This window comes from Micromonospora sp. WMMD1274 (genome assembly GCF_049179035.1).
Lineage (GTDB): Bacteria > Actinomycetota > Actinomycetes > Mycobacteriales > Micromonosporaceae > Micromonospora > Micromonospora tulbaghiae.
In genome coordinates this window covers 55,995-113,503 of the sequence record NZ_JBMHMG010000003.1, presented here as the reverse complement: position 1 = coordinate 113,503, position 57,509 = coordinate 55,995, and the positions used below count along the sequence as shown (strand labels likewise).

Sequence of the window (57,509 nt, the reverse complement as noted above, 5' to 3'; positions counted from 1 at the left end):
AGGTCCGCTCGGCGAGCCAGCGTCGCCACCCACTGCGCCTGCTCGACCGCCAGACGCGCCCACCCGGTTTCCCCTTCGCCGTGGGCGGCGGCGGCCCGGGCGAACACCGTGGTGACTGGTAGCCGAAGCACGAGGTAGTGGCGCATCATCTCGGTCGCGCCGGCGGTCATCCGTACCAGCTCGGCGTAGGACTGGGTCAATGCCGTCGGCGCCTGCGGGTCCACGTGGTCCGCCGCCCACCGTTCGTGCACGGCGGAGTCGGTGGGCATGATCCGGGTGACGGACTGGATGCCCGAGATCAGACCCTCGTCGCGTGCCAACCGGGCCAGCAGGTGTCCGTACGCCGCTGCGGCTCGGTCGTAGTCGCTTTGGGCGCGTAGTCCCGCCGGTTGGCCGTCGACCTCGATGGCCACCGACAGGTAGGACTGCTCGCCGGGGCACCGATGCAGGAGCACCGCAGTATCGTCCGGCCCGGACAACCATTGGATACCTTCCAGTCCGGGCGCCTCGTCTCGGACCCGCCGCGCCCATCGGCCGGCCGCCCGTCGGTCAGCCTTCGTCGTCGGCACCGGGATCGGCTCGGCCAGGTGCACAGGAATCAGCTCTGTCTCACCCCGTCGGCACCGCAGTGCCCACCACCCCCGCAGGATCAGTTCGGTGCCCGGCGACCGGCCGGTGAGGGGATTCTGTCGGGTCAGCAGGTACCCGGAGCCGAAGATGGCCGCGCCGGCCGCCAAGCCGCCGAGGCCGCCGGCGGTGACCGCGATGAGGAGACCGGCACCGAGGCAGACGCTGACCACGATGTTGCCGGTGCGGCTCCGGGCGCCGCCGAGGAACCCTCGCGCCCGGATCTCTCCGCCGAGCCGAGCCGTACGGACCGGTGCGTCACTCACTGGCTAGTCTCCCGCCACGTCGCCTGCGCGGTGCGCAGCGTCGTCGATCTTCTGCTTGGTGGCCGCAGCGGCCTGCGCAGCGAGCAACACCCCTGCGGCGACCCCGCCGGTGGCCACGGTCGCACCGGCACCGGCCGCCACGCCTGCGCCCCCGGCCGCGCCCGCGCCCGCGCCGGCCCCGGCACTCGCGCCACCGCCGGCTCCTGCCGAAGGACCGGCCGCAGGCGGAGCTGCCGTACCCGACAACGGCGCGGTTCCGGAATTTGGCCGTGACGATGCGGACTCGCCCTGGCCGCCCCGACCGCCGCCGTCGCTGGCGTCCTGGCCCGATCCGCTGGACGTCGAAGGCGGCTGCGCAGACGACTGCTCAGAGGCGCCCTGGCGTTGAGGCGAACGTGGCCCGGGCTCGCTGTGGCCCTCAGCGGGACGAGGACTGCCTCCGCTGCCGCCAGAATCGGAGGAGGGGCCGGAGGACATCCGCCGATACGCCAGCTGCATCATCGCCGAGCTGGCGACGCCGCTGAACGCGCTGTTCGACGATCGTTTGGAACGGGCTATCCGCTCTGCGCCGCCGCCGGGCAAGACTGGGGCGAACTTGACCACCGCCCACGGCGCGAACCCGACAAACAGCAGCATCAAGGCGGCGACCAGAGCGGACACCAGCGCCCGCATCCCGTCGTCCTGAATGGCTGCCACGCTGAACGAGCTGTCACCGTACTTGGCGACTACACCGAGCAGGAAGAAGACCAGGGGCCGGCCGGCCAGCAACCACAACCACAACGTCGGCAACTTCTGCGCCTGGGGCCGCGTCGCGGGATCGATCGCCAGGACGAACGCGATCGCCATCACCGCGCCCGTGAGGTAGAGGGTCAGCAACTGCACGAGCAGACCCACCAGCAACGCGAACGCTCCTACCAGCGCGGCCACGACGATGAGAATCCCGATCAGCGGGCCGCCCGGTATCAGCCCCATGTTCGCCGGCACCGCCATCGCATTGAGCTTCGCCGCCAGCGATGCCACGTCCGTGGCGAAGTACGCCATGATGCTGGCCGTCGCGCCGTTGGACAGCTGCACCAGCAGGTAACCCAGGCCAGGCCCGAACAGCACCAGGACCATCGCCCACGGCAGGCGCCGCCACACCGAATCGGCCAGTTCCTCGCCTGTCATCTCGCCCGAGCCGGCCTTGTAGAACACCCGCGCGAGCATCGCCACGAGCACGAACATGGCGATCCCCGAGCCCGCCGCGTACGACTGGACGAACGCCGTCGACCGCACGTCCGGCGCGCTCAGATGGGCCAGGTTCGTCACCACCCGGGTCAGCAGGTCGCTCAGCGACGTCGCCAGGTGATCCGCCACCCGGTTCATGGTCTGGCCCCACGGATCCTTGGCGAAGTCCACCCCCGCCCGCAGCGCCGCGAGTCGCTGCTGGTACTCCTCCGCGATGCCCGCCATGAGCTGCTTCACCCGGCCGCAGACGTCCCCCACCAGCGGCAAATCAGGCAGCCACTCGCAGACGCGCTCGACCGCGTCTCCGGTCGCCACCGCGCCCTGCTTGAGGGCGTCGACCAGGCGGGATTCGCAGACCTGCACGAACGGCCGGGGGATTCTCAGATCCTCGCGCGCCTTCGCGCACCGCGCCGCCGCGACCTCCGTCGCGGCCTGGTCCTCGGCTGGGTCCGCCGACGCTGGTGATGCCGCCGGCATCACCGCCAGGCAGGCCACCGCGATCAGCAGGCACCGGGCCGCCCACCGGCCGGCCCGCCTCATGCTGTCAGCAGTTACCATCGGCGTACCTACGGAATCCGTTGGCGCTCAGCGCCGAACCGTAGCGGGACCAGTCCCGATCGGTCACTGTCGCACCCTGCAAGGGTTTCACCCCGTCGGGAAGTTCACTGCTGGCCGCCGACACCACCGCCCAGCGATCGTTGAGCCGATCCAGGCGCACGTCGACAGCCCGCCAGTCGTCGTGCACCGCTGCGCCGGTCGACCACCGCACCGGCAGCAGCACCGTCACCGTGGCGCTGGTCCCGTCCCCTGTCACCCGGAACGCGCCGCGTGACGGCTGCGGTTGACTGACCGTCATCCGCGACAGGTAAGGGGCCTGCCCCTGGTGAAGGGCCACCAGATCCGGAGAACCGAAGTCGTTGCCCACCTGACGCACCACGTCCACCGCCCCCGGTTGGGCGAACGCGGTGCTCTCCGTCCACCGCACCACCGCCGCAGCCGTCTCTGCCGCACCCTCCGGAGTCGCCGCGGTGGTGAGGGTCGCCACGACCGCCTGCGCCGGGTCAGGTCCGCCCGAGCACGCGGACACGTCGGAGCGTCCCACAGCCTCCTCGACCGGCGGTGTGGCGCTGGCAGCCGGGGACGGTCTCTCCTCCCCGCCGCGGGTGAGCGCCACGACGACAACGGCAACGGCCAGCGCCGAGACCACCGCCACCAAGAGCAGGGCTCGTCGGTGCTGGCCCGCGCTCTCCGACGATTCCCCTGCCGTTCCTCGGGTCTGGTCGTCCTCGCTCACGTCAGTCTCCTCAGTCCAGTGACGTCGCATACAGCGTCCATCCCCCACCGGCACCGGCGAGGGCATCGGCCTTGTCCACCGCGGACGGCTCCGGCACACCCGGATCCGGCCCATCCCGGATCGTCAGGTCCGACACCAGCCGCCAATCCCCCTCCGCGGCGGCCCACCGCAACTGCGCTCTCGCCCGATGCCACCGCAGCGGCACCTCCGGATCGCCGGCCACCCGCACGCCGAGTGTGTACGCGTACCAGATGTCGACCTCCGCCGATCCGTTCGAGAACCGCACCACCCGATACGCACCGCGGTCGAGCCACACCACCGCCATCACCGGCCCCCGGGCGGACAGTCCCCGGCCATCCAGACCGAGCACCAGAGACCGCGCGGCCAGCCGCGTCTGCGCCGCCTGAACGAACTGGCCGTCGCCGATCGCGGACAGCAACGCCTCGCGTCGAGAGGCGTCCAGTCCCGCCGCGCCTTCGACCAAGGCCAGCCACGCTGTCGCCGCCTGCACCGCTCCCTGCCCGGTGCGGGCATACCCGACCGGCACACCCTCGCTGACTCTTGCAGCACCATCCCCCGGTGTCACCTCGGATCGGGGCAGCCCGGCCACCGGCGGGTGCTCTACGCTCCATCCCGTTGGCGGAGCCGGGGGTGATGCCGGCGGCATCACCGCCCGGCCACCCGGCACGAGCCATACCACCGCCCCTGCGGCGATGACGGCCACCACGACCGCCGCAGCACCTCGACGCGTCACGACTACCCCACCGCGGCGATCACAGCGCCGATGATCAACGGCAGCAGCACCACGCCGCCCAGGGCCGCCAGACGCAGCTTCACGCTGCTGGTCGCCTCACTCATCATGTGCGAGTTGTTCAGCTGGCGAGCCTGCGCCATGGACACGAACCCGGCTCCGACATACAGGGCCACCACCGCGATCATCAGCGCCCAGATGGCGCCGGCGACACGTACCCACGTCGCGGTGAACGGGCCACCGAGCACTCCCATGTCCGGGGTCACACCGTCCAGCGGGTTCTTGACTCCCCCTCCGCCCGGTGCCGGCGTCGGCGTCGGCACCGCCGCCCACCACTCGACGACCGTCCGCAGTGCGCTCATCCCTCATGCCCCCTTCGTTGCTGACGCTGCCGACAGCGCGTCAACGACTGCCACGGCTGCCATCAGGAGCGACCGGCGAAGCGGCGCTCCCAGGTCCCGGTATGTCACCCGGTCGCCAGCGCTCAGCCGAGCGTCGAACGGCAATACCACCACCTCGCGCACCACCTCGCGGTAGCGCTCGACGATGGCCGTCAGTAGTCCGTGATCCACCTTCGGATCCGCACACGACACCACCGCCACCGCGCCGCGAGCCAGATCAGTACGGCCCAGACGCGCCAGATGGTGCAGCATCCACAAACCGGTTTCCGCGACATCCGCCCGCACCGTCGTCGGCACCACAACGCAGTCCGCAGATGATGTCGCGGCCCACCAATTCGCCGACCTCACATTGTTGCCAGTATCGATAACCATGAACCGATAGAACCGACCGAGAACATCGGCGAGTTGATGAAAACCGGCAGCGTCGATGACGTCCATCCGCCCGGGCACGTCATCGCTGGCGAGAACATCGAAATGCGCGCTCTGCGGACGAATGAAACCGCCGAGGTGCCCAACGCTGGCACGAGCGTTCAGGAAGCCGTCGATCGCCTGGAGCAGGTCCACAACGTTTCGGTCGTGCACCGCCTCCTCCGCCCGCAGGCCGAGGGTGCCCCGGGTCTCGTTGTTGTCCCACGCCAAGGTGTAGCCGCCCCGGAACCATCCCAACGTGGCAGCCAAGCCCAAGGTGACAGGTGTCTTGCCCGCACCCCCCTTGGGGTTGGCGACCACGACCCGTTGCGGCGCCGCGAACGCCCGGAGCACACGCACCCGGCCCACCCGGTAGGCCTGCTCCTGCGGACCGGCAGGAACCCTGGCCGCGCCGAACGTCCACCTATTCAGCCGCCCCCGCCATCCCCATTCCGCTGCCGCGACCGCGCCCGCCGGGGCGTCCACCAGCCGTCCGCCGCGCTCACCGTCTCGATCCGTGCCACCCTCCGACCGGTGCCCCCTGCGGACTGCTGGCCGGACGACCGCCTGGTCAGGGGCAGGTACGACGGGTGCCGGCGGTATCTTCGCCCGCTCAGCCGGTGCCGCGTCTGGCGCGCTCGGCGGTTCCGGCGGCGCTCCGTATGCCCGGGCTCGTTCCGCTCCCGGAAACAGCACCTCGCGGCTTTGATCATCGCTCAAGGTATCTACTCCCCCGTTCAACATGGAGTACGGTACCAACTTATGCGGCGAGTTACACGACCTGACGGTTGCGCCCCCGGCAGTCCGCCCCCCCGGCGCAGGAACACCGTCGACCCGGAGGCACGCGAGAGCCGGATGCGTCCTATTGACAGAACAGCGAACTTGTGCTATAGCGGCATGCAGCCCTCATGGCTGGCGATGCGCCGATGAGCCGGCTCGCCGCCGCCGGTGCCGCCGTCGTACTCCTGCTCGGCGGCATCATCGTCACCACAACAGCAGCCACTCCCCAGCAGGCCGCCGCCAGCGCCACGGACTGCCTGACCTCCACCGGCACCGCATGGCGACTCGACCCCGAGCAGCAACGCCACGCCCGGACCATCCTCGCCATCGGCCAACAGCGACAGCTCCCGCCACGAGCCTGGGCCATCGCCATCGCCACGGCCGCACAGGAGTCCAGCCTGCGCAACGACCTCACGCCGGACCGCCACGGATCCAGCGGGCTGTTCCAGCAAACTCCGCCCGGATGGGGCAGCCGTCAGCAGGTCAACGACCCCACCTACGCCGCCACCGCCTTCTACACCGCCCTGTCCAAAGTGCCGGACTGGAAGAGGCTGCCACTAACCGTGGCAGCACAAACCGTCCAGCGCAGCGCCTATCCCGACGCGTACGCCAAGCACACCGCCACCGCCCTAGCCGCCCTGCGCGATCTCGCCGACACCGAACTCGACTGCGACCGCATCACCCCGGCCTCAGCGGAACCCGCACCCCGCAACCCCGACGGCACCTGGCCGAAGGAGGGCTGCGTCGTGCGCCCCGACCCCACCACCAACCGAGGCTGCCTGACCCCGCGCACCGCGCACCTCATCGCCCAAGCCAAAGCCGCCAGTTACGACAACCCCCGCTGCTTCAGACCGTCCGGCCCGGGCGAGCACCCCAAGGGGCGCGCCTGTGACTGGATGATGACCTCCGGAGGTGTCGCCACCGGAGCCCAACGCGCACGCGGCGACGCCATGGCCGCGTGGGCCGTCGCCAACGCCGACCGGCTCGGAATCATGTACGTCATCTGGTACCGGCAGGTGTGGTCCCCCGCCAAGGGATGGCACTCCTACCGCAATCCCTTCGGCGGCACCGGACCCAGCGGAGAACACACCAACCACGTCCACATATCCGTCTACTAACGACTGTCCCCGCGCCCCACCTAGACAGCCCTAGAAAGCCGACGAAAAACGCTTCCACACAAGCCGAAAACACGCCGGAGGAATTGTGGTACGTACCGGGTCCGGCATGGTTGGATCATCACATGCCACAGCGCAGAGGAGCACGCCTCGGAGCCCCCCAGCGGGGCAATCCACCCCAGTACGACGCCGCGTCCGGCGGCACCTGGCGGCCGAACCCGACGCTCGAACCGGCCAACGCCGTCAAGCTCGACCGGGCCATGAAGGCGATGGGCACCAGCGCCTCGGCAGTGATCAACGAACTGCTCGCCCGGATGCCGGTCGACGACGACGGCCTACCCGTCTGGGCCACCAAGCCCACCGAGCAGGCACCCCTGGTCGACCTGCCCCGCAGCGCGTCCTACGCCGCCTGACAGATGCCCAGCTCACCACGGAAAGGATCTCGCCAGACGCTGACATGACGAACGCCCCGGTACGAAACCGGGGCGCACCAGCGAGGTAAGGCCGAGGGTCGCAGCTCGGCCACCTCACAACTGAAGACCAGCACTCAGTCCGAGATCCCTTGTGGTTGCCTGCCGCCGGAGGTCCCGAACCGAGTTGCGCTATGCCTGTGGAGGCGTCGCTGCCATGACGGTAGCACCTGCCCCGCCGGCACGCATCAGCCTGTCCGAAATCGGCCCGGCGTGTCACCGCGTGCCCGCGGTCCAGACCTCTCTCCCCGGCCTCACGCCGGCGGGAGCCGACCACCCGGCGATGCCCTCGGCATCACCGCCCCAGACCATTCCTCCTAGCAACCTAGGAAGCCCGCCGGGAAGTGACCCGCGTCAAATCGCGGAGCACACCTGGCGAGCCCTCACACCCCACCTCACCCGCAGCCCCTACATGCGGCTGCGCCGCTACTCGCGCACCCAACGCCGCCACATCTACCCACACGACCAGCGGCTCACCACCGAGCTGCCCGACCGGCCCGCCGCCCTGCGGCTCTACACCGGGGGAGTGGCCTGGGTCCTCGGCCTCGACTTCGACGCCAAGGGCCACCAGCACGACGCCGCCACCGTCGCCGCCCACGCCGCCGACGCCGCCCAGTTCTTCCGGCAGCTCGGCGGCCGGCCCATCTGCGATGTCGCCGCCAGCGGCGGCCGCCATGTCTGGATCCCCCTCGCAGTCCCCGTCACTCTCGCCCAAGCCCGCCAGCTCGCCCACGCCTGCCGCCGCCTCTGGCCCACCCTCGACATCAGCTCCACCGTCAACCCCGACGACGGTTGCCTCACCGCTCCCGGATCTCCATGCAAGGACGGAGGGTTCCGCCGCCTGACCACCCCTCTGCCCGAGGCGTACCAGGCGGTGACCACACGATCAGCGGCCGATCTCGTCACCCGCGCCCTGGCCCTCCTCAGCGACCTAGCACCCGACGACCAGCCCACCGCCGCGACGGCACACGTTCTGCAGGCCGGCCGACCTCGGCCGCTCAGCCCCCTGCACACCCAGATCGCCGAGCACGGCGTGTGGCCCGCCGACCACACCACCCACGACGGCCGCCCATGGACCCGCTCAGAGGCCTGCTACGCCGTCCTCTGCGCCGCCGCCGCACGGGGCCACTCCCACGCTGATGTCCTCCACAACCTGGACACCGGGCGGTGGTCCGGCCTGCTCACCCTCTACACCGGACGCTACGGGACGCGCTGGCGCCGCCGTCTGGCCGCAGAGTGGCACAAGGCGCAACGGGCCGCCATCAGCGCGTCCACACAAGCCCCACAAGCAACCCACTACACCGGGGGGGCAGGGGGAGAGGTCACTGATTGTGATTTCGTTCGTCGCTGGCTCGCGGTCGTGCTTGTGAGCCTCGACCATCTGGTCACCGGGAAACAAAGGCACAACGCCCGCGTGCTGCTGTCGGGGATGGCCTGGCTCGGGTGGCGCGTGGGCCGGCGCTACGTCGAGGCGGGAACCCGGTCCTACTCCCGGGCCTGTGCCGGCATCATCGACCACACCACCGCGGCGGCCATCCTGCGCGAGCTGCGTGACCTCCCAGCAGAACAGAGGGTCGTGCGGCGCGTCTCGGCCGGACGCGGAACGCACGGCGACCTCTACGAACTCGTCATCCCGACCGCCTTTCGCCACCTCGCCGCAGACCCCGATACGTGGCCCGACCCCCGACCGATCCCGGCCGTCTTCGGCGTGCGCGACCGAGCCCGGCGATCGCGACCGCTGCTCGGCGCGACCGGTTGGCGCATCCACCAGGCGCTCATTGCCGGAGCGAGCGGCACGGCCCCGCAGATCGCCGTGGCGGCCGGCGTCAGCCGCTCTGAGACCTACAACCTGCTGCCCGAACTCGTTCGACTCGGACTCGCTCGGGCACTTCCGAGAACCGCTAGCTCTGGAACGGAGTGGGGAGAGGGAAGGGCGAGCACCCGGGCGGCCGGGGAAACCCTCGACGCTGGGGCGCATCTAGCGCGAATCGACGCCAGGCACCGCCGGGAACGACGGTTGTGGCGGGCGGCGCTGGACCGCTTCGCCGAGCGCCGCCGCGCCGCGAACCCGGAACCGACCGAACCTCTCTGGTGGCCACCGGACTGGGCGGAAGAGCCCTCGCCTGGAACAGCCGGCGACATCGACACACACGCCGAAGCGCACGCACTAGCGGTTCTCGCCACCGCCTTCGACATACAAATCATCTAACGCTGTAACGTTTAAACGTTTGGTCGTTTGCGCGTTAAAACGTCAGAACGTTTGATATGATGGAATCGTGAGTGACGAAACATTGCCGTCAGCCCCGGCCCGCACGTGCCGGCACCCCGAGTGCGCTGATGAAGCCCAAGATGACGGGTGGTGCACCGACCCGGACCACGCGGCGTGCCTCTTCCCGAACTGCGGAGATCCGGTTAAGCCACGGGAACCAGGGCAGTCGAGGCCGAACAGCTACTGCTTCAAGGTGAAGACCGACAGTAGGGGGGAGGAGGTACAGCACAACCGCAACACCGCTTATGCCGAACGCAACAGGCTTGCCAGGCGCGGCGATGCCGCCGGCATCACCCCAGACTCCTTATCCCGGCCGTTCAGCATGGCCACTGACCGAGCCGACATCGTGCGGGAGCAGATCACCAAGACGATGGCTGACCTGCAATCCCAGGTCACCCGAGCAGTCGCGGAACTCTCCACCCTCGCCAGCCCCAGCACCGCGGCCGAAGAGATCGCGGCTGTCCGCACCGAGGCTGCGGAACTCATTGCCAGCGCCGAGCGCAGAGCCGTCGACGCCGAACGCCGTGCCCGTAGGGCCGAGGACCTCCGTCAGGAGGCCGACGGGGTCGCGGCTGATCTCCAAATCGAGCGCGACGACGCGTTGCGTCAGGCCGAGGAGCACCGGGTCACCGCCCAAGAGGCAACCGAGCATGCAGTGCAGCAGGTCGCGGCGGCCGAGGAACAGAGCAAAGCGGCGCTGCGCCGAGCCGACGACAGCGACCAGCGCGCCGAACGGGAGGAAGTAGCGCGCAAGGCCGCCGAGGCTGAACGCGATACAGCCATCGCCGACGCGGACAAGGCCCGGGCCGCGCGAGACGAGGCCCTGGAAACGAAGCGTGCCGCCGAGACTGGCCGCCAGAAGGCGGAGCGCGCGGCCGAGGACGCCAACCGACGTGCCGAGGCTGCGACCTCCGCGAAGACCGCTGCCGAAGCCGCCAGAGACGCGGCGCTCGCGGCTCAGCGCGAGGCAGACACCACCGCCGCCCGAGCCACGGAACGAGCCGAACGGGCCCTGGCCGACCTCGCAGTTGTGGAACAGGCCCGAGACGAACGAATCGCCGAGGCGACCCAACTCCGCGACCAGGTGGACGCTCTGCGTCGTGACCTCGCCGCCATGACAGCGACGAGGGACGCCGCCGTCGAAGCGCGGGACACCGCCCACCAGCGGGCAAACGATCTCGCCGGCCGACTCACTACGACCGAGGCGCGCCTCGCGACCGCCGGAGCCGATCGGTCCGCTGCCGACCACGCCCGCACCTCAGCAGAGCAGGCACTGGCCAACCTGCGCGGCGAGTACGACCAGGTCTCCCGGCAGCACAACACCACGATGCAGCAGCTCGCTACCGCCAACGCCAACCTTGCTGCCGCCCAAGACCAACTCATCGCCGAACGAGCCCACGGCGAACAGCGCATCCGGGACCTGCGTGAACTGTACGAACAACAGATCGCCGAGCTGAGAGCTGCCCAGCAGCAGTCCGACGACACCGGCCCGCAGCCCCGCGACCGAACCGAGCCGCCCCGAGGCCAACGGGCTCGACGAAAAGCAGCCGGCACGGGAGCAGAACCCACGACATAGAAACAGGCGCTGCCCGCACGGGGGAACGGGCAGCGCCTTCCTCGCTGACGATAAACCACGACGCGCCCCAATGCGCCCCCCACCAAGGCTTATCTTCACCACGCGATTGGAAGACCTCCGTGCCGCAACCGGCGCCGGTCAAGCTGACCGTGCAGCTCGACCGACAGACGCTTGCTCAGATTCTGTTCATCACCGACACCTTCGACCGGGCAACCACCTACCAGGTGCGCTTGGCCGTACGCGAAGCATTGGCCGAACACGGCGTCCGAGGCTGTAGACGCCGATACCAACTCGCCGAGCGCGACGCCCGCCAGCTCGATGAGATCGAACCCGAAGCACGGCATCGCCAGCACCACAGCCAGCGGCTGCTCTGGTGTCTTGACCAGGTTGAGCGAGCCTTTCGCCCCCGCGCACCACGACGCCGTCGCACAGTCGAGGGGAGACCGCTGATCGAAGTCCTTCAGGGAGAACCGCTGATCAACACATTGTTCACCGCCCCGAACTGACGTGAAAAATTCTCACTGACGCCCTCCGGGGTTACCAGGGCAGGGGAGAGGGGAGTGGGTTGGAGGTGATGCCGGCGGCATCACCCCCAACCTGTCACCCGCCGCCGCCAGCCGCTGAGCTAAGGCTTCCTGGTGGGCAGAACTCCGCTGCCGTGTCAGTCACCAGTTCTTCCGACAGTGCCATCGAGATCAACGCGAGGCGCCGTGCGTCGGCATCCACATCAGCGTCGGTGGCCTTCGCCGGCTGGGGCTCCAGCCCCGGGTCCACCTCCTGCGGCGTGACACGGCCAGCTTCGAGCCGTCCCACGGCGACCAGGATCGCTGCGGCCTCGCCGGCGGCGCAGGCTCGGACGCTGTCCCAACCCGCCTCTACCGCCCGGCGGTGCGCAGCCGCTGCCACCTCCTCGTCCAGCGGGCCCACGGCCTGCAAACCATCGCCGATCTCCACACACCGCCGGTACAGTTGCTGCCCGGCACCCCACACCCACCACGAGTCGCGGTGCGGTCGGCGGGGCGGATGCAACACGATGTCCGGCACCGCCTGATAGAGCAGGTACCACAGCCGGTGAAGATCACGGAACATCGTGCTCTTGCGGGGCCAGGCGCGCACCCCGTCGACCGTCTTCCAGAACGTCGCCAACACGAAACTGGAACAGATCAGCGCTACCGACATCGTGATCAGCGTCTGCGTCACGATGGGCTCAGGCCACGGAGGCGATACACCAGCCAGCTTCAGCCCGATGAACAGCGCCTTGTGCGCCACGAACCCCGCCCCGAACAACGCTCCGGCGCTGAGCAGTCGCATGATCGTTCGCAGACGCATGCCGGCGTACTTCGCGTAACCATGCGACATGCGCAGGATGTCCACGACGGACACCCCGAGATAGGCCAGGAACGCGAGCATGTACACGGAGACCTGCGGCAGGTTCCCGTAGCGCTCTGCGAAGTGCAGCGGCTCCGACGCCGGAAAGTCGGCAAGCCAGAACATCGCCACCATCACCGAGAGCACCACGGCGAAGAACGCCAGGCGCCGCCGCATCAACCGCAGCGCCCGCTGCGGCCCACCCAAATGCAGAAACAGGAACTGGATTGCGGTAGCCGTCACCAGCGCGGATCCGTGCTCGACAAGCTTGGCCAGGTTCGGCACACCCGTCGACCTGTCGATGAAGCTATGCACGGGGGCCCAGCCTGCGGTGACGGCGATCCCGCATCCCAGGCAGATCCCCACACTGGCGAGGATCTTCGGGTTGGTTGGGTCACGGCGCAGCGCCCCGAGCTTCATCACGAGCGCCACCGCGGCGATCAGCGCCGCCACGATATGGCCAGCCGCCACCACCATGCGAATCCCCCGTCTAGTCGGTCAGCGTCGCCGCGATCCGATACATCACCGCCGCTGTGTCGTCCCCCAACTGGTCGAAGGAGCCAACCTGCTCGCCTCCGTTCAACCGCGCGCCCAGATAGGTGGCCAGCAGCTCCGCGTCATGCTCCTGTTGGTGCTCGAACGTCGCCGCCGACCGCGCCAGGACCACCCGAGCCCCCGCCGCACCGAAAGCATCCACGAGGCGGCCGTCGATGGGCACCACCCCCTCCCCGGTGTGCCGCAGGGCGATGTGCATCAGCTCGTGCAGGATCGTGTGACGCTGAAGCACCGGTGAGGCGCCACGGTCGTAGAGCACGTAGTCGGTCTCGGCAGTGGCTACCCACAGGCCGCACGGCGTCTGGTCGTCGATCGTCATGGCGGCGAGCTGGATCCGACGTCCGCGCGCCCTCTCCAGCGCCGACATCAACCCATGCACAGTCAACGGTGCCGGCAGGGTCACATCGAGCCCTCGGACCAGACGCTGTATCCGACGTTGTCGACCCCACATCGATTTCCACCACTCCCCCGTGTGGATCTTCAACTCACAGACCCCTTCGTGCCACCCGCCCAACCTGTCCTGATCGGACACTCAGTCGCTCGGCCCAGCCGGAGAACCACAATAGTGGCAAGCGCAAGCAGGCAGCATAACCAGGCGCGTCCCCCCGCGTCACCACCGCAAAGCCCAAGTTCGTGGAAGTTTCACGGTGTGCGTAGGGCCAGATCCGATCAAACCCTGTCAGATCGATTCGCGTCACCGTCGGACGTCGGTGCTGCCACTCCCCCGGCGAGAGCTGCACCACAGATCAACAGGCAGCTACCCGCACGCAGCCCGCCCGGACCCGCGCCGGACGCGTCAGCCGGGACAGGCACAATGCGGGGGTGCACGACGTCATCGACAACCCCGTACGGCAACCCGCGAGCCTGGCGGCGCGCGTCGTGACCGAGGTCTTCGCCCCTGCTCTACTGGCGGCGGCCATGCCGGTCATCGTGGGTGTCCACAGCACCTCACCGGTCAGCCTCGGTCTCGGCTGGGCTCTCGTCGGCGCCGTGTTCTGCTCCGTCATCCCCAACACCCTGATCTGGTGGCGAGTGCGTCGAGGCAGTCTCACCGACCATCACATCCGAGTACGCGAACAGCGAAAAACACCGCTGATCTACGGGCTGCTCTCTGTCCTCGTCGGCCTGACCCTGATGGTGACCCTCGACGCTCCTCGACCCGTCACCGCCATGGTCGTCGTCATGTTCGCCATCGGCCTGGCCGTCACCGCGGCCAACCTCGTGTGGAAACTCAGCATCCACGCAGCGGTCGCCGCCGGCTCCGCCGCCGTCCTCGTGATCGAATTCGGTCCCGCGCTTCTCGCGTCACTGCCCGTGGTGGTGCTCGTCGGATGGTCGCGGGTCCGCCTGCGCGAGCACACCCTGGCTCAAGTGACAGCCGGCGTCGGCGTCGGCGCGATGGTCGCGATCCCCGCCTACCTCGTCCTCAGCTAACCGCCTACGCCTTGGCGTCCGGACGACCCCGCCGCCCTGCTTTGCCCTGCGCCTCCAACGCGGCCACCTGCTCGACAATCGCACGCAGACCCGCCCTGGAGGGACCAGCGGGCATCCGCCGCGCAAGCACCGTGATCGTCTCCAGATCAGGGTCGACATCCAGATCGCCGACCTCGCTCTTCGCAACGGAGTCGAAGAAGTAGTTCGGTTCCACCCGGAAGAAGTTCGCCAGACTCTGGATCGCTGACCGGGAAGGATTGTCCCGCTCGCCACTGAGCAGGTAGTTCAGGTAGCTGGTCGACAATCCGGTCGCCTTGGCCACCTCATCCGGAGTGTAGGAGCGGTCCGCGCCGGGTTTTAGATGGGTCTCGAACAACCGCCGCAGCCGGGCCGCGAAGGACGTCGAACCACTGGCCCTCCCAGGGTCCGCCATGACCACCCCTCCCGACCAACCCAGGACACCACAACAGTGGCGATATTGACTCTCGGTGCCACAATAGTTGCAGAGATCGGATGATCGTGCTTGACTGACTACGCCCGACCACTCTTGTGGCAGTGACACCGTAGCGGACAACCATAGTGAAACAACAGCAGCACTCGACATCAACATGTGTCGAAACCCGAATCGGTGCGTCGGGCACCGGAGTGCCAGTCGCGACAAGGGAGGGCGGATCGGGGGATGCGCAAACCCGCCTCAGCCCGTTCCACACGAGCTAAGGCGGCCGGCGGGAGGGGGTACGACGAAGCCGGCACGGTCACAGCGCATCAAGGGGGTCCCGTCAACCCACGCAACTCGGCACACGTGGTGGGCCTCGGGCTCACACCCTAGGCCCACCACACCCGCTCTCCAACCCTGCACAAACCGCAACAACAGACACGGGGAGAGAAACGGAGATGCCCACCAGCACAGCGACACACGCGCCAACCGTCCCAGGCCGCTACACCTACACCTGCCTGGACTGCTCCCACAGCGCCGGCGACCAGCGATGGGACACCCTCAACGCCGCCTCCCGCGCCGCCTACCGCGCCGGACCCGACCACGCCATCGAATGCCCCGGCCACGCACGACTTCTGGCCGTCAGCCTGCCCCCGAAGCGGCACCACGCGACCGACACCGTCGCTCCGTACGACCCCAACCAGCTCGTCGCGGTACCGGCGTGGACCCTGCTCATCGCCCGCAGCCTTGCCGCCACCCTGGCCCACCGCGCCCAACACCACGGCAGCCTCGACTTCGGACTGCACGACCATGCCGCCCTCGTAGCCGAAGCCGCACTCGCCTTCGACCCCCTCCCCGGCGAGGCCGTGCCCGACACCGCCGATCAGCTCGCGGCGCTCCTCCACGAAACTGCCGACGTCCTCACCTCGTCACTGCATACCGCCTGAACGACCCGATGCCGGCGGCATCACTCCCCCGCTGCCGATCCCGCCGGCATCGGGTTCCCGGCCACCGGCGCAGCGGTGGCGACCTGCCGGGCGCCGTCGTCGTTCACGCCCGGGGTCCCGATCATGACGAGGGTATGGCGTTGGGTGCGAGCGGCGGCATGCCACCCGGCAGCCAACAGGCCCGCCCGTAGTTTCCAGACCAAAAACAACGCTAAGAACTGAGGGTTGATCAAGCTCTCCACCCAGCCGTAGCGTCCCGTCCCGTTCGGTGACGGTCGATGCTCGGGTGGTGGGTTTGTGGCGACTCAGGATGTGTTCTCGGCGGAGGAAGGCCCGCGACTAACGATCTTGCGAAAACTGGCGTTAAGAACTTGGGTTGAGGTCAGGTCCGGCGGAGGGGGTATTGGACGTGGTGGATGTCGCGTAGTTTGATCGTCCATGTTTGGTGTGGGCGAGCAGGTCGGAGATGGGAACGAGAGGTCGTTCCTGTCGGCGCGGCAGGTCGCGGCGTACGGGTGTTTCGAGGGTCCGCCGTCGGTGGAGGATCTGGAGCGGTTCGCAACCTGCTCCGCGGTGTCGCCGTCACACTGCGCAAACCACCCAGCGCTGTGCTGGGTGAACTGGACACCGCTATGCGTACCCTGGCGGTCACCGCGTTCGCGACCGCAGTGCTGGCCCGCCTCGATCACACGGGCGGGCCTCAGACGTTGCGATGGTCCAACGCCGGGCATCCACCACCGGTGTTGATCGTCCCCGACGGCACCGCCAAGCTCCTGCGCACCCGGCCAGAGGTGATGCTCGGCGTCAGCCCCGACGCCACGCGAACCGATCACGCCATCACGCTGGCGCCCGGCTCGACGGTGGTCCTCTACACCGATGGACTCATCGACCGCCGCGGGGAGCTGCTCGACGCCGGGTTGGCCGACCTCACCACCGCCCTCACCGGTACGCAGAACCTGACGGCAGAGCAAGTGTGCGAGCACCTGCTCGACCGGTACGCCGCCAGCAGCGACGACGACATCGCTCTACTCGTGCTCCACGTGCCCGACGCCGACGCCACCGCACTGCCCGCGGCGTCTACCTGAGCCACGTTGATCGTCAGCTACAAGGAGGTGCCGGTGATGGCTTTGCACGCCGCCGGCGCAGCGACTGCACGTGCCGCCAGCGTTGACGACCTGCCTCTCTCCCGCAAGGGCCGCACCAGGCGGTGGTCGTGATCCGCGAGCACGGGCTTCCTAGTCGCCGATGTCGCAGGGTGCCGGCGTCACGGGCCGCGGGGGTCGACGAGGGGTCGCGGTGTGCTGGTCGCACGGTGATCTCTCGTAGGTCTTCCAGTCCCACGCCGGCTTCGCCGTAGGCATCCCCCAGCGTCCCCGCCGCCTCAAACACATCATCCACAAGCGCAACTGAAGCCAGCACCCGGCAGGGGCAAAGTACGCCGGTGACCGGTCAGCTCCCCCAGCCAGCAGCTTCGTTTGACAGGCCAGCGGGAGGGAAGACGCATCTGCCGCCCGCCTATCCCGCGCGTGACTACCATCCGTCGCAGCGGGACGGGATCCGCCGCGCGATCGTGGCGAGAGGGCATCCAGGGGATCGGGGGAACCAGTGATCGGGCCCGTGCAGATGCTGATGATCGGATTCAAGAGTGACCAGATTCCCCCCGAGGTGCGCAAGGAACTGAAGGACCTGCTCGCCAATGATCAGATACGGGTGCTCGACGTGCTCACCATCCTTAAGCACCGCAACCGCACGATCGAACAGCAGCCGAGCCCTGACCTGCTTCCCCTTAACTCAACGCACTCCGGTGACCTGCTGGGCAGGCTGCTCCGTGAATCCGGCTCATCAGCAGTGATGGGAGAGAGCACCTCAGGGGGGCGAGGCTACCTCTTCAAAGGCGACGACATCCCACAGCTACGCGACTCCATGCCAGCAGGGACCGGAGCGGTCGTGCTTCTCCTCGAACATAGCTGGGCCAAACCTCTGCGAGACGCCGTCGTGAGCTCCGGGGCGTTTCCCGTCCGCGACGCGTGGGTCGGCCGGACCGCCCTGCAACAACTCGACCTCATCGACTCGACACGCTAGAACGTCACGTCGACATCGCCGATCGGTCGAGCCCGGGGTGCAGCGCGATAGCCGGGGAGACCGAAACAGCGTGTGGCCGGCACCCACCCCCCGGATGCCGGCCGCGCTGCGCGTCGTCGCGGTGCGGCGCGGCAGAGGCGGCATCGCACCGTCAACAACACGACCCCCGGCAATGCGCATCGATCGGGCCCTGCTGCCGGTGACGGGGCACGTCGCGACGAATGTCAAGTGTACCCAGGTCTGGAGCGGGAAACTGTCTGGGAATCGGTCGTTTCCCGAACAAGATCGAAAACGGGCGCCTCGGCCGATCAAGGGCGTTCGGAAAACCTGTCCGGAAACCTCGGCGTGTCCAACAAGGCGACGGGGGTTTCTCGGTCACCCTGAACGCCATGACCTACGGCACCGAGTACGTGGCCACCGTCGGGCCCGAGCAGGCCGCGTGGCTCACCGACCCGGAGCACTTCGATGGTGCCACCGCCGGCACGGACAACGGCGACGGGACCGTCACCCTCACCGAGGAACAGGTCGACGTGCTGCGCGAGCGGGACACCGGCGAAGGGCGGCCCGGGGATCTGGAGTGGGACGACGAACACGGCCTGCTCGTCTACCTGCCCGACGGCGGCGACTGCCGGGGTTTCTGGCTGGTCGAGCGTCTCCAGGCTGGCCACCGGTGACCGCCGCCCTCCCGCCCGAAGGCGGCGATCTGCTGGCGCCCACTCCACTGGCGGGTGTGCTCGTCGGCTATGGCCGGGTCTCTACCCGGGAGCAGAACCTCGCCCGGCAGCAGGCCGCGCTGAGCGCGGCCGGGTGCGCGAAGTGCTTCTTCGACAAGGCATCCGGGAAGAACGCCGACCGGCCGGGCCTGCACGACGCGTTCGAGTACCTGCGTCCCGGCGACGCGCTCACCGTCGTGTCGCTGGATCGGCTCGGCCGCTCGCTGGAGGACCTCATCACGATCGTGGGCCGGCTCAAGCGCCACAGGGTCGGGTTCCAGTCACTGCACGAGAAGCTGGACACCACCACCGCCGGGGGCATGTTCGTCTTCCACGTCTTCGCCGCCCTGGCCGAGTTCATCCGCACGATCATCGTGGCCAACACCAACGAGGGCCTGGCCGCCGCCCGCGCCCGCGGCCAACGCCTCGGCCGCCCGCCGGCGATGACCCCGGAGAAGGTCGCCTACGCGATGCAGCTCCTGGCGGAGCCGGACCGGTCGATCTCGTCGATCGCGAAGCTGCTCGGGATCTCCCGCAGCACCCTGTACAAGGCGCTGCCCGCGCTCGTCCCGCCGCAGCTGGCCCGGGAACGCCTGGCGGCGCAGATCGCCGCGCTGCCGGCCGACACCCGGCCCGCGCCCTCGCTGCGCCCGTACGACGCCCTGCTCAACCAGGAACCAGCCCGGTCGTGACCCCGAGGGAGACGGAACCGGCCGGCTGGCGGCTCGCCCGGGAGCTGGCCAGGAGCCTCTGGCGCGAGCTGCGCGCCGGCCCGCAACCGCTTCCCGTGCTCTACCTCGCCTGCGACGGCTGCGGCCAGGTCACCGCGCACACCCGGGTGCAGAAGGTCATGAGCATCAGCGACGGAACACTCACCACCTCGCCACCAGAAGCGGTGTGCGAGGCGTGCGAGCACGCCCAGCCCGCGCGATCGGCGACGAGCTGCCCGCCGACACCACGGTCATCTGCACCGGTCACCGGTTCCGGCGGCTCGGATTCCGGCGCCGACGCACGGTGTGCGGCGAAGCCTTCGCCGTCCCGGTCGCTGCGGTGCTAGTGGTTTGTCCGTGGTACGTGACCCGGCAGGCCGGGCCTGGTCGCAGCCCGGGGCAGGCGACGTAGTGACGGGTGGCTGTTTAAGGCAGGCGTGAAACACCTGGTCCGGGCAGGTGCCGGGGTGACGGACGGATCGGCATATGTCAGCGCGACGACCCGCTCGGTCACCGGTGGTGCAAGTTGCAGGATCTGCCGCTATCGATCCTTGTTGTCGATCGTCGCTGATGGTTGCGGTGCGGTGTCTGGTTGTAACCGAGGAGCCTTAGGGAGGTCTCATGAGGATCACCAGAGCACTACTCGCCGCCGGGCTGACGGTCGTGTCGATCGCGGCGGTCCTGCCCGGCGCGGCGTCGGCCGCGCCGTCGTGGAAGGGCCTGACCGGCCCGGCCGGGACCGGGTTGCAGGCCTGCGTGGCGCAAGCGAAGACGCAGCGCCCCTCGTCCTGGACGTGCATGGGTGGGGCGTTGACCACCGCCGGCGCGAACGGCAAGCCGACCACCACGATCGTGGCCGACGACTTCCAGCAGACCGCTCCGGTCGCCGAGCGGGTGGGCGTCGCCGCCGACGACTACGACAGCTGGTGCGAGTCCGGATCGGTGTGCGGGCGCACCGTGGGCGGCAACTACATCGCCGAGGTCAAGGGCAACGCCGCCTACGGCAACGCCGCCGGCGTGATCGGCGCGTTCGACTTCATCGTCCGTCAGGCGTTCGAGGGCACCCGGCCGCGGTGGCGCAACACCCTGATCTGGGACTACGGCCCGCAGATGCAGCCGCAGGAGTTCACCAACAACTGCCGGACCAACGTCACCGGACCGGACGGCTACTGCGGGCAGAACCCGTTCTACTTCGCCTACGTCAGCTCCGGCAGCTGGCGCAGCGACAAGCCCAGCACCACCGGCTACTACTACAACAGCCAGCTCACCGCCGGCAGCGGCAAGTACCGCGACGACAACTACGGATCGTTCTTCGCCTCCGGCTACTCGCAGCTGTTCTACGCCCCGACCATCCACACCGGCCGCTGGAACCAGTGCACCGTCAGCCCCGGCTGCCGCTACTACCAGGTCCCCTGGGCCTGAACCAGCACCGATCAAGAGCCGGGTGGCCGCCTTCGCGGCCGCCCGGCTCTGCGTGATGCCGGCGGCATCAAACCAGCAAGATGACGCCTCCTGCCGCAGGGCACACGGCGTGAGTCAGGGCGGCGGGGCCTCGCCGCGCACGGTGCGGGCCGTTAACTGCACGAACGGCTCGTTCAACGTCAGCTCAATGCCCTGCTGCTGCGCGCGGTGCCACACCTGGTCGAGGACGGCGTCCACGCTGTCGTACCCGGGCGGCGGCTTGAGCAGCCAGAGACGCCCCCGGGGGCGCCCGCTGATACCGACCCGGGCCAGGGTCCAGTCATGGTCGTCGTCGATCTCCGCCATCATCGCCGGACCGGCCTCGCGGGTCTCCGTGCGCAGAACGGCGTGCGTCTTCGGGTCCTGCTCGTACCAGGTGTCGTAACGGGTGGCCCGATCAGGCACCCACGTGCGCAGCACGCGCGGCCACACCGCCGGCAGGAACGCGTACAGCGGCGCGTCGGGGGCCAACTGCCAGCCCCGCGCCATCAGCTCCCGCACCTCCGGCAGCTGCTCCGGGCCGAGCCCAGCCGCCTCGCCCGCGTCCTCGGCGGCCGGATCCGGGGGCTGGTCCACGCCCCAGTCGTAGGCGATAGTCACCCCCGCACTGTACGACCGCGCCCGCCAGGCGGCGCCGCTGTTGGACCAGCTCAGGCGACGTCAGCCAGCGGGTTCGGGCAGGCGCAGTAGGCCGGCCGCGTAATGAGGTCGGGACGTCCTCGGCGGTCAGCCGCCGCCGCTGATCTCGCATCCCACCTATCGGGATCGCAGGAAACGGCGAAAAGTCTCCCCTGCAACCCGCTCCCTTTGGCAGCGCACCCCAGGTACGCGCCTAGATCAACTGCTTACCGTTGTTTTTGGTCTGGAAACTACGGGCGGGCCCAACAGGGCTGCGGGTTCAGGCCGCGGTCGACCCACGTGCCGCCCCGCTACCCCGCCCGTCCGGGGTTGGTCGGAGCGGGGCTCGTCGGGCAAGTACGGGCGGGTGGTGCCGATGCCAGCCGGGCACGAAGCAGCTCGTCTACTCGGTCGGCGGAAAGGTAACCACCTAACAGGACGCTAGAAAGCTGATGAGCTGCTCTTATAGTGGCTGCATGCGTGTGCTTAATGTGCGGGTGCGACGGCCGATGGCGGATGCGCTGGCCGAAGCCGTCGAAGCGGCCCGGGAGGTGGAGCGACGGTGGTGGACCGAGCGCCGCAAGGAGCTGGCGCGGCGGGCCGCTGCGGAGGACCTGCCGGTGGCGGCCCGCAACCAGCTCATCGACGCGCTGCACGTCGAGTTCGACCGGCTCCGGGAGGCCGGGACGCTGGTCGGGACCCGCACCGCGTATGTGCTGCCGGCGCTGCGAGGGCTGCTCGACGAGCGCGGGTGGACCGCGCGGCGGTGGCGGCCGGTGCCACGGCAGCGGCGCGGACGGCCGTGGGGCACCCACGACGAGGTGTTCGACGCCCGGGTGGCGCTGCACCTGCCCGACGATGTCGGCGAGCTGCTCGTGCGGGCCTGCTACTGGACCTCCCGGCCGGCCGTGGCCAAGTTGCAGGCCTGGTACGACCAGCACGGCGACCATTGGCGCGGCCACCTGCACAACCCCGCCGCCCGGTGGCGAGGCGCCGGCCCCAGCCACGCCGACCTGCGCGAGCGCGAGCTGCTCATCGGCCAGGTCATCACCACCGGCAAGGTGCTGCGCCAGGCCATCGAATGTGCCCTCACCAACGCCGGAAAGGTAGAAACCTAACCAGCGTAGAAACCGCGATTGACCTGCGCTTTTGCTGTTTGACTGTCGGGTGTGGCCGGTCTACCGTGGGGGTCATGTTGCAGATCAGGGTGGAGGGTGACCCGGCGGAGGCCCGCGCGTTGCTGGACCGGCTCGCCGGCGGTGGGATCGAAGTGCAGGTGGGCACCACCAAGGACCGTGGCGGGTTCGCCCACGTCTACGCGGTGCTGCGAATGCCGGACTGGCCGGCCGCCCCGGCGGCGGGGCCGGTGCGGGTGCCGGCGGTCGTGGGCCGGCCGATCGAGCGACGTCGGGGGCGGCGATGACCGAAACCTCGACCACGAGCAACCCGGCCGACTACGGGCCGGTGCAGGTCCTGCGGCACACCGGCCTGGCCGAGTGGCAGTGGGACGCCGCCACCAGGGCCGGGCTGATCCCGGCCGCCGACGTCGCCGGGCGGCGCTGGTCCGCAGCGGTCGCCGACGACGTCGCCGCCCGCCGCGAGCAGATCGTGGCCGCCGTCGGTGACGAGGCGCCGATCGGCGGGAACCGAGCCGCGGCCCGGCTCGCCGAGCGCACCGGCCTGGCCGTCGACAAACCCGACGTGGAAGCCCTCGCCGACGCCGGCGCGCTCGCGGTGTCCAGCTGGTACAAGGAGTGGCCGCTGTGGGACTGCAAAGCGTTGGACGCCGTCGACGTCGACCAGCTCGCCGGGATCGTCGCCAATCGCCAGGCATGGACGGCCGCCAGCATCAGCGCGTGGGACGCCCCCGCCTACCTCGGCTGGCGCAAGGCCGACTTCGAAAAGATCACCCGCGAGCGAGGCCTGCGGCCCGGCCGCGCGAACCGGTACGCCAAGGCCGACCTCGACGCCCTCGCCGGCGATGATGACCTGGCCGAGCAGCTACGCGTCGACCGGCTGCTCATGTCCCACCAGGCCGCCGAGTACCTGGAGATCCGGCCCACCGACTTCAAGTACCTGCTCGCCGCCGACCTGATCGCGCCGAAGACCCACACGACCGTGGAGATCACCCGCTACCGCGACGTCAGCGTGCCGCTGTACCGCATCGGCGACCTCGACGAGCTGCGCGAGCACCCCGGTATCGACTGGGAAGCCGTGCACGCGGTCAAGGCCGGAGAACCGTCACCGCTGCGGCACCTGGCCCGCCGACCCGTCGACCGGGCCGCGGTGATCCGCCGGTGGGTGTCCGAGCTCGGCTCGCGGCACGGCATCGAGGTGTGGGCCTGGTGGCACCGCGGCGCCGGACGGTGGGAGATCGACTTCGAGCGCGTCGACGGCGCCCCGACCGTCAAAGAGGTCACCAAGGCGATCGCCGCGCACCCACACCTCAAAGCCCACCGACACGAGATCGCCGTGGCCACCGAGGCCGGCGCCGCGATCCGCTGGGCACGGGCGATGCGCGAACCCGGTGCCGCGGTCATCCTCGACACCGAAACCACCGGCCTTCATGGCTACATCGTCGAAGTCGCCGTCATCGACGCCGCCACCGGCGAGACGCTGCTCGACACCCTGGTCAACCCCGGCTGCGACGTCGAACCCGAAGCCCAGTGGGTACACGGCATCACCGACACCGAACTCGCCGACGCCCCACCCCTCGCCCAAGTGTTGCCCGAGCTGCTCACCGTCACCCACAACCGCACCGTCCTCGCGTACAACGCCGACTTCGACCACGCCACCGTCCTACGCCACGCCCGCCGAGACGACCTGAACCCGGCCCACCTCGGCGACGCGGACCGCTGGTCCTGCCTCATGGGCCGCCGCTCCGACTGGCAACTACGCCGCCGCTGGCTACCCCTCGGCGGCGGCCACCGCGCCCTCGGCGACTGTCAAACCGCGTACGACCTGCTGTGCGCCATGACAGCCCCCGCCCACCAACCCCAAGCTGCACGCCGCTGACCCACAACCCACCGGCCGTTGCTCCCGCCGTGACCGGGCGGGGGCCCACCGGTGGGCCCCCTCGCCCTGCCATCTGCGCGTCCAGTCGCCACCACGGCCACGGGCCCGCCGGCGCCGGCCGGTTCGTGGGGTGATGCCGGCGGCATCACCGGGTTCGGGCTGTCGGGGCCTCTCCCCCGGCCGCGGTGCCCGCGCTATCGGCCCTGCGGGCCGATGGCCTTCAGCCGGACCAGCGTCCCGCCGCTGGACCGCGTCCCCTCGCCGGGGAGGCAGGCTCCAGGATGGTCCCTCCCCGATCCATCCCACCGGCCTGCCACAAGGGCAACCACGGCCGGGGCCGGGGCCGCAACCACACCCCGGTTGCACCCCCGACCCCGACCGTGGTCGGTCACGACCAGGCCGCCGGGATGGATCTCCCCTCAGACGGGAACGCACGAAAAAACCCCAGGTCAGCACCCATCCAACCCCACAAGTGTGCTAGAATTTTAAGTGTGAGGGAGGGGGACGGCGAACCCCCCCAACCACACACCACACCAGACCAACGGCGGGTCGCAGAGCCGACGCCGCCACTCGATCAAGGAGCATCATGGACATCTTCCAGGCTGTGCGCGGCAGCGACATCGACCGCGAGCGCTACGTCAACCGCGCCGCCCTGCTGTTCGCTCTGCACATCGTTCCTGACTGCACCATCACCGGAGTCCCGGTCCGACCTGACAACGCCGTTGCCGTCATCATCCCGATCTTGGACGGTGCCGCCGAGAGCGTGAGCGTGTTCCACGCCGAGGTGTGGGACGTCGTCGGCGGCTACGCCCGGAAGCTCGCCGCAGCCATCGCCGCCGACGCCCTCATCATCGACGGCCGCGACCTCTACGCGTACGCCCCGTAACGCCTAGACCGGGGCGGGACCGTTGCGCGGTGGCGGTCCCGCCCCGATGCCGCCGGCATCACCCCGAGACGGCCGTCGGGAACGCAAAGCCCCAGGTCAGGACTACCGAAGCAACGTCAAGTGTGCTAGAATTTTAAGTATCGATGGGGACGGCGAACCCCCACCGAGCTCACACCAGACCAACCTCTCTGAGGAGTACTCAGTGCCTGGACTCACCGAAATCCTGCTCGGCACCACGACCGCATCGTGCCTCGCGCTGCTCTGGCGATGCGCCCGCCTCCACACCGCCCTGACCACGGCCGAACACGACGCCCGCCACGACGCCCTGACCGGTCTGCCCAACCGTCGCGCCCTGCTGACCCACCTCAACGACCAGGTAGCCGACCGCACCCGCCCGGTTTCCGTCGCCCTGCTCGACCTCAACCGCTTCAAGGACATCAACGACGAGCACGGCCATGCCGCTGGCGACGCCGTACTACGGCACGTCGCCCACACCCTCACGGCGCTGAACCTCCCCGATGCCTACGTCGGCCGCCTCAGCGGCGATGAGTTCCTGATCATCACCAACGGCGGGTTGGACCACGGCAACGCCAATGCTCACGCCGCCGCCCGCGCGCTCGCCGCAGCAACGGTGCCCTTCTTCGGAACAACCCTTCGATGCGCCGCCAGCATCGGCACCGCCACCGCCGACGACAACGACACCAGCGCCGAGCAGTTGCTATCCCGCGCAGACGTCGCCATGTACCACGCTAAGCGCCTAGGCGAAGACGTCATGTCGCACTTCCCGTACATGGAAGAAGACGCACTGCCGTTCTTCCCGTACCCCGAGGGAGCGACCGTGCTCGCCCGACGAGTCCACCGCCGCCGCTTCCGGTAGCACCCCGGTCGGGGCGGTCCGATGCGACCGCCCCGACCACCCCGCACAGCGAGAGGACCGGCGAACCCCTCTCGACAACCACCGAACCCAACCAGGAGAACCCGTGTCAGCCTCCACCGCACCCACGATGACCCTCCCGATCCTGACCACCCCGCCCGCAGAACGCCGTATCCACCAGGTGTGCGAACTGCTCGACCAGGCCCGCCAGCACATGGAGCAGGTGACGAGCCATCTGCATCTGTGCGAGCACGCCCCCACCTGGCCCACGGCGACCATCACCGACGCCACGACCGCTCTCGACTTCCGCGCCACCACCGTGGAACTGATCAAGTACGCCCGCCGCCACCAGTGCGCCGACACGAACCCCGGCCGCATGCGCGCCCTGCTCCGACTCGCCGTGATGTGTCTGGACCTGTGGCAGATGGGCAAGCGCTACGTCTGCAATCCCAACATCTACGCGCTCACCCTCACCCGCCGCACCGCACGGCTGTTGCACGACACGGCGCGATGGGCCACCACCGGCCAGGCTCGATACCTCCTCGGCCAGCCGACCTGACCACACGTGCCCGGCCGCCGACAGCGGCCGGGCACGACCGGACCGCCCAACGGCATCGACGCGCATCGAGCACGCCGACGCCGGCTACCGCTCCCGTCACTCACGATCGCAGGAGACCGACCATGACCAGCACCACCGACCGTCCCCACCCCACCCGCATGGACACGCTCACCATCACCCCGTACCCCACCGGCCCCGAGTACGGCTGCGAACCGGCCGCCCGAGAAATCGCCGAAGCGGTCTGCCGCCTGTACGGAGGCGACGCATGGCGAGCCGAGCACCGATCACCAGCATGGCCCCACCCCGAAAACGAGACTCACGGCGAGTTGACCATCACGGTCAACAACCTACGGACCATCGTGCACCGCCACACCGTCCCCGCCCACACTCACCGGGACCTGTTCACCCTCACCGTGGACGGCCGCCCCGTGCCCGCCCACCTGCCCCGCCACCGCCTGCCCCACACAACGGAAACCATCGTCGCCAACCTCTGGCGAGACCTGCACAAGATGCCACCCGCCGGATGCGACCACCTCGGATGCCACGACGTACCCACGGTCCTCACGTTCGGCGCCGCCCTCTGCCCCGCTCACGCTCAGCGATACGCGGAAACCGGACTGACCTGATTAACACCCAGCCCAGCAAGTGTGCTAGAATTTTAAATATAGGGCCGAGCGGCCCAGGACAGGAGTTCACCCCATGCCCCGCAAGTCGACCACCCGTAGCGCCCCTCGCAAGCGCGCAAGCCGCTACAGCGACGAGCAGATCCGGGAGTTCCGCCAGCGCGACCGGCAGGTCATGAACAGCTCGACCGAGCAGCTCGAAGACGCCGAAGGCATCCGCCGCTTCGCGCGCCACGCGGCGACGGGCGGTGTGTCCCTGCGGATCCTGTCCTACAGCCTGCGAAACCAAGCCCTGCTCGCCCAGCAGGCCGACGAACGCGGTTTTGTTTTGTCCGACGTGGACAGCTTCAAGGGATGGTTGCAGCGCGGCCGGGTAGTCAAGGAGGGCGAAACCGCGCTGAGGCTGATCAAGCCGGTCGGCAAGGACAAGAAGGACACCGACGCCGACGAGCCCGAGACCTCGGACGAGCAGGAGGCCGAAAGCGCCGAAGCCGACGACGAGGCGGACGAGGACACCGGTAAGCCGAAGTTCCGCACCGGACGTGTCTACGACGTCGCCCAGACCACCGAACTCCCGCCGGAGAAGCGCGGCGAGTGCGTCGCCTGCAACGCCGAGGCTGGGCAACCGTGCGAACCCGGATGCCTCTGCCCCGCCTGCACCAACTACGAGCCCGTAGCCGACGCCGCAGAGATCCTGTGGAACAACCTTCTTGACCAGCTCACCGCAGCCGGGTACGGCCTGGACTGGCCCGCGCCGACGGAGGCCCTGCACGGCAGCCGCGTGCACGTCGACCACGACAGCCGCACCGTCGCCGCCGCCTACGAGGTCACGGCCGAACACCCCGACGCCGTAGCCGATCTCGCCGCCGCAGTCGGGCAGATCATCGCGCGCAGCGACCGAGAGCGGGAAGCCCGCCGGGAGCAGCGCCGCGCCGCCCGCGCCGCGATCGCCGCGACGGCCACCACTGTCTAGTGTGCTAGAATTTTAGGCACGGGGAGGGTCTGCCCTCCCCGTGCCTCCCGACCGGGAGGCATCATGACCAACCGCACGAAAATCGCCGCTCGTATCGCCGCGTGCCTCGCCATCGCTGAAGACGAGGCAGCGCCGCTCGGTGAACGCGAGGCAGCCGCCGCCAAGGCCGCCGAACTCATCGGACGGCACGGCATCACCGCCGACCAAGCCGCCGCCGCCCGAGGCGACGCCCCGGAAGGAATCAACTGCGCGCCCGTCGCCCTGCTCAACACCGACGGCCATGGCGAAGCACGCGCCGTACTGGCCGGTGACGTCGCCCGTGCCATGGGATGCCGCGTCATCCTGAAACCCGTTCCGGCCCCCCGCCCCTACACCGTGATTGTGGTCGGCGCGACGTCGGACGTTCACCACCTGCGGCAACTCCTGCCGCTGATCCTCGCCCAGGCGCAGACCGCCGCCGCCAGCGCCGCCGCCGAGCAGCGCCGCGCCCGCGACTTCCTCTCGTCGTTCCTGTCCGGCTACGGCGACACCGTCGCCGCGCGGATTACCGCCCGTCGCCGCCCGCTGACCGACCCGACCACCAACCCCGGCGCAGCGCTCATCCTCGCCGACCGCGCGAAGCGGATTGACGCCTTCATCGCCGAGCGATTCGGCGACCTCGACAAGCACGCCCACCGCACCACCAAGGACGGAAGGACCGCCGGCCGCGCCGCCGCCCGCCTCGCCGATGTCGGCGACCCCGGAGTCAACGCCACCAGCCGCCGCGCTCTGTCCACCTGAGCGCCGGCCACGGGGTCGGGCGCATCGAGCGCCCGACCCCGAGCGGGGCGCTCACGCGCCGCCCCCGCACCCCCGGCTACGCCGCCCCCACTCACCCACCAAACCGATGCCGCCGGCATCACTCGAAAGGCAGCCCCGAGGATGACCAGCCCTACGCCCGACCCCATCGACCAGGTCGCCGCATACCTCACCGTCGCAACCGACGCGACCGCCCCCGCCGCTCTACGCGAAACCGCCCGCCACACCGCGGCGGAGCTCATGGCCCGCCACGACATCACCCCCGCCGCCGCCCGCGCGGCCTGCGGCACTCGACACTCACGCCTCACCATCGCCACACACCCCGTTCCCGGCGCCGACGGTCACGGCGAGGCCCGAGCGACCATCCTCATCGGCATCGCCGAGGCCCTCCACTGCAAGGGCGTCCACCAGCCCGCCCCCGCACCCCATGACTACGGAGTCGTACTGCTCGGCACCGCCGCAGAGGTCCGCGCCTCCCGCCGGCTCACCGACGGCATCTTCGCCGACATCGACAAGGCCTTCCCAGCCGGCAACCCCGAACTACCCGAAATCCTCACCAGCTACGGCAAGACCACCGCCGACGCGATCCGTCGCCGCTACGAATCGCCCGAGATCGACCCCACCCATCAGACCCGTCTCACCGCACTCCTGGCCGCCCGATTCACCCACCTCGACACCATCACGTTCGACCCAGACGCGCACCGCCCCACCGCCTCCAAACGTGCCCTGATCCGCCAACTGATCGACGTAGGCCACACCCCCACCAGCGCAGACGACGGCGGCAGCGCGACAACCGACGCCCGATAACCCAACACCCAAGCCGGTATCACCCACCGACCGCCACGACCCGCACCATCCGACCAACGGAGATCAACGATGTTCGACGCCCCCACCGACGACGACTACCTGTCCTGGCGAGAGCACGACGAACACGCCGGCGACGCGGCCGAGATCGACGCCGAGCACCGCGCCGAAGCCCGCCAAGAGGAGCAACAGCGCCACGCCACCGCCACCACCAGTTGCCCCACCTGCGCCGCCCCGCAAGGCCAGGAGTGCAACCAGGACGCCACCCACCCGGCCCGCATGCACGCCGCCAGCCTGCCCTGCGACACCGGCTGCCCCACCTGCCCCGTCACGCTGCACCTCGACCCCACCCCACCGGCCGACGGCATGCCCGGTCACTGGCTTGGGCACCACAAACTCCGCGTCGGCGACGAGGTTTACGGACTCGGATACGGCGACCACCTCGCGACGGGCCGCGCCGCCGGACCCAAGCCCTTCGGACCGTACCTGTGGCCTGTTCATGGACTCAGGCACCGCTACGAGCCCGAGGACCTGATCACGCCCCCCGGCGAAACCCTGCTCATCAACGGCACCGCCTACAAGATCACGAAGATCAACGGTGAGGCCCGCCTGCACACCGCCGCCGTCCAGCCGCCCCGCTCGCACACCCTCACCAGCACCGCCGAGGAGATCGCGTCCGCCATTGGCCGAGCCCTCGACCGCATCGACATCGCCACCACCGCGCTGGCCGATTACAGCAGCACGGCCCCGGAACCCGGCACCCCCACCGCCACCCTCGCCACCATGCGCCAGCGCCTGCACGCCGCCGCCGAGGACCTGCGCGCCGTCCACCAGTGCGCCGAAGACCTCACCGAGCACCAGACAGGAACCTGACCGCCGGCCACGGGGTCGGGCGCATCGAGCGCCCGACCCCGGGCGGGGCGCTCACGCGCCGCCCCCGCACCCCCGGCTACGCCGCCCCACTCACCCACCAACCGATGCCGCCGACATCACCCGACACGAACGGACCACCCCGATGACCCGATGGAACCACCACAGCACCCGCCACGGCGACCCGTGCTCCTGGTCGCGATCGCCCGCCGACGCCGGCCCGACCGCCAGCCCGCGATGCCCCGCCGGATGCACCACCAGCACCCCCGAGCAACCCGGCCACGCCCGCATGGATGCCCTCAGCGTGATGGCTCTCGCGGTGCTCACCCACGCCGCCGAGACCCACCACACCATCCGCGGCGCCGACATTCCCCCCACGGTTCGCGACAGGCTCGTGCGAACCAGACACCTCACCCCGACCCCACCCGCCCCGACACCTACCGCGCCACCCTGCCCTGCAAGTGCCCGCCCGGCCAACCCATCGCCGGCCAGCACCGACGCGACTGCCCCATCACCCGGATCTACGACCACCTCGCCGACACCCTCGACGAGCTCGACCACACCGCCACCCAGGCACGCGAGGCCTACGACGAACTCGCCACGCTGCTCCCCCATGCCTCCCCCGCCCACCTGGCCGAACAGCTGCGACTCCTGGACCAGGCCACCACCGCGCTGGCCCAGCTACGCGCCCACGCCGACCGCCTGACCAACCCCGCCACCGCACCCCGCTGACACCCCGGGGGCGCGGCACGGCCCGGCCCGGCCGCGCCCCTCAACCCGGAGCCCACCATGACCGACCGCCGCACCCTCGCCCTCCCCAGCCCCTACGCCGACCTCACCACCGCCGAAACCACCGACACCGAAACCGGTCGCGTCACCTACCGCTTCCGCGCGCCCCGCGCCACAGGAACGATCGTCATCGCACCCGAGTTCAGAGGCGAGGACTCCGCGACCCCCGCCGCCATCTACGTCCAGTTCGGCGAGAACGCCTACAACGACAACGACCGCGCCGAACGGCCGGTCATCAACGGCGTCACCATCACCGGCGGCGTCATCCTGACCCCCGCCGAATACCTCGACCGCCCCGACAGCGAATACCTGGGACTCCGACGCAGCGTCGACCGCTGGACGAGCACCAGCGCGCCCACCGCAACCAGCCGATACGGATCCGCCATCATCCGAACCCTCGTGGCCGCCTGGCACGAGCGCCCCGACCGCGCCGACCTCATCCAGGCCGCCGCCCGCCACGCCGCACCCCGACGCCTCGCCGACCTCCGCCGATACAAGATCGACCCGATCAAAGAGCAGATCAGCAAACTCTCCGACGAACTCGTCGACCACTACGCCCTCGCCGGCCAGCTGAGCCGCCTCGCGGCCGAGTACGAAGCCAACCGCACCAACCCCGACCAACCAGCCCCGGAGCAGTCACCCTCATGACGCCGACCGACACCACCACCGCGGCCACCCGATACGCTGACCGCCGTACGGCAACCACCCGCCGACCGCCCCCCAGCGGCCGGCGGGCGGCCCGCCGTACGGCCGCCGCACCACCGCCGTCCTCCCTCACCGGCTCAGGTCCGGCGACCACCGTCGCCCGCACCCGAGCCCACGAGGACCCCGTGACCACACCCGGCCACCACCGCACCGACGACCCGGCCGTACCCACCCGCCTCGTCGGCGGCCGCCTTTGCACCAACCGCGCCGGAATCGCCCACCTCGCCGGCTGGACCCCCGGCAACTCCGTCAACGTCCGCGCCCGCACCGACCCCGACTTCCCGCACGGCACAAAGGACGGCCGCGAATACTGGTACCCCTTCGACGGCCCCCACGGCGTCGAAGACTACATCGCACTGCTCGCCCAACGCGCCGCCGCCAAGAAGCCACCGCCGGTCAAGGATGGCGATCCGGACGACGAACTCAACACCGAAGACGCGGCAGACGCCCTCCACATTGCCTTCGCGACCATGCGCTCCTACGTGCGGTACTCCATCCCCTACTGGACCGGCGAGAAGACCGGGCGCCCCCTCCTGCCTCCACCTGACATCGAGGAAGAGCGCGAAGACGAACGCCTAGGCCCCTACACCCACCGCGCCTGGCTCCGCCGCACCCTCGCCGCTCACCAAGCCAACCGCCCTGGACCCGGAACCGGCGCTGGCCGCCCCCGAGATCAATAACAGCGGAGAACGGCAACGGCCGGAGGGTTGGTTTGGCGAACCCCCTCCGGCCGTCTGGTGTCGACGCCACACCGGCCCCAACAGGCCACAAACGTCAACCACCTGACCACCAGCATACCCACCCCGCGCACCCCGTTGCGCCCGGGATACGCCCGTCGTGGCAGGCCACCGCCGTCACGAACGGTGCGCGCCCAATGAAGAACGATGATGTCGTGGCGCCGTCGTGGTGCGGACCGTTGCTCCCGCCGTGACCGGGCGGGGGCCCACCGGTGGGCCCCCTCGCCCTGCCAGGTGCGCGTCCAGTTGTCACCGCGGCCGCCGTGCCGCCGGCGCCGGCCGGTCGCGGGGTGATGCCGGCGGCATCACCATCGAGGGGCGGCGGGCCGTAGAGCCACTCCCCCGCCGCGGTGCCCGCGCTATCGGCCCTGCGGGCCGATGGCCTTCAGCCGGACCAGCGTCCCGCCGCTGGACCGCGTCCCCTCGCCGGGGAGGCAGGCTCCAGGATGGTCCCTCCCCGATCCATCCCACCGGCCTGCCACAAGGGCAACCACGGCCGGGGCCGGGGCCGCAACCACACCCCGGTTGCACCCCCGACCCCGACCGTGGTCGGTCACGACCAGGCCGCCGGGATGGATCTCCCCTCAGACGGGAACGCACGAAAAAACCCCAGGTCAGCACCCATCCAACCCCACAAGTGTGCTAGAATTTTAAGTGTGAGGGAGGGGGACGGCGAACCCCCCGAACCACACGACACACCAGACCAACCCTCCGGGAGAGCGAGAGTGACCCAGCAGTACGGCTGCCAGACCTGCCGCAGGCCCCTTACGGTGTGGCGCAAATCCAACAACGAAAGCGTCTATTTCCACCCGGGCGGTATCACCGCCGACCACGAACCCGTCCCTGTTCCTCAAGAACAGCTTCCCTCGCTCAACAAGGTATGCGACTTCTGTTCCTCCCCCGCCGTCGTCGCCGAATTCACATTCAACACCCTCGAAATGCTCGTGATGGGCGACGACGAGGGAATCGAGCCCATCGGCCGCCACAAGGACCTCGGCGGGACCTGGACCGCATGCGCCACCTGCGCCGCCCTGGTAGAGGTACGCGACGTCGCCGCGATCACCACGCGCGCCATCACAAACGGCCGACAGCGCGGCATCGACCACGACCCCCAGATGCTCGCCCACCTGCACCGAGCGCTGTTCGCCGCAACGCCTCTCACCCCGCCCCGTCGGCCGCTACGCGGCACCGCCGCCGCCCAGCCGACCACCGTTCCCGACGTTCGATCGATCCGGCCCCAAGCGTTGCCCAAGGTGCGCGATCGACTGGTCAGGTTCTGGCGCAACGCAGGAGGTGCTTTCGTCCTGGACGTACTCACCACCGGGTCCGGCTACAGCATCCCCGGTCACATGATCCCCGGAGCACCGCTACACGCCTCCGCAGTCCACACCGCCAATCCCACACTCATCAACCAGTACACCGCCCTCATGGGCAACCACGTCGAGAACGGCAAACTGTTCTGGGTGGACAGCGAATTCACCGCTCTCGCCGCCCACGCCGCCCGAGACCTTCCCGATGTCCGCGTACTGCCCGCCGAGCTTCCCGCACCTGACGGCCTGCTCGTCTGGCAAGACCCCATCGTCTGGCTCACCGACCACGAAACGGGCAACACCATGCCCGTAACGGCCGCATCCTGGGGACCCATCCCCGGAGGCGTCTGGACCGTCTTCTACACGCCAGCCGAAACCGTCCTCACCGAAACCGGCCAGATCACCGAACAGCGGTTACAGCACCTGCGCGAGCGCATCGGATGGCTCGCCCCCGTGCACACCGGAACCGGCCTGGTCTACGGCCAGAACCACGACACCGACACCGACGACACCCGCAAGATCCTTACCGCCCTCATCGCGACGTGGATCCTCACCACCCAGCCCGACGCCGAGATCACCGACACCCCCGCCGACAAATCCACCCGCAAGGCGTACCAGCGCGCCAAGCGCCCCGCCCCCGTCGTACGCCTGGTCAGCCTGCGCCGCAAGCAGCAGACCCGCACCGAGGACACCACCACCGGCAAGACCCGCACCTACACCCGCCGATGGTGGGTAGCCGGATTCTTCCGCGAGCAGCCCTACGGCCCCGGCCGCGCCCTGCGCCGCCGCACCTACGTACGCCCCCACATCAAAGGCCCCGCCGACGCCCCGCTCATCCTCACCGACAAGGTCAATATTCTCGGCCGCCGCACCCGCGCCACCGACCCGGACCCGAGGGAGAGCCGATGAGCCAGCACAACCAGCGCCCCCGAGCAAACCCCCACACCCTCACCCCCGGCATGACGGTCATCTTCCGCAACGGCGGCGGCGGACCGGAACGACTGGCGACCATCCTGCCGCGCGGCCCACTCGGGCAGTGCATGGTGCAGCTCGAAACCGGCCCGATAGTGGCGGTATCCGAAGCCCGCGAGCTGTTCCAGTTTCACTGACCACCGCCTGTCGAGCCCCGGACACGCCCACCGGGGCTCGACAGGCCCGGACCACCACCGGCTACGGGTTCGGGCGCATCGAGCGCCCGAACCCGAGCGGGGCGCTCACGCGCCGCCCCCGCACCCCCGGCTACCCCCGTCTCACCCGCCGCGCCAACGCCCGGCCAACCCTTCACAGAAACCACGGAGCGACGACATGCCGAACACCGACCAGCACCGCTGGAACAACCACCGCAACGGCAACGACGACTGGTGCCCCTGGTCGCTGAGCCCCACCACCGCCGACCCCGAAGGCGACGACACCCGCTGCCCTGCCGGCTGCCCCGCCAGCACCATCGAGTCCGTCACCCACTGAACGACCCGCGCGAACCGGACCGCCCGACACGCCCCATCCACCAGGCCACCGGACGCCACGGCCCGCACCACCCCGAAAACCGCGCCCCCCAGCCGCTACCCTGACGGACGGACGAAGCCCGGCCAGAAGACCTCGCCCCCACACGGTAGGCGCAACCCAAAGTAGCCGAACAACTTCGCTAAAACGGCTTTGACATCTAAGAAAGTTTAGATACTATAGACATGTGAGTCGGAAGTCGTGAGACGGAAGACAAACAAATGTGGGGGCGGCTGACCGCCCAGGACAAGCCACCCCCACAGCAATTTCACCCACCCACAGTGTACAAGGAGCCCCACATGGCCCGCAGAGGTAGTGGCCTCGCAAGCAACCCGCTCGCCCAGCTCCAGCAGGAAGAGGAGCAGATGGAGAAGGCGGCCATCGAGGCCGCCCAGGCCGCCGGTGCCACCATCCAAGACCTGCCCATCGGAGAGGTCGCCCCGGACCCCGAGAACCCCGAAAGCCGCCTCACCCCGGATGACAAGCTCGTCGCTTCGATCAAGTCCGAAGGCCAGCTGTCGGCCGGAGTGGTCGTCCCGGTCGACGTCTGGGCAGGCTACGGCAACGACGTGACCAAGCTCTACACCGCCACCGCCGCCCTGATCTTCGGCGTGGACGCCGACTCGGTTACCGACGAGCAGCGCGACAAGGCCAAGGAGCAAATCAAGTACGTCATCAACTTCGGCCACCGCCGGTGGGCCGCCGCCCGCGCCGCCGGACGCAGCGCTTACCGCGCGGTCGTGTCCGACACGCTCAAGGACAACACCACCAAGCGCATCCACCGGCTGACGGAGAACGTCCTCCGCGAGAACTACACGCCGTTGGAAGAGGCCCGCGAGCTCAAGCGCCTCATCGACGAGGACAAGCTGGGCCAACGGGAGATCAGCCGCCGCACCGGCATCCCACAGCCGTACATCTCCAAGCGGATCGGTCTGCTCAACCTGCCCGACGAAGCGCAGGCCGCGCTCCGCGAGGGCATCATCCCGGTCGAGGCCGCCGTCGAACTGGCCAAGATCACGAAGGACCCCGACCGCATCAAGAAGGTCATCGACGCTGTCGTAGCCATGCCCGCCAAGACCGACGACGAGAAGACCGCTCGCTCTCGCCTCGCCGTCGACCACGCCCGCAAGGAGTACAGCGCCCACAAGGCCGCCAAGGACAAGGAAGACAAGCGCAAGAAGCTCGCCGCAGAGGGCATCGTCGTCATCCCCAACCCCACCACCTACTTTGCCGACAAGCCCGGAAGCCGGTGGGACTACCAGATCCACGACGACGACCAGATCACCGCCGCCCGCGAGGCAGGCACCCTCGCCGCCTACGTCGTCACCGGCGATCACATCGAGTACTACCTGACCGAGCTGCCGCCGCCCGAGCCCGAGGAGCCGGAGGCAACCGACGAAGAGTCGCAGCCCGCCGACCCGGACTCCGACCCGGACGCCGAGGCCGCCGACACCGAGACGACCGCCGACGCGGACAGCGAGACCACTCCCACCGCCACGGGCACCGTCGTGAAGGTCGAGCGCACCAGCACCACCATCCCCGCGCCCCGCGTCACCCAACCGCAGGAGACGGAGGAACAGCGGGCACGCCGGGAGGAGCGCGAGAAGGAGGAGCGCGAACACGCGGCAGCCGCCAACGCCCGCGAGGCAGCCTGCGCCCGGATCGCCGCCAAGGCACCCAGCCGGGAAGCCCTCACCGCCCGACTCGCCCGCCGAATCCTGCTGGTCGAGGAAGACCACAGCTTCGAGGCGCAACAGCTCGCCGTGAAGTGGCTCAAGGCCGCCTCCGTCGTCGACGAGTCCACCACCGTCTACACCCTGTTCGGCTACGACACCAACATCGACGCCAAGCTCGCCGCCCGCGCCGCCTACGTCTACGACCTGGCCCTGTCCGAGATCCGGGCGCAGGACAGCATCGAATACGACACCGAGGACGCCCAGCACATCAAGCGGCTCATGGACGAAGCCGCCTACGAGCCGGCCGAGTGGGAGCAGCAGGCCCTCCTCGAAGCAGCCGACGAGAAGTAGAGCCAGCCCCAGGGTGGGCGCGCCGCAGCACCCGGCGGCGCGCCCACCCCTCACCCCTCCCGACCGCCCAGACCGCACCAGGAGCCCGTCATGCCCAACGCTGCCGCAACTGATGCCGCCGGCATCACCCCGCCCAACCAGCGAACCCCCGCAAACCGGGAAACGCGCCGCGCCGCTGCCCGCATCACCCGGAGACTGATCCGCGCGGTGGTCATCGCAGTGGCGAACCAGAAGGGTGGCAGTGGTAAGACCACCACCATCCTCGCCCTCGCCGGTGAACTCGCCCGACGCGGCTTCCGAGTCCTCGTCATCGACTGCGATGAACAAGGCAACGCCACCACCGGCCTCGGTGTTCCCGCCGCCCAAGGGGACACCGAAGGCACCTACTACCTGCTCATGGATGACGAGGCCAAGCCTGCCGACGTCGTCGTGCCCACCCCGCACGAAAACATCTTCCTCATCGCCGGAGGCGAGAAGCTGTCCGAGGTCGCGGCAGGGCTCGCCAGCGAGATGGGCAACCACACCTTCCTCTCAGCACACGTCGAGACCCTGCGCGACGAGTTCGACGTCATCCTGCTCGACACCCCGCCCGCGCTGTCCCTGCTGACCATCAACGCCCTCTACGCCGCCGACGAGATCGCCACCCCGATCAACCCAGGGGAGTTCGACCTGCGCGGCATCGCCCAGCTGACGAAGACCGTCAAGCGGATCAACACGCGACTGAACAAGACCATCGAGATCGCCCACGTCTTCCTCATCAACTTCCGACCCCGCCGCCGCAACGACCAGGACGCCTACCGCTTCGTCAAAGAGGCATTCCCCGACGCCCTGATCGACACGGCCGACCCGCAGCCCGAAGAGGAATGGCACGGCAGCGGAGTCCCCCAATCCGCAACGGTAAACAGCTCACAGAGCGCCGGCGTACCCCTCACCCTCTTCGACCCCCGCACAGCGGTCAGCCGCGCCTACTGCCGCATCACCGATGTCATCGAGCGCAGGAGCCTTCGTGGCTAGGCGAAACGCCACACCGAACGAACCAGAACCCCCCGCCGGGCGTCGCGACAGCGACGCCCCGGCGGCGTCCGGTGACACCCCCAAAGACCGACCCATCAGCGCCAGGATCGGCAAAGACACCGCAGAACGCGCGATGAACGCGTTCTATAGCGCACCCCACGGCCTACCACGCTGGCGCGACTACCTAGAGCAAGCACTCGCGGAGTACACCGAACGACTGGAGCGCGAACACAACAACGGCGAACCCTTCCCCCAACGACCCACCGACACCCTCACCCCGGGCCGCAAGGTCGGAATCTCCCCACGCCGCGCCGGCTGACCGGCAAGCAACGGCCACCGCGACGCGAGAGCGAACGGACGCGCATCGAGCACGCCCGCCCGCGCTGCCGCTCCCGTGCCGCACGGCCGACCAGCGGCAACGCCGACGCCCTTATCCGCACGTGGCGCCTGCTCCCTCACCACAGGGGCAGGCGCCACATACCAACCCACGCAGTCAGAACAGCCGCGCCTGCTCCGCAGGCTGCAACGCCGCCACCGCGGCCTCCATCCGGGCTACGTCCCAGCCGTGTTCCCTGACCACATCGCGAAGCGCTCGGGACCGAGCAGCCCTCGCGCGCCGGTCAAGCCCACGCGCCTGCCACGGCCGCGGCGTACCCCCGCCCCGGCCCAGACGCCCCATCTGCGACAGGTTCTCCGCCTGAGTGCTCACCACCACGTGCGCAAGGCCACCCTCGACCAGGCCCTCATGCGCCCGCACGCAGATCGGCTCATCGCACACCTCATGAGCAGCGACGACTGATGCCGTCAGCATCACCCCGTGGGTCGCCGCCAAGGCGTACCGAGGCGCGCTGACGACGTGCTCACGCATCAACACCCGACCCGACCTCGACGCCGGCCGCGCCCGCCCCTGCTCATCGAGCACCGGCCGGCGGATCGAAAAACTGCCGTACCCGTCGTCACCGACCGCCCCGGCCCAGATCCAGCACGCCGAGCCCGGCCCGCGCACGACCTTGGACCAGAACCGGGCAACCTCATCACGGCATGCCACCGGGTCGACCGCCAGGACGAAGCCGCTCACCGTCGCATCACACCCGCTCGTCCGCCCCACTCATCACCCGGGCGCCCGCCTCATCCGCGTCCTCGCCCGAGGCGCCGGCGGCCGGCTCGGCCTCACCCGCCGCTTCCCGGGCCCGTCGACGCGCGGCGCGCACTTCCGCCGGCGACAGGCCGAGCAGCGCCGCCACCGCGTCCGGCCGCTCCCCCAGCTCCACCATCTCGCCCACCACACGATCCGCCGCCGCCATGTGCTCCGCGATCTGCCTGTCAGCGCGATCCCGCACCTCCTGCACCATGGCCAGCGCCACCGCGTGCTCGTCGGCGAGCTCACCGATGCGCCGCTCGCGCTCCCGCCGCGCCTCCATCGCCGCCGACACACGCGACCTCGCCGCGGCCCTCGCCTGAGCCGCCACCGTCGAAGACCGTCGCACCGCCATCGAACACCCCCGAAAACTAGCGGTTGCCGGGCCGAGGCCAGTGGAATCGGCGCCGGCCGATGATCGCCAGCCTAGCCGCCCGCCACAAGAGCCGCCAACGATCATCCACAGGTGACCAGCGCGCTGGTCACCTGTGGATGATCGACGCGCCGAAGGCGCGTGCTGACCGACGAAGCGGAGCCGCAAGCGGCACAGCACTTCTGACCAGCCGATCAGCTACACACCTCTGGCACTATCAGTGATCTTGTAGGCTAGAAGCGTGATGACCTTGCACCCGCTGCACGGCGGCGACGGCTACACCTACCTCACCCGCGAGGTAGCCACCGCCGACGTCCGTCGCAGCCGAGGGCAGGAGATCACCGACTACTACCACGCCGACGGCAACCCTCCCGGCACCTGGGCAGGCCGCGCGCTGCCCGAACTCGGCATCTCCGGCACCGTCGCCGAGGCGCAGATGCGCGCCCTGTTCGGCGAGGGACTGCACCCCAACGCCGACGCCATGATTGAGCAGCTCATCGACGAAGGGCTCAGCGCTAAGGAAGCCGAACAGCGTGTACGACTCGGCCGCCGACCCATGCGGTACGAACCCGTCGACACCTACCAGGAACGAGTCAAGCAGCGGTACGAGGCGCACCAACGCATGACCGGACGCGCCCCCACCGCCGGAGAACGGACGCGACTGTCCCGCGCCATGGGTGCCAAGATGTTCGCCGAGCAGCACGGCCGCCGCCCCCGCGACGCCGCCGAGCTGACCAAGTACATCGCCCAGGTCGCCAAGCCCTCCCCCCAGGCAGTCACCGGATTCGACCTCGTCTTCACGCCCCCCAAGAGCGTGGAGACTCTGTGGGCCCTCGGCGACGAGGCGACCCGGCGCGTCGTCGAGCAGGCGCACTCATCCGCGTGGCGGACGGTGCTCGCCGACGCCGAGAACACGGTGATCAAGACCCGGGCAGGCCGCGCCGGAGTCGCCCAGCTCGACGCCACCAGCGGCGTCATAGCCGCCACCTTCGACCACTACGACAGCCGGACCGGTGACCCTAACCTGCACACACACGTCGCCATCGCCAACCGGGTCAAGACCGCCGACGGCAAGTGGCGCACCATCGACAGCCGCGCGCTGCACGCCGCCGCCGTGTCCATGTCGGAGCAGTACAACGCGGCAGTCGTGCACACGGTCGCCGAGCGCCTCGGCGGCACAGTGGTAGCCGTCGACCACGGCCGCGGACGCCGCCCGGTCTACGAGATCGCCGGGGTCCCCGATACCCTCCGGACGCTGTTCTCCGGCCGCCGCGCCAGCATCAGCACCCGGACCGCAGAGCTGATCGACACGTACGTTCGCGACCACGGCCACGAACCCCCGGCGCACATCCGGCACCAGCTCGCCCAGCAGGCGACCCTGGAGACACGGCCGCCGAAGCGGCAGGCGCGCAGCCTCGCCGCCCTGCGCGACGAGTGGCGGAGCCGAGCAGTTGAGGCCGTCGGCCAGCGGCGCGTCGACCAACTTCTCACCGACGTCCGCAAGGCCGCCGAGGCTACCCGCCGCGGCGATGCCGGCGGCATCATCCCGGACGATCACGAGCAACTCGCGCGCCTGGCCCGCGCCGCCGTGTCCACGATCGAGCAGCAGCGCGCGACCTGGACCCGCCACCACATCGACGCCGAAGTCCGCCGGCAGCTCTCGGCGGCCGGTCTCGGCGCACGCGTCGAACTCGCCAGAACGGTTACCGACCTCGCCCTGCGCGGTGAGTCCGTCCGGATCACCGCGCCCACCACCGCGCCGACCCTGCCCGAGCTGACCCGCGCCGACGGCGAGTCGGTGTTCCAGCACGCGCAGACGGTCCGGTACTCCTCCGGGCGCATCCTCGCCGCAGAGCACCGGGTGGTGACCGCCGCCAAGACCACCGTCATCGCCCCCGTCTCTGGCGAGGTGTTCGACACCACCCTCGCCCGCATGCAAGCCGCACCAGGTGCCCGGCAGCTCGACGCCGGCCAGATCGACGTGGCCCGCGCGTTCGCCACCGATGGCCGGCTCGTGGTCGCCGGGATCGGCCCAGCAGGCGCCGGCAAGACCACCGCCACGCGCGTCGTCGCCCGCGCCGTTGAGGCCGCAGGCGGCCGGCTCATCGGCCTCGCCCCGTCCGCCCGCGCCGCCGCCGTGCTCTCCGACGAACTGTCGGTGCCCGCGCACACTCTCCACCGATGGCTGCACCACCGCGACAAGGGCAGCCGGGGGCGGGCGTGGCAGCTCCGCGCCGGGGACGTGATCCTCGTCGACGAGGCCGGCATGGCCGGCACCCTCACCCTCGACGCGATCATCGCCGACGCCCACCGGGCCGGCGCGGTGGTACGGCTTCTCGGCGATCCCCAGCAGCTCGGCGCGCCCGCGTCCGGCGGCATGCTACGGCTCGTGCAACGCGAGGCCGGCGCCGTGGAGCTGGACCGGATCCACCGGTTCGACGACCCGGCCGAAGGGGCCGCGTCGCTCGCGCTGCGTGACGGCACGGACGAGGCCTGGCGCTGGTACTGGAGCAGAGACCGGATCCAGCACGGCGACCGGGACACCATGATCGATCGGGTCTACGAGGCGTGGCGGACCGACGTTGCCGCCGGCGAAACCTCCCTCATGGTGGCACCGACCAACGACGACACCCGCGTGCTCAACGACCGGGCGCGTGCGGACAGGATCGCCGCCGGTCAGGTCGAGCCCATCGGCGTCACGCTGCACGACGGCACCCAGGCCGGTCGTGGCGACCTCGTGGTCAGCCGCCGCAACGAGTCTCGACTCCGGCTGTTCAGCGGGCGGGACATGGTGCTCAACGGCGACGTGTGGCACGTCGAGCAACGGCACGACGACGGCAGCCTCAGCGTCCGCCACGACCAGCACGGCGGACGGATCCGCCTGCCCGCCCGGTACGTCCGTGAGGACGTCGAGCTGGCCTACGCGACGACGATCCACCGCACCCAGGGCATGACGGTCGACCGTGTACGCGTCCTGCTCACCGGTGCGGCCAGCCGCGTGCAGGCCTACGTCGCGCTCACCCGCGGCCGGCTCACCAACGCCGCGTACGTCATCACCGCAGCAGGCGAACGGGTACACGAGGCCCTGGACAGCATCCGCCGCAACGTCGGCGCGGCGGTCTCCGCGACCGAGGAGCTGCGCGAGTCGTTCGCCACCGCCGAGCACCTGCCCGAACTCGCCAACCAGTACCGCTACGTCGCCGACATCGCCGCCGCCGACCGGCACCGGGCCGCCGTCCGCGCCGCCCTCGGGAACGCGGGCAACCACCTGCTTAGCTCACCCACGTGGTCACGGGTCTCCGCCGCGCTCGCTCGCGCCGAACGCGCCGGCTGGTCCGCGCCGGACATGCTCGATGCCGCCGGCATCACCGACCTCGCCGGAGCCCAGGACCCCTGCGTGCTCCTGACCCACCGCATCCGCGCCACGCAGCAACGCGTCGCAGATCAGCTCACCCAGGCTCCCCCTCGTCCCCTCGCCGGCGTCAGCGACGCCGCTCTCAGCAGGCTCCGGGACCGGGCCGCGAGTCGGCTGCACGATGCCGAGACCGCGCTCGCGTGGGTCCGACACGACGCCACTGAACTACCCGCGCCGGTACGCGTCAGAGGGCACCAGCATCCCGCCTGGCCGGACCGTCCGCACGGCATGCTCTCCGACGTCCAACTCGCCGAGGCCCACCGCGCTAGCCAAGCCGAGCTCGACCAGACCGCCCGCCGGCTTGCGGCAGCGCGCCGACTTGCCCGCGAAGCCCGCACGCCGGACCAAGCCCAGGCCGCAACCCGCTACCGAGGAGAAATCGAAGCCCAGGCACGCGCCGACCGAGCCCACGCCGAGCAACTGGCCAGGGAGCAGCGCCTACGCGCCACCATGCGACCCGACGACCGCGCACGCGAAACCGCGCAACGCGAGAACCCCGGCGCACCCACCACCACCGACGCCCTGAACAACGCCCGGACCACCATCCACGAAAGCGTTGAGAAGGCCGTCGCCCGGGTCGAGCAGGCTCGCACCATCGTCGCCCGCATCGACACCGAAGCCGGCTGGCGTCGCCGCCTGCCCACCGCCGTCCGCACCGCCGAACAGCACGACCGCGAGGGACACCGGCCCACCGCGGCTCCCGCCGTGCCGGACTGGCTGGCCGACACCCGCCACCTCATCAGCCACGACACCTCGACGTGGGCGACCCATCTTGAGGAACGTCGCGCCCACCTCGCGGAGCGCCTGGTGGACATGGCCCGTGAGGTAGCCGCCCAGCAACCAGAGTGGGCCAAGCCTCTCGGCCAGCGCCCCGACAATGACACCACGGCCGCGCTGGCGTGGGACCGCGCCGCCGGCCTCGCCGCCGCATACCGACAGACGCACCAGGTGCCTGAGGAAGACACCCGCATCCTCGGCAAGCAGCCCCGCCCGGACGCCAGTCCGCGCCACCAGGCGTACGAGGAGACGAAGGCGGCGATCGAACCCGTCCGCGCGACGCGCGCACGAGCCAACCGCGCAGCAGCAGCCAATCACGCACGCGAGGAGCTACGCCGCAAGCTCCAGCGTGCCACCGAGAGAGAGCCCGTCGCCGCCGGCACGGTCCGCCAGCCGGATACCAACAGGGAGACAGAGCGACGAGCGCGACGGGAAGCCGAGGCACAACGCGCCAACCAGATGCGCGAAGACCGCGAACGTGAGCGGCGCCTAGCGGAGCAGCAGCGGCTTGCCGCCACTCAACGCCGCGAACCTCCCGGCCCGCAGCGCGGCGCTCAGATATGAGCGCAGCGCTTCCCGCTAGCCGGGACAATCCAGGGCAACCACCGGTGGAGTGCACCTATTCGACTCCTGCGCTATTCGCTGATCATGAGCGCGGGGCCGCCCTTCGCCGCCTCAACCGAATTCGGCAGCAGAGCCGACGGCCGCAGGCTGCAGTCGTTGGCCGGATGAGCAGGGCAGCCAACCACGCTGGCAGGTCGCGAGTTGTTGTGTCGCGGTTGACGACGTACGACCGGTCGGCGACGACCGACTTCGGGGCCCGCACGGTCTGCTCCCTCAGGGCCTACCGGCTTCCGGACCAAAAACAACTCCAGCGCTGGTCAAACCGGATGACGATCCCGGCTCCAGTCATTCGCGCAGGCCGCCCTGACCTGCGCTGGAGTTGTTTCTCGCTGAAAACTACGGCGAGGCCTAGGGGCTGGCGGGTACCAGGGCGGCGGTCACGGCGGATCCCCTCTCGCGGGGGTGGGGTTACAGGTAGCGGCAGACCTGCTCTGGATGGCAACTGCCAGGGTCGGGCGTGCTGGCGGCGTCGTGCAGCTGCGTGACTGTGTCGCGTAGCGCCTGCAGGTCGGCGATCTGGGCGTCGAGGTCGCGCAGCCGCGTGGCGAGCAGGTCCTCGACGTGCGCGCACGGGGCGTGGCCCCGGTCGCGGACGTCGAGGACCTCGCGGATCTGCGCCAGGGTCAGTCCGGCGGCGCGGCCACGGCGGATGAAGTCCAGCCGCGCCACCGCCTCCACGCCGTACTGGCGGTACCCGGCTGCGGTGCGCCCGGCGGGGCGCAGCAGGCCGATGTCTTCGTAGAAGCGCAGCGTCTTGGTCGTGGTGCCCGTGACCGCCGCGAGCTCACCGATCCGCAATCCCGGTCACCTTCCGCCTCTTGACCTTACCCTGCACTGGAAGGTCCAGTCTTAGCTCGGTAAGGGCCCGATGACCAGCGGAAGGCAGCTCATGGCGGACAACGACGACGTCGATCTCGCGGTGGTGGGCTCCGGCGGGGCGGCGATGGCCGCCGCGATCGCGGCCCGGCAGGCCGGCGCGAGGGTGGTGCTCATCGAACGGGCGGTGCTGGGTGGCACGTGCGTGAACGTCGGTTGTGTGCCGTCGAAGACGCTGCTGGCCGCGGCCGGCACTCGGCACGCTGCGCTGTCCAACCCGTTTCCTGGGGCGCCCACCTCCGCCGACGGAGTGGACCTGCGCGCGCTCGTCGGGCAGAAGGACGAGCTGGTGGGTCGGCTACGGCAGGCCAAGTACGGCGACGTCGCCGCCGCCTACGGCTTCGAGGTCCGGCCCGGGCAGGCCCGGTTCACCGATGGCGACACCCTCACCATCGACGACCGGCCGCTGCGTGCTCGCGCCTACGTGATCGCGACCGGTGCTGAACCGGCCCGGCCTGATCTGCCCGGCCTCGGCGAGGTGGACTACCTGACCTCTACCACGGCGATGGAGCAGTCCGAGCTGCCTGACTCGCTGGTAGTGGTCGGCGGCGGGTACGTCGGCATGGAACAGGCGCAGTTGTTCGCCCACCTCGGCACCCGGGTCACCCTGGTCGGGCGGCTCGCGCCGAGGGCCGAACCGGAACTCGCCGAGGCGCTGCGCGCCGTGTTCGCCGACGACGGCATCACCATGCTGGAAGAGCACGCCACCGAGGTGCAGCGCGCTGCCGGCGGGGTGGAGGTCGTCACCGCGTCCGGGCGGCGGGCGAGCGGGCAGCGGCTGCTGGTGGCCACTGGCCGGCGGGCCCGCACCGACGGCCTCGACCTGGCCGTCGCCGGCGTGAAGACCGACGAGCGGGGGTTCGTGGTTGTCGACGCCGCGCAGCGCACCACCAACCCCCGGGTGTATGCCGCGGGCGACGTCACCGGCGCACCGCAGTACGTCTACGTCGCCGCCGCCACCGGCCGCGTCGCGGCGGTCAACGCCCTCGCCGGCGACGGCACCCGCCCGGCCCGGTTGGACTACACCGGCCTGCCGTCGGTGGTGTTCACCCGGCCGCAGCTGGCCTCGGCCGGGCTCACCGAAGCCGACGCCCTCGCCGCCGGGCACGACTGCGCCTGCCGCATCCTCGACCTCGCCGACGTGCCCAGGGCGCTGGTCAACCGCGACACCCGCGGAGCGGTCAAGGTCGTCGCGGACGCGAACACCGGCCGGGTGCTCGGCGTCCACGCCCTCGCCGACGGCGCCGGAGAGATGATGCTGGCCGCCACCTACGCCATCAAAGCCGGGATGACCGTCGACGACATCGCCGACACCTGGGCGCCCTACCTGACGATGGCCGAAAGCCTGCGGATCACCGCCGGGACGTTCCGCAACGAACTGCCGACCTCCTGCTGTGCCTGACAGCCGCCCCCGCCGCAGCGCCGTATGGGCCGCCGGCGCCCTGGCCGTGTGCTGCACCCTGCACGCACTGCTGCTCACCGGCGGCCTCGCCGGCATCGGCGCCGGCATCGGCGCGGCCACCAGCAACACCGCGCTGCTCGGCACCGCCGGCGTGGTCCTCGCCGTGGCCATCGGTGTCGTCATCGCCTGGCACCGGCGCCGCCCCAGACACCAAGGCTGCCCACCAGCCCCGAACGAGCGGAGCCACCATGAACAGCAGCGATAGCGACGGCGACCTCGCCACGATGCTGTCCTGCGCCGGGCTGCCCCCCGACAACCTGCTCACCCGCCGGGCCGCGCTGCCCGCCCCGCTACGGGATCTGCACTAGCGGGTGTTGGCCAGCTTCGCCACCACCGGCGCACCACCGCCGACGTCGCAGCTTGCCGACTCGGCCCGCGCACACGGCGTGGACCTGCCCGACACCCTGCGCGAGCTCAGCCACACCGAGCTGGTGTTCACCGACCCGGACACCTCCGTGGTCACCGGCGCGGTGCCCTTCGCCGCCGGCGCCTCGCCGCACCGGGTCCGCATCGCCAGCGGGCCGCAGGCCTTCGCCAACTGCGCAATCGACGCACTCGGCATCGCCGCGATGCTCAACCGCGACATCGACATCACCTCGACCGACCCGCACAGCGGCGAACCGATCACCGCCACCAGCCGGACCGGACAGTGGATCTGGCACCCTCAGACGGCAGTCGTGTTCGTCGGCTCACGCGGCACCGGCCCAATCACCCAAAGCTGCTGCCCAGTCATCAACTTCTTCACCAACACCGACCACGCCACGGCCTACCAACACCGACACGACCTGTCCGGAGTCGTGCTCACAATGCCCCAAGCCGTCCGCGCTGGCGCGCTCATCTTCGGCGACCTCATGCGCGAGCCGACCTGAACCCCGGTTCTGTACGAGGAACCCTCAACGGACACCCGCCCGGTCGGGGACGGACGTCGCCTTGATCCCAACAGGGAACAATTCGGCAACCGGCGAACGAGCACGCACGAACGCCTCGTCCACGTCCGTCAGCGTGAAGTGCCGAATCAGGTCCACCCGGCCGATCTCCGGGAACGCCCGAAGCTGCGCCAGCTCCTCCTCAGAGAACACATCCCGCGTACCCACGAACCCACCACCCAGCCATCGACCGTCACCAAACGGACGGGAGGCTACGGGTCCGTCAGACCGAGATCAATGCCCCAGTTCTTAGCGTTGTTTTGGTCCGGAAACTACGGACGGGCCCTCAGCACCTCGTACGTCTTCGGGTCCTGCTCGTACCAGGTCTCACAGCGGGTGGCCCGGTCCGGCACCCAGGTACGCAGCTGCCGGGGCCACACCGCGGGCAGGAAGACCAGCATGGGCGCGTCCGGGGCCAACTGCCGAGCGGGCGGTGACGTGGACCACGCCGCCGGTAATGCATTCCCTAATGGCGCTAGTATCGCTGCATGGCGATGAATCGTGTGGAGGGCTGTGACCGGGCCGGGTTGAGTCCGGCGGTGGCGTTGTTCGCGTCTCTGGCCGATCCGACCCGGCTGCGGATCGTTCAGCGGCTGGCCCGGGGGCAGGCTCGGGTGGTGGACCTGACCGGCGAGCTGGGTCTGGCTCAGTCGACGGTGTCGAAGCATCTGGCGTGTCTGCGTGACTGTGGCCTGGTCGACTATCGGCCGGTCGGCCGGGCGTCGGTGTACTCGTTGGCCCGGCCTGAGTTGCTCGATCTGCTCGCCAGCGCCGAGCAGTTGCTGGCCGCCACCGGCGATGCGGTGGCGCTGTGCCCCAACTACGGCCCTGACGGTACCGGGATCGGCGACGAGGAGGCTGTGCGATGAGCGACGCGTGCGGCTGCGGAGACGACGAACCCCGCGTGGAAGGTGCCGAGGAGGAGCGCGAGCCCGAGCGGCTGTGGCAGGTCAGCGAGTTGCGGGCTGCTGCCGTCGCCGGGGTGTTTCTGCTCGCCGGGTTCATCGCCGGGCTGGTCGACGCCCCGCGCCCGGTTGGCATCGGCCTCAACACTGTTGCGTTGCTGGTCGGCGCGTGGACGTTTGTGCCGAACACCCTGAAACGCCTGGCCAAGGGAAAGATCGGCGTCGGCACTTTGATGACGATCGCCGCTGTCGGTGCGGTGGTGCTCGGCGAGGTCACCGAGGCCGCCATGCTGGCGTTCCTCTACTCCATCAGCGAAGGCTTGGAGGAGTACTCCGTCGCCCGGACTCGGCGCGGCCTGCGGGCGCTGCTCAACCTCGTACCCGCTGAGGCGACAGTCCTTCGCGAAGGGGCGCAAGTCACCATCGACCCCGCCCAGTTGCGCGTTGGTGATCTGCTGCTCGTGCGGCCCGGTGAACGCCTGGCGACCGATGGTGTGATCCGCACGGGCCGTTCCGCGCTCGACGTGTCCGCATTGACCGGTGAGTCCGTGCCGGTTGAGGCGAATCCTGGTGATGCCGTCTACGCCGGTTCGATCAATGGCACCGGTGCCATTGAGGTGCAGGTGACCGCTACCGCGTCCGACAACTCTCTGGCGCGGATCGTGCGCATCGTGGAGGCCGAGCAGTCTCGCAAGGGTGCCGCCCAGCGGCTCGCCGACCGGATCGCCAAACCGCTGGTACCCGGCATCATGATTCTCGCCGCGATCATCGCCGTGGCCGGCGCTCTAGCCGGCGATCCACGTACCTGGATCGAACGTGCCCTCGTCGTGCTCGTCGCCGCTTCCCCGTGCGCGCTGGCCATCTCCGTGCCGGTAACCGTCGTCGCCGCGATCGGCGCCGCCAGCCGCATCGGCGCGCTGGTCAAGGGCGGCGCCGCACTCGAAGCGTTGGGCCGGATCCGCGCGGTCGCGCTGGACAAGACCGGCACCCTGACCCGCAACGAACCCACCGTCGTTGACGTTGCCACCACCGACACGACCAGCCGCGACCAGGTCCTTCGGGTCGCCGCAGCACTCGAATCACGCAGCGAACACCCCCTGGCCCGGGCGATCCTCGCCGCCGCACCCGACCACATCCCGGCCGCCGACGTCGAGGCCGTCACCGGTGCCGGCCTGACCGGCATCGTCGACGACCGGCCGGCACGGCTCGGCCGCCCCGGCTGGATCCACCCCGGCCCCTTGGGCGAGCACGTCACCGCCATGCAGACAGCCGGCGCGACCGCCGTCCTCGTCGAACACGACGGCACCCTGATCGGCGCCATCGCCGTCCGCGACGAACTACGACCCGAAGCCGCCGAAGTCGTCGCCCGGCTCCACGCCGACGGATACACCGTGGCGATGCTCACCGGCGACAACACCCGCACCGCCACCGCACTCGCCGCCCAGGCCGGCATCGACGAGGTTCACGCCGACCTTCGACCCGAGGACAAGTCCCGCATCATCACGGCCATGCGCGCCGCGCGGCCGACCGCGATGGTCGGTGACGGTGTCAACGACGCCCCTGCCCTGGCCACCGCCGACGTCGGCATCGCCATGGGCGCCATGGGGACCGACGTCGCGATCGAAACCGCCGACGTCGCGCTGATGGGCGAAGACCTGCGGCACCTGCCACAAACCCTTGCCCACGCTCGCCGAAGCCGCCGCATCATGCTGCAGAACGTCGGCCTGTCCCTTGGACTGATCACCGTTCTTATCCCGCTGGCCACCTTCGGCGTCCTCGGCCTGGCCGCTGTCGTCCTGATCCACGAACTCGCCGAAATCGTCGTCATCGGCAACGGCGTACGCGCCGGCCGCACCCGCTCCCTGCCAGCCGCCCAGCCTGGGTTTGCAGGAGGGGCACGGTGATGGCTGCGATCGCGGTCGCGTTGTACCTGACCGGCCTCGGGCTGGCGTTCGGGTGGCGCAGCGTCGCGCAGTGGAAGGCAACCGGCGACACAGGGCTGCGGCTGGATGCCGGTCCGCCCGGGTCGGTGGGCTGGTGGGCGAAACTGCTGTTCGTCGCCGCGCTGCTGCTCGGCCTCGCCGGTCCGGCTGCTGCCCTGGCCAGGATGGACCCGGTCAGCGTTCTTGACCACAGCAGGCTGCGGGTGGCTGGGCTGGTCCTGGTCGGCGCCGGCGTGACCGCCACCCTCGCCGCGCAACTGAGCATGGGCGCCTCCTGGCGCGTCGGGGTCGACCCGGCCGAGCGCACCGCCCTGGTCACCGGCGGCGCGTTCGCCCTGGCCCGCAACCCCATCTTCACCGCCATGACCGCCACCAGCGCCGGTCTTGCCGCGATGGTGCCCAACCCCATCGCCCTGGCCGCCACCGCAGTCCTGGTCGCGTCGATCCAGCTGCAGGTCCGCGCCGTCGAGGAGCCCTACCTTGCCCGCACCCACGGCGCCGCCTACGCCGACTACGCCGCCCGGGTCGGCCGATTCTGGCCCGGAATCGGCCGCCGACCAGCACCGACCCGTCGCTGAGCGCGCCTCTCACTCACGATCAACCACTGATCGTTGATCTTTCGCGGAAAGCTACGGGCGGGCCCAGTCGCAGGCGATGTCCATTTCCGCAGCCTACGGCCCCGAGCAGAGGGATGGACCGGTCATGGGTGCGGGGCGTCGGGGTCGGGTCGGCTGTTGAGATAGGCGGTCCAGTCGGCTCGGGCGTAGGTGCTCCAGGTGGCGGCGGTCTTGTGGGTGAGGCCGAACAGGTCGGTGATGACGGGTGCGGGCAGGTCGGCCGCGAGGGCGATCAGGGCGTTGTTGCGGGCGGCGCCAACGGGAATGCCGTGTTGGCGTAGACGGTGTCCGAGGCTGGCCGCCGCGATGGGGCGGGTCGGCGGTCTGCCCGGGAAGAGGTAGGCGGCCTGGGCCTGCGCGGTGGGGCGCAGACCGAACGTGCGTGGTGGTTGCGCGATGAGCTGGTCGACGAGCTGCGCGAGGGTCGGCGGCAGCAGGACCGGCACGGAGTCGAGGGCCAGGTAGGTTCCCCGGTCGTCTCGACTCAGCCGCTCGGTGGTCAGCGCGTGGATCTTCGGCAACCGGACGCCGTAGAGCAGGATGAGACCGCCGGCCACCTTCACGTCGACCGGCGTCGGGTCGTCCGGGGTGAGGCACCGCCGCAGCAGGTGCAGGTGGTGGTCTTCGGCGAGGAACCGGGAGGGCGTGTCGTCGCGGCGGCGGGCGATGACCAGGTTCGGAGTGATCCGTCGCGCGGCGGTCCAGGCGGTGAAGGCCCGGACCGCCCGGCGTCGGTGGGCTCGGCCGTCGGTCATGAACTCGTCCAGGCGCGGCTGGGTGAGGTCGTCGATCGTCAGGTTGCGCTGGCCCAGCCAGGACATCAGGGCCAGCGCCTGGTGGATGTCCTCGCGGTCGGCGGTGGCGGAGCTGGCGGTGTATCGGCCGCGGGTGGCGGCGCGGCGGGCCTTGCGCAGGACGACCCACTGGGCGAAGGGCCGGACGAGTCGTTGGCGATCGGCTGGCTGGTCGACGAGCAGGGCGTCGAGCCACGGTTCGAGCCGGGCCAGCGGCTCCAGCCGGTCGGGCAGGACGCTGGTGGCCACGAGCAGTTTGCGCAGGTAGTCGACCGCGCCCGCCTTCGGCGTGTGCAGGAGTTCATCGAGCACCTCGTGGGTGACCGGCGCCCTGGTCGCGGCCAGCTCGGCGAGCAGCCGGGCGGAGCCGCTGCGGCGCAGCCAGGCGAGGGCGTGCCGTGGGATGGCCGCGTTGACCAGCGCGTCGGCGAACGGAAGTAGCTGGAGGTCGATGGTGCCGTGGTCGTCGCCGAGGAGGTCGGTGACACGGTCGGTGAGCACGCACCGGGCGCATCGGCGCGCGGCGTAGAGGTCCCCGGCTTCCCCGCACGAGGCGCACAGGTAGTCCAGGTTTGCACGCATGCCGTTGCGGCCGGTGTCGCGGATCGCGCAGGGTCCGCACACGCCGGTTGCTCGCGCGTCGCGGCCAACGAGGACCCGGACCTGGCCACAGGTGGCGCAGGGGCCGGGGTTGTTGACCGTTCCGCTGTAGCAGGTCGAGCAGACCGGCCCCAGCGGCCAGTGCGCCTGGGTGGTGCGGCGGCGTCGACACAGCGCGCACTCGCGCAGCGGTCGCGGTCGGCAGCCGGGACAGCGCGGCAGGCCGTCCGGTCCGCGCTGGCAGTGCCGCCACCGGCCGCAGGCGCCACATTCGGCCACCGGCGACTCGGCGCAGGCAGCGCACAGATCCGGGCTGCCGCCGGCGGCGCGGCGTTTGATCTGCCTCGGGCGGCCACAGCCACCACATCGGCGCTCGGGCGCCCGGTAGCAGCGTCGACAGACGGAACCGGCGTCGGTGATCGCGTGCGCGGGCGACGGCAGCGCGCAGGTCACGCAGACGTGGACCGGGCGGGGCGCGCAGCCCTGACACAGCGGTCGACCGTCAGGGGTCCGTCGCGTCGGTTGCCGGCGCCGGCCGCAGCCGGCGCACTGCTGCTGCCGGGCCGGGTCGGTGCCGTAGCAGGCCCGGCAGATCACCCCCTCGTCGCGGCGGGCGGCGCGGTCGCCGGGTCGCCCGCACCGCGCGCAGATGATCTGCTCGGCTTTGAGCATGCAGGGCTGGCAGCATCGGCCGATCCCGTCCGGGTGCGGCCGGCCGCGTTGCAGGTCCGGCAGTGATCGGCCGCACCCGGCGCAGCTGGGCAGCGTGACCGCGTGCCCGAGGCCGGCGTCGACCAGGGCGTAGATCAGCCGCAGGAGCACCCTCGGCGCGTGCGGGTCCGGCGCGGCGAGGGCGTCCGGCCGGGCGGTCAGGTGCTGGTCGAGCTGACGCATCGGGATGAACGTCCAGGCGTTCGCCCGCTCCAGCAGCGCCTGTGCCGCCTCGCGGGACAACTGCGCGCCGATCACCGTGACCACGTGGCCGAGCAGCCGTTCCTGGGCCGCCTCGGTGGGGTCACCGACGTAGCGGTTACGGACGCGCCGACGGCGCGGGCTCACCCGTGCCTGGGCCGGCGGATCGTGGCCCGTGGCGGCGGCGCGGCCGGCGCCACCCTGCCACCACCGGCGGCCGCCTTGCGGACCGTCTGATTGGCCACCTGCGGCTCGATCAGGTCGTTGGGCGTGCACCCGAGGATGTCGCACAACGCAACGAGCGTGTCCATCGACAGCCGCTGCGGCGGCTGCGTCACCAGCCGGAACACCTGCTCCCGCGACAGCGTGACACCCCGCTCGGCCAGCAGCGGCACCAGGTCCGTGGTGGCGAACATGTCCCTGGCGGCCATCAACTGCCGCAGGTGCCACCGGTACCCCATCTTCTTGATCACTGCGCGTCCCACATCTCTCCGAGCCGGTCTTGCATGACGCGTCGCAGCAGCTGGTTGCGGTAGTCGTTGGATACCCCGGTGTAGATGGCGGTGGTGCTGGCGAACTTGTGCCCCACCTGGTCCTGCACGAACTTGACCGGATAGTCGAACTCGATCAAATGCGTGACGTAGGAATGACGCAGGCAATGCGGATCCAGCGCCGGATCCAGCCCGGCGGTCTCCCGCGCCGCGACGAACGCGTCGTTGACCGACCGCGTCGACACTCGCCCGCTCGCTCACCCACAGCGCCGGATGCTTGCCCGGCCCCAGCGCCGGACGCACCTCGTGCAACCAGTGCTCCACCACCGGCACCACCCAATCCATCTCCGGCACCAACAGCACCGTGCGCCGCCGTGGCGGCCCGCCCCGCGACGCCTTGCCGTAGCGCACCATCACCATCCCGCACCGACCGAACTGCGGCGCCTTCGGATTCGACCGCACATCGACCAGGTCGAGCATCGCCACCTCCCGCCGACGCAGCCCGAAGGCGTACGTCAGCTTCAGCATCGCCGCGTCCCGCGACGCGGCCAGCGCACCCTTGACACCCCGCGACCTGATCTCAGCGACCCGGCCGTCGGCCGCGTCGAACAACGCCTGCAACTCGTCGTAGGTCAACGGCCGCCGTCCCGGCTCACCCTCGTAATCCTCGATGTGAACGACGGAGTTGTCCTGGTGAAACACCTGCTGCGGTGCCACGCCGAACCGCTCGACGCACAACGAGGCCCAGCCGTACCGGGCATCCAGCAGGTACTCGCAGAACATCCGCAGGTCCACCTCGTAGCCGCGGGCCGTCGACAACGCCAATGGCCTGTCGCCACCACGCAGGTGGGAGATGAACGCCTCCCCCTCGGCCGGCGTCCACTGCCACGGATACAGCCCCGAGAACTCCGCCAGCCGCCGCGCCAACCGCAGCCGCTGCGTGACCGTCGCCTCGGCCAGGAAACGGCTGCGCTGCTGAGCCGCCCAACCCCGCAGCATCTCCTCGAACACCACTGGCGCCGGATCCAGATGCACAACGTTGGGCGCCAGCACGAGGCTCACCGAGCCAGGGTCATCACGCCGCACCCCGACGTTGTATCAGATGCATCAATCTTGCAGCTACTCAAGACGTCCTGGACACGCCGAGACTCGTAACGTCGCAACGCCCACCACAGACCCGCCTGACCTGCGATTCTCTTCAGATCACCGCCCTGCCCTATGTTGCATCTAATGCAATTCCGCACAAAATGGTGGGTCCCAGCGGACGTCACCACAGCCTTGCCAGCGGCATGTCAAGATCATGTGGCCACCGCACGGACAGTCACGCCAACCGCGTCCGGCGCGGGTTGCCGACCCTCCGTCGTACGGATGACCCCGCGAGCAGGCCAGTGGCGATTCGCCACACAATTCGTGAACAGCGCGGTACCGCACCGCCGTGGTGTCCGGGTGTGACCGGGCCCAGATCACCACGGCGCGAAGGGCCGCTACCGAGTCGACCCGGCGGGCTGACGGTCGCCCGCCGGCCTGCCCCGGCCGCCACCGGATCTGCACCTCCCAGCGTCGAAACCACTCGGACACGTAAGGAGACTATCGAACGCGCGTTCGACGGGCATCCGCTTCCAGGCCGCCGCCGTCGCACCATCGAACCGCGTCAGGCCGGACTGGGCCGTGGTCGGGCAAATGGTTATCCACAGGCAGATTACTTTCCTTGGCGAGTCTTTATCCGGGGGTGGACAATATAAGAGTGGTAAATGACTTGATCGCGGAAAGCTTGAGCGCCATCGCTTCGGTGAACTCCCCTGACGACGGGAAGTTTCAATCCGCTCTACTGCTGTCTTACGCCGTGTGTATGGAAGCTGCGGACCGCGACGAGCACCGTAGCGACAGCTGGACCTTCGCCGGACTAGCTCTCCGCGAGTCCTACGATCGGCTGACCCGCGAACTACCCGATGACCTGGTGACCTCCTGCGGTCCGGCGCTTCGCGCGGTCGAACCCGACGAGGCTCGCGCGGCGACGGTGGACCTGATCGCTGCCCTGGCAAGGGTGGCCTCGACCGCCGTCGCCTCGGAAACCTTCTCCCCCTGGCGACGGTTGGTGTGGTCCTCGGCCGCGACCCACCTGGACAAAGCGCTACGGGAGTTGCGGTGACCTACGGCCGGCTTCTGGATGAAGGCGCGTCGGCCGTAGCGCGAGTGCAGATGCTCCTTCTAACTTGATCTTTAACCTTCGCGGGTCTTGTGGGGGTCCTGGCTGAGCATGGAAACAGCCCTTGGTCGATGATCTTCTTGTCTAGGGAAGAGCATCAATAACCAAGGGCTGTTCTGGTGATCAGTGTGCATGACCGTGGTCCGGCTGATGGCGTCGGGGACCTGGGCAGGTTCCGGCGAGAGTTCTACGACTGCTTGACCGCGCGGGCTGATGCGTTGTTCGACCTGACGGATGCGGTGTTGTGCGCCGACGGTCCGGTCCGGTCGTTGGTGGAGTTGTCGCTGGTGGGTGAGCACCGTCGGGGTCACGGGGCGTTGTATGACGCCCTCGCCTGCGGGCGGCTGGACATCGATCGGCTGCGTAGCGCCCTCGCCGCAGTGCCGCTACCGCGGGCGGCCGACGGCCGTCTCGTCCTGGCGGTGGACATCACGTGTTGGCTGCGGCCGGACGCGCAT

At 70.0% G+C, this 57,509-nt stretch carries 58 protein-coding genes (2 of these 58 cut by a window edge); 41 read left to right on the top strand and 17 right to left on the bottom strand.

Features of this window, described 5'->3' with window-relative positions:
• The 6 genes in view from ACN27D_RS35700 to ACN27D_RS35675 are tightly spaced (at most 29 nt apart) and all read right to left on the bottom strand, a layout consistent with a single transcriptional unit that may run on beyond the window.
• Positions 1 to 893, bottom strand: the 5' portion of a protein-coding gene (locus ACN27D_RS35700; RefSeq protein WP_047891568.1) for an SCO6880 family protein. Its footprint begins 646 nt before the window's first position; the window shows 893 of its 1,539 coding nt (coding positions 1-893); the start codon lies at positions 891 to 893; its stop codon lies beyond the left edge, outside the window.
• A 3-nt stretch (positions 894 to 896) separates the two neighbouring features.
• Positions 897 to 2,678: a hypothetical protein gene (locus ACN27D_RS35695; RefSeq protein ID WP_161801617.1), complete on the bottom strand. Its 1,782-nt coding sequence runs from the start codon at positions 2,676 to 2,678 to the stop codon at positions 897 to 899.
• Positions 2,665 to 3,414: a hypothetical protein gene (locus ACN27D_RS35690; protein ID WP_053065340.1), complete on the bottom strand. Its 750-nt coding sequence runs from the start codon at positions 3,412 to 3,414 to the stop codon at positions 2,665 to 2,667. Before ACN27D_RS35690 ends, ACN27D_RS35695 begins: the two co-directional genes overlap by 14 nt.
• Positions 3,415 to 3,424: 10 nt before the next feature.
• Positions 3,425 to 4,141, bottom strand: a complete 717-nt coding sequence (locus ACN27D_RS35685) for a hypothetical protein (RefSeq protein WP_421501239.1) — start codon at positions 4,139 to 4,141, stop codon at positions 3,425 to 3,427.
• Between the two features lie 29 nt (positions 4,142 to 4,170).
• On the bottom strand, positions 4,171 to 4,527 hold the full coding sequence (locus ACN27D_RS35680) for a hypothetical protein (RefSeq protein WP_235437423.1): 357 nt from the start codon (positions 4,525 to 4,527) through the stop codon (positions 4,171 to 4,173).
• Between the two features lie 3 nt (positions 4,528 to 4,530).
• Positions 4,531 to 5,460 carry a MinD/ParA family ATP-binding protein gene (locus tag ACN27D_RS35675; RefSeq protein WP_235437422.1) on the bottom strand — a complete coding sequence of 310 codons (930 nt, stop codon included), beginning with the start codon at positions 5,458 to 5,460 and terminating at the stop codon, positions 4,531 to 4,533.
• Positions 5,461 to 5,882: 422 nt separating this feature from the next.
• Between ACN27D_RS35675 and ACN27D_RS35670 the strand changes: the two genes are divergently transcribed.
• The 5 genes from ACN27D_RS35670 (at position 5,883) to ACN27D_RS35650 (ending at position 11,690) form a co-directional block, all read left to right on the top strand.
• Entirely contained in the window at positions 5,883 to 6,872 is a 990-nt protein-coding gene (locus ACN27D_RS35670) for a hypothetical protein (RefSeq protein WP_235437421.1), read from the top strand.
• A 122-nt stretch (positions 6,873 to 6,994) separates the two neighbouring features.
• Positions 6,995 to 7,282 carry a hypothetical protein gene (locus tag ACN27D_RS35665; RefSeq protein ID WP_047891565.1) on the top strand — a complete coding sequence of 96 codons (288 nt, stop codon included), beginning with the start codon at positions 6,995 to 6,997 and terminating at the stop codon, positions 7,280 to 7,282.
• Between the two features lie 469 nt (positions 7,283 to 7,751).
• Complete coding sequence (locus ACN27D_RS35660; RefSeq protein WP_278091386.1) at positions 7,752 to 9,548, top strand: hypothetical protein; 1,797 nt, start codon at positions 7,752 to 7,754, stop codon at positions 9,546 to 9,548.
• 253 nt (positions 9,549 to 9,801) lie between these two features.
• Entirely contained in the window at positions 9,802 to 11,184 is a 1,383-nt protein-coding gene (locus ACN27D_RS35655; RefSeq protein WP_047891564.1) for a hypothetical protein, read from the top strand.
• 119 nt (positions 11,185 to 11,303) lie between these two features.
• Positions 11,304 to 11,690 (top strand): hypothetical protein, encoded by a 387-nt coding sequence (locus ACN27D_RS35650; protein ID WP_152748220.1) that lies wholly within the window; start codon positions 11,304 to 11,306, stop codon positions 11,688 to 11,690.
• Positions 11,691 to 11,784: 94 nt separating this feature from the next.
• On the opposite strand, the gene ACN27D_RS35645 is transcribed toward ACN27D_RS35650, so the two are convergent.
• Together ACN27D_RS35645 and ACN27D_RS35640 are read right to left on the bottom strand one after the other, a co-directional pair.
• The gene (locus ACN27D_RS35645) at positions 11,785 to 13,029 is read right to left on the bottom strand and encodes an MAB_1171c family putative transporter (RefSeq protein ID WP_047891562.1); all 1,245 of its coding nucleotides are present in this window, start codon (positions 13,027 to 13,029) and stop codon (positions 11,785 to 11,787) included.
• Between the two features lie 13 nt (positions 13,030 to 13,042).
• On the bottom strand, positions 13,043 to 13,474 hold the full coding sequence (locus ACN27D_RS35640; RefSeq protein ID WP_161801616.1) for an ImmA/IrrE family metallo-endopeptidase: 432 nt from the start codon (positions 13,472 to 13,474) through the stop codon (positions 13,043 to 13,045).
• A 455-nt stretch (positions 13,475 to 13,929) separates the two neighbouring features.
• On the opposite strand from ACN27D_RS35640, the gene ACN27D_RS35635 reads away from it, so the two are divergent.
• The gene (locus ACN27D_RS35635) at positions 13,930 to 14,541 is read left to right on the top strand and encodes a phosphoesterase PA-phosphatase (protein WP_047891561.1); all 612 of its coding nucleotides are present in this window, start codon (positions 13,930 to 13,932) and stop codon (positions 14,539 to 14,541) included.
• Positions 14,542 to 14,545: 4 nt separating this feature from the next.
• On the opposite strand, the gene ACN27D_RS35630 is transcribed toward ACN27D_RS35635, so the two are convergent.
• A complete protein-coding gene (locus ACN27D_RS35630) occupies positions 14,546 to 14,974 on the bottom strand; it encodes a helix-turn-helix domain-containing protein (RefSeq protein ID WP_047891591.1) in 429 nt (142 codons plus the stop codon).
• 461 nt (positions 14,975 to 15,435) lie between these two features.
• Here ACN27D_RS35630 and ACN27D_RS35625 point away from each other — a divergent pair, with 461 nt between their 5' ends.
• The 7 genes from ACN27D_RS35625 to ACN27D_RS35595 all read left to right on the top strand — a co-directional run bounded on the left by ACN27D_RS35625 (position 15,436) and on the right by ACN27D_RS35595 (position 20,851).
• A complete protein-coding gene (locus ACN27D_RS35625) occupies positions 15,436 to 15,924 on the top strand; it encodes a hypothetical protein (RefSeq protein WP_047891560.1) in 489 nt (162 codons plus the stop codon).
• Positions 15,925 to 16,340: 416 nt separating this feature from the next.
• Entirely contained in the window at positions 16,341 to 17,009 is a 669-nt protein-coding gene (locus tag ACN27D_RS35620; protein ID WP_082171253.1) for a PP2C family protein-serine/threonine phosphatase, read from the top strand.
• Between the two features lie 532 nt (positions 17,010 to 17,541).
• A complete protein-coding gene (locus ACN27D_RS35615) occupies positions 17,542 to 18,006 on the top strand; it encodes a hypothetical protein (protein ID WP_147427345.1) in 465 nt (154 codons plus the stop codon).
• A gap of 389 nt (positions 18,007 to 18,395) precedes the next feature.
• Positions 18,396 to 18,680 (top strand): hypothetical protein, encoded by a 285-nt coding sequence (locus ACN27D_RS35610; RefSeq protein ID WP_047891557.1) that lies wholly within the window; start codon positions 18,396 to 18,398, stop codon positions 18,678 to 18,680.
• Positions 18,677 to 19,411 carry a recombinase family protein gene (locus tag ACN27D_RS35605; RefSeq protein ID WP_278091384.1) on the top strand — a complete coding sequence of 245 codons (735 nt, stop codon included), beginning with the start codon at positions 18,677 to 18,679 and terminating at the stop codon, positions 19,409 to 19,411. Before ACN27D_RS35610 ends, ACN27D_RS35605 begins: the two co-directional genes overlap by 4 nt.
• Entirely contained in the window at positions 19,408 to 19,776 is a 369-nt protein-coding gene (locus ACN27D_RS35600) for a hypothetical protein (protein WP_152748382.1), read from the top strand. Before ACN27D_RS35605 ends, ACN27D_RS35600 begins: the two co-directional genes overlap by 4 nt.
• Positions 19,777 to 20,050: 274 nt before the next feature.
• Positions 20,051 to 20,851, top strand: coding sequence for a hypothetical protein (locus ACN27D_RS35595; protein WP_278091383.1), 801 nt, complete (start codon positions 20,051 to 20,053; stop codon positions 20,849 to 20,851).
• Positions 20,852 to 20,965: 114 nt separating this feature from the next.
• Here ACN27D_RS35595 and ACN27D_RS35590 read toward each other — a convergent pair whose 3' ends face one another.
• Complete coding sequence (locus ACN27D_RS35590; RefSeq protein ID WP_152748384.1) at positions 20,966 to 21,490, bottom strand: DUF5956 family protein; 525 nt, start codon at positions 21,488 to 21,490, stop codon at positions 20,966 to 20,968.
• 494 nt (positions 21,491 to 21,984) lie between these two features.
• Between ACN27D_RS35590 and ACN27D_RS35585 the strand changes: the two genes are divergently transcribed.
• The 19 genes from ACN27D_RS35585 (at position 21,985) to ACN27D_RS35495 (ending at position 38,992) form a co-directional block, all read left to right on the top strand.
• Positions 21,985 to 22,626: a hypothetical protein gene (locus ACN27D_RS35585; protein ID WP_152748367.1), complete on the top strand. Its 642-nt coding sequence runs from the start codon at positions 21,985 to 21,987 to the stop codon at positions 22,624 to 22,626.
• Between the two features lie 74 nt (positions 22,627 to 22,700).
• Positions 22,701 to 22,931: a hypothetical protein gene (locus tag ACN27D_RS35580; RefSeq protein ID WP_047894662.1), complete on the top strand. Its 231-nt coding sequence runs from the start codon at positions 22,701 to 22,703 to the stop codon at positions 22,929 to 22,931.
• Positions 22,928 to 24,523 carry a 3'-5' exonuclease gene (locus tag ACN27D_RS35575; protein ID WP_053065535.1) on the top strand — a complete coding sequence of 532 codons (1,596 nt, stop codon included), beginning with the start codon at positions 22,928 to 22,930 and terminating at the stop codon, positions 24,521 to 24,523. Before ACN27D_RS35580 ends, ACN27D_RS35575 begins: the two co-directional genes overlap by 4 nt.
• 586 nt (positions 24,524 to 25,109) lie before the next feature.
• Complete coding sequence (locus tag ACN27D_RS35570) at positions 25,110 to 25,409, top strand: hypothetical protein (RefSeq protein ID WP_047894663.1); 300 nt, start codon at positions 25,110 to 25,112, stop codon at positions 25,407 to 25,409.
• Between the two features lie 202 nt (positions 25,410 to 25,611).
• Positions 25,612 to 26,286, top strand: a complete 675-nt coding sequence (locus tag ACN27D_RS35565; protein WP_053065536.1) for a GGDEF domain-containing protein — start codon at positions 25,612 to 25,614, stop codon at positions 26,284 to 26,286.
• A 127-nt stretch (positions 26,287 to 26,413) separates the two neighbouring features.
• A complete protein-coding gene (locus ACN27D_RS35560) occupies positions 26,414 to 26,842 on the top strand; it encodes a hypothetical protein (RefSeq protein WP_053065537.1) in 429 nt (142 codons plus the stop codon).
• A gap of 122 nt (positions 26,843 to 26,964) precedes the next feature.
• Entirely contained in the window at positions 26,965 to 27,468 is a 504-nt protein-coding gene (locus ACN27D_RS35555; protein WP_278091382.1) for a hypothetical protein, read from the top strand.
• Positions 27,469 to 27,541: 73 nt separating this feature from the next.
• A complete protein-coding gene (locus ACN27D_RS35550; RefSeq protein ID WP_047894808.1) occupies positions 27,542 to 28,438 on the top strand; it encodes an ArdC family protein in 897 nt (298 codons plus the stop codon).
• Positions 28,439 to 28,501: 63 nt separating this feature from the next.
• Complete coding sequence (locus ACN27D_RS35545; protein WP_047894807.1) at positions 28,502 to 29,218, top strand: DUF2786 domain-containing protein; 717 nt, start codon at positions 28,502 to 28,504, stop codon at positions 29,216 to 29,218.
• A 141-nt stretch (positions 29,219 to 29,359) separates the two neighbouring features.
• Positions 29,360 to 30,043, top strand: a complete 684-nt coding sequence (locus ACN27D_RS35540; protein ID WP_047894806.1) for a hypothetical protein — start codon at positions 29,360 to 29,362, stop codon at positions 30,041 to 30,043.
• A 69-nt stretch (positions 30,044 to 30,112) separates the two neighbouring features.
• Positions 30,113 to 30,913, top strand: coding sequence for a hypothetical protein (locus ACN27D_RS35535; RefSeq protein WP_278091381.1), 801 nt, complete (start codon positions 30,113 to 30,115; stop codon positions 30,911 to 30,913).
• 150 nt (positions 30,914 to 31,063) lie between these two features.
• Positions 31,064 to 31,642 (top strand): hypothetical protein, encoded by a 579-nt coding sequence (locus tag ACN27D_RS35530; protein ID WP_421501238.1) that lies wholly within the window; start codon positions 31,064 to 31,066, stop codon positions 31,640 to 31,642.
• Positions 31,643 to 31,699: 57 nt separating this feature from the next.
• Positions 31,700 to 32,347 (top strand): hypothetical protein, encoded by a 648-nt coding sequence (locus ACN27D_RS35525; RefSeq protein ID WP_047894762.1) that lies wholly within the window; start codon positions 31,700 to 31,702, stop codon positions 32,345 to 32,347.
• Between the two features lie 182 nt (positions 32,348 to 32,529).
• Positions 32,530 to 33,084 carry a hypothetical protein gene (locus tag ACN27D_RS35520; RefSeq protein ID WP_235437675.1) on the top strand — a complete coding sequence of 185 codons (555 nt, stop codon included), beginning with the start codon at positions 32,530 to 32,532 and terminating at the stop codon, positions 33,082 to 33,084.
• Between the two features lie 782 nt (positions 33,085 to 33,866).
• On the top strand, positions 33,867 to 35,360 hold the full coding sequence (locus ACN27D_RS35515) for a hypothetical protein (RefSeq protein WP_152748371.1): 1,494 nt from the start codon (positions 33,867 to 33,869) through the stop codon (positions 35,358 to 35,360).
• Entirely contained in the window at positions 35,357 to 35,560 is a 204-nt protein-coding gene (locus ACN27D_RS35510) for a hypothetical protein (RefSeq protein ID WP_047894765.1), read from the top strand. The genes ACN27D_RS35515 and ACN27D_RS35510 overlap by 4 nt, the downstream gene beginning before the upstream one ends.
• Positions 35,561 to 35,756: 196 nt before the next feature.
• On the top strand, positions 35,757 to 35,915 hold the full coding sequence (locus ACN27D_RS35505; RefSeq protein WP_161801625.1) for a hypothetical protein: 159 nt from the start codon (positions 35,757 to 35,759) through the stop codon (positions 35,913 to 35,915).
• Positions 35,916 to 36,172: 257 nt separating this feature from the next.
• Positions 36,173 to 37,978 (top strand): ParB/RepB/Spo0J family partition protein, encoded by a 1,806-nt coding sequence (locus ACN27D_RS35500; protein ID WP_082171297.1) that lies wholly within the window; start codon positions 36,173 to 36,175, stop codon positions 37,976 to 37,978.
• A 90-nt stretch (positions 37,979 to 38,068) separates the two neighbouring features.
• Complete coding sequence (locus ACN27D_RS35495; RefSeq protein WP_082171296.1) at positions 38,069 to 38,992, top strand: ParA family protein; 924 nt, start codon at positions 38,069 to 38,071, stop codon at positions 38,990 to 38,992.
• Positions 38,993 to 39,485: 493 nt separating this feature from the next.
• On the opposite strand, the gene ACN27D_RS35490 is transcribed toward ACN27D_RS35495, so the two are convergent.
• Positions 39,486 to 40,070: a hypothetical protein gene (locus tag ACN27D_RS35490; protein WP_047892211.1), complete on the bottom strand. Its 585-nt coding sequence runs from the start codon at positions 40,068 to 40,070 to the stop codon at positions 39,486 to 39,488.
• Between the two features lie 7 nt (positions 40,071 to 40,077).
• Positions 40,078 to 40,425: a hypothetical protein gene (locus ACN27D_RS35485; protein WP_053065385.1), complete on the bottom strand. Its 348-nt coding sequence runs from the start codon at positions 40,423 to 40,425 to the stop codon at positions 40,078 to 40,080.
• 322 nt (positions 40,426 to 40,747) lie between these two features.
• On the opposite strand from ACN27D_RS35485, the gene mobF reads away from it, so the two are divergent.
• On the top strand, positions 40,748 to 45,259 hold the full coding sequence (mobF, locus tag ACN27D_RS35480) for a MobF family relaxase (RefSeq protein WP_053065384.1): 4,512 nt from the start codon (positions 40,748 to 40,750) through the stop codon (positions 45,257 to 45,259).
• Between the two features lie 468 nt (positions 45,260 to 45,727).
• On the opposite strand, the gene ACN27D_RS35475 is transcribed toward mobF, so the two are convergent.
• Entirely contained in the window at positions 45,728 to 46,117 is a 390-nt protein-coding gene (locus ACN27D_RS35475) for a heavy metal-responsive transcriptional regulator (protein ID WP_091331334.1), read from the bottom strand.
• 91 nt (positions 46,118 to 46,208) lie between these two features.
• Between ACN27D_RS35475 and merA the strand changes: the two genes are divergently transcribed.
• The 3 genes from merA to ACN27D_RS35460 all read left to right on the top strand — a co-directional run bounded on the left by merA (position 46,209) and on the right by ACN27D_RS35460 (position 48,526).
• A complete protein-coding gene (gene merA / locus ACN27D_RS35470; protein WP_091331336.1) occupies positions 46,209 to 47,597 on the top strand; it encodes a mercury(II) reductase in 1,389 nt (462 codons plus the stop codon).
• Entirely contained in the window at positions 47,590 to 47,862 is a 273-nt protein-coding gene (locus tag ACN27D_RS35465) for a hypothetical protein (RefSeq protein ID WP_091331338.1), read from the top strand. The genes merA and ACN27D_RS35465 overlap by 8 nt, the downstream gene beginning before the upstream one ends.
• Before the next feature lie 106 nt (positions 47,863 to 47,968).
• Positions 47,969 to 48,526: an alkylmercury lyase family protein gene (locus ACN27D_RS35460; protein ID WP_091331341.1), complete on the top strand. Its 558-nt coding sequence runs from the start codon at positions 47,969 to 47,971 to the stop codon at positions 48,524 to 48,526.
• A 24-nt stretch (positions 48,527 to 48,550) separates the two neighbouring features.
• On the opposite strand, the gene ACN27D_RS35455 is transcribed toward ACN27D_RS35460, so the two are convergent.
• The gene (locus tag ACN27D_RS35455; protein ID WP_091331344.1) at positions 48,551 to 48,751 is read right to left on the bottom strand and encodes a hypothetical protein; all 201 of its coding nucleotides are present in this window, start codon (positions 48,749 to 48,751) and stop codon (positions 48,551 to 48,553) included.
• 104 nt (positions 48,752 to 48,855) lie between these two features.
• Entirely contained in the window at positions 48,856 to 48,984 is a 129-nt protein-coding gene (locus tag ACN27D_RS35450; RefSeq protein ID WP_256092950.1) for a hypothetical protein, read from the bottom strand.
• 87 nt (positions 48,985 to 49,071) lie between these two features.
• Here ACN27D_RS35450 and ACN27D_RS35445 point away from each other — a divergent pair, with 87 nt between their 5' ends.
• From ACN27D_RS35445 to ACN27D_RS35435, 3 genes are read left to right on the top strand one after another with little or no spacing between them, the layout of a single operon-like run.
• Positions 49,072 to 49,452: an ArsR/SmtB family transcription factor gene (locus ACN27D_RS35445; protein WP_091331346.1), complete on the top strand. Its 381-nt coding sequence runs from the start codon at positions 49,072 to 49,074 to the stop codon at positions 49,450 to 49,452.
• The gene (locus tag ACN27D_RS35440) at positions 49,449 to 51,392 is read left to right on the top strand and encodes a heavy metal translocating P-type ATPase (protein ID WP_091331347.1); all 1,944 of its coding nucleotides are present in this window, start codon (positions 49,449 to 49,451) and stop codon (positions 51,390 to 51,392) included. Before ACN27D_RS35445 ends, ACN27D_RS35440 begins: the two co-directional genes overlap by 4 nt.
• Positions 51,392 to 52,009, top strand: a complete 618-nt coding sequence (locus ACN27D_RS35435; RefSeq protein WP_091331348.1) for a methyltransferase family protein — start codon at positions 51,392 to 51,394, stop codon at positions 52,007 to 52,009. Before ACN27D_RS35440 ends, ACN27D_RS35435 begins: the two co-directional genes overlap by 1 nt.
• Positions 52,010 to 52,131: 122 nt before the next feature.
• Here ACN27D_RS35435 and ACN27D_RS35430 read toward each other — a convergent pair whose 3' ends face one another.
• Entirely contained in the window at positions 52,132 to 54,501 is a 2,370-nt protein-coding gene (locus tag ACN27D_RS35430; RefSeq protein WP_421501237.1) for a hypothetical protein, read from the bottom strand.
• Positions 54,498 to 54,815 carry a helix-turn-helix domain-containing protein gene (locus ACN27D_RS35425; protein ID WP_218105486.1) on the bottom strand — a complete coding sequence of 106 codons (318 nt, stop codon included), beginning with the start codon at positions 54,813 to 54,815 and terminating at the stop codon, positions 54,498 to 54,500. Before ACN27D_RS35425 ends, ACN27D_RS35430 begins: the two co-directional genes overlap by 4 nt.
• Before the next feature lie 1,774 nt (positions 54,816 to 56,589).
• Between ACN27D_RS35425 and ACN27D_RS35420 the strand changes: the two genes are divergently transcribed.
• Both ACN27D_RS35420 and ACN27D_RS35415 read left to right on the top strand, forming a co-directional pair.
• A complete protein-coding gene (locus ACN27D_RS35420; RefSeq protein ID WP_047892194.1) occupies positions 56,590 to 56,994 on the top strand; it encodes a hypothetical protein in 405 nt (134 codons plus the stop codon).
• A gap of 176 nt (positions 56,995 to 57,170) precedes the next feature.
• Positions 57,171 to 57,509, top strand: the 5' portion of a protein-coding gene (locus ACN27D_RS35415) for an NF041680 family putative transposase (RefSeq protein ID WP_114920779.1). Its footprint extends 1,125 nt past the window's final position; the window shows 339 of its 1,464 coding nt (coding positions 1-339); it begins with the start codon at positions 57,171 to 57,173; its stop codon lies off the right edge, out of view.

Bases quoted from the DNA above. Each gene is read 5' to 3' on its own strand.
- ACN27D_RS35695 (WP_161801617.1), bottom strand. From the start codon at position 2,678: ATGGTAACTGCTGACAGCATGAGGCGGGCCGGCCGGTGGGCGGCCCGG.
- ACN27D_RS35680 (WP_235437423.1), bottom strand. From the start codon at position 4,527: ATGAGCGCACTGCGGACGGTCGTCGAGTGGTGGGCGGCGGTGCCGACG.
- ACN27D_RS35670 (WP_235437421.1), top strand. From the start codon at position 5,883: ATGGCTGGCGATGCGCCGATGAGCCGGCTCGCCGCCGCCGGTGCCGCC.
- ACN27D_RS35665 (WP_047891565.1), top strand. From the start codon at position 6,995: ATGCCACAGCGCAGAGGAGCACGCCTCGGAGCCCCCCAGCGGGGCAAT.
- ACN27D_RS35660 (WP_278091386.1), top strand. From the start codon at position 7,752: ATGCGGCTGCGCCGCTACTCGCGCACCCAACGCCGCCACATCTACCCA.
- ACN27D_RS35645 (WP_047891562.1), bottom strand. From the start codon at position 13,029: ATGGTGGTGGCGGCTGGCCATATCGTGGCGGCGCTGATCGCCGCGGTG.
- ACN27D_RS35640 (WP_161801616.1), bottom strand. From the start codon at position 13,474: ATGTCGGCGCTGGAGAGGGCGCGCGGACGTCGGATCCAGCTCGCCGCC.
- ACN27D_RS35630 (WP_047891591.1), bottom strand. From the start codon at position 14,974: ATGGCGGACCCTGGGAGGGCCAGTGGTTCGACGTCCTTCGCGGCCCGG.
- ACN27D_RS35625 (WP_047891560.1), top strand. From the start codon at position 15,436: ATGCCCACCAGCACAGCGACACACGCGCCAACCGTCCCAGGCCGCTAC.
- ACN27D_RS35620 (WP_082171253.1), top strand. From the start codon at position 16,341: ATGTCGCGTAGTTTGATCGTCCATGTTTGGTGTGGGCGAGCAGGTCGG.
- ACN27D_RS35610 (WP_047891557.1), top strand. From the start codon at position 18,396: ATGACCTACGGCACCGAGTACGTGGCCACCGTCGGGCCCGAGCAGGCC.
- ACN27D_RS35595 (WP_278091383.1), top strand. From the start codon at position 20,051: ATGAGGATCACCAGAGCACTACTCGCCGCCGGGCTGACGGTCGTGTCG.
- ACN27D_RS35585 (WP_152748367.1), top strand. From the start codon at position 21,985: ATGCGTGTGCTTAATGTGCGGGTGCGACGGCCGATGGCGGATGCGCTG.
- ACN27D_RS35580 (WP_047894662.1), top strand. From the start codon at position 22,701: ATGTTGCAGATCAGGGTGGAGGGTGACCCGGCGGAGGCCCGCGCGTTG.
- ACN27D_RS35575 (WP_053065535.1), top strand. From the start codon at position 22,928: ATGACCGAAACCTCGACCACGAGCAACCCGGCCGACTACGGGCCGGTG.
- ACN27D_RS35570 (WP_047894663.1), top strand. From the start codon at position 25,110: ATGGACATCTTCCAGGCTGTGCGCGGCAGCGACATCGACCGCGAGCGC.
- ACN27D_RS35560 (WP_053065537.1), top strand. From the start codon at position 26,414: ATGACCCTCCCGATCCTGACCACCCCGCCCGCAGAACGCCGTATCCAC.
- ACN27D_RS35555 (WP_278091382.1), top strand. From the start codon at position 26,965: ATGACCAGCACCACCGACCGTCCCCACCCCACCCGCATGGACACGCTC.
- ACN27D_RS35550 (WP_047894808.1), top strand. From the start codon at position 27,542: ATGCCCCGCAAGTCGACCACCCGTAGCGCCCCTCGCAAGCGCGCAAGC.
- ACN27D_RS35545 (WP_047894807.1), top strand. From the start codon at position 28,502: ATGACCAACCGCACGAAAATCGCCGCTCGTATCGCCGCGTGCCTCGCC.
- ACN27D_RS35540 (WP_047894806.1), top strand. From the start codon at position 29,360: ATGACCAGCCCTACGCCCGACCCCATCGACCAGGTCGCCGCATACCTC.
- ACN27D_RS35535 (WP_278091381.1), top strand. From the start codon at position 30,113: ATGTTCGACGCCCCCACCGACGACGACTACCTGTCCTGGCGAGAGCAC.
- ACN27D_RS35530 (WP_421501238.1), top strand. From the start codon at position 31,064: ATGGAACCACCACAGCACCCGCCACGGCGACCCGTGCTCCTGGTCGCG.
- ACN27D_RS35525 (WP_047894762.1), top strand. From the start codon at position 31,700: ATGACCGACCGCCGCACCCTCGCCCTCCCCAGCCCCTACGCCGACCTC.
- ACN27D_RS35510 (WP_047894765.1), top strand. From the start codon at position 35,357: ATGAGCCAGCACAACCAGCGCCCCCGAGCAAACCCCCACACCCTCACC.
- ACN27D_RS35505 (WP_161801625.1), top strand. From the start codon at position 35,757: ATGCCGAACACCGACCAGCACCGCTGGAACAACCACCGCAACGGCAAC.
- ACN27D_RS35500 (WP_082171297.1), top strand. From the start codon at position 36,173: ATGTGGGGGCGGCTGACCGCCCAGGACAAGCCACCCCCACAGCAATTT.
- ACN27D_RS35495 (WP_082171296.1), top strand. From the start codon at position 38,069: ATGCCCAACGCTGCCGCAACTGATGCCGCCGGCATCACCCCGCCCAAC.
- mobF (WP_053065384.1), top strand. From the start codon at position 40,748: ATGACCTTGCACCCGCTGCACGGCGGCGACGGCTACACCTACCTCACC.
- merA (WP_091331336.1), top strand. From the start codon at position 46,209: ATGGCGGACAACGACGACGTCGATCTCGCGGTGGTGGGCTCCGGCGGG.
- ACN27D_RS35450 (WP_256092950.1), bottom strand. From the start codon at position 48,984: ATGCTGGTCTTCCTGCCCGCGGTGTGGCCCCGGCAGCTGCGTACCTGG.
- ACN27D_RS35445 (WP_091331346.1), top strand. From the start codon at position 49,072: ATGGCGATGAATCGTGTGGAGGGCTGTGACCGGGCCGGGTTGAGTCCG.
- ACN27D_RS35440 (WP_091331347.1), top strand. From the start codon at position 49,449: ATGAGCGACGCGTGCGGCTGCGGAGACGACGAACCCCGCGTGGAAGGT.
- ACN27D_RS35435 (WP_091331348.1), top strand. From the start codon at position 51,392: ATGGCTGCGATCGCGGTCGCGTTGTACCTGACCGGCCTCGGGCTGGCG.
- ACN27D_RS35425 (WP_218105486.1), bottom strand. From the start codon at position 54,815: ATGGGGTACCGGTGGCACCTGCGGCAGTTGATGGCCGCCAGGGACATG.